The organism is Paenibacillus amylolyticus (genome assembly GCF_047302515.1).
GTDB classification, from domain to species: Bacteria; Bacillota; Bacilli; order Paenibacillales; family Paenibacillaceae; genus Paenibacillus; species Paenibacillus amylolyticus_G.
Window position 1 is genome coordinate 922739 of the sequence record NZ_CP168019.1, and the last position, 57671, is coordinate 980409.

The following is a 57671-nucleotide window of genomic DNA, read 5'->3' on the forward strand; positions in this document are numbered from 1 at the left end:
GCTTGTCTGCATGGATCCGGTCTCATTTAGGAATTCAGCCTGAGGTAGCAGATATCTTCAATCATTCAACGCCTATTCAACTGGCGGAGCATCTCTATGTCATGGCGAAACCAAAAGTGGACCAACAGACCATTCAATCTGCACCCACTATGGATGCGTATCCAATCTCTTCTGCACAGATGCGTATGTTCACACAAGCGATGCTTGATCCAGGCAATACGGCCTACAACCTACCGTCTGCAACCATTATTGAAGGTGAATTGGACCGTATAAGAGTTGAGGCTGCTTTGCAGAAGTTGATGCAGCATCATGAGGCGCTCAGAACATCGTTTGAGATACAGGGTGGTCAGATCGTTCAGATCATCCAACCTTCGGTTCGCTTAAGTATGGGCTATGCAGAGCAGCATGTGGCAGATGACCAAGAGTTGCCTGCGATGATTGAGACATTGATTCGTCCTTTTGATCTGGGGAATGCTCCGCTTATGCGGGTTGAACTGATTAAGATAGGCGAGCGCAAGCACCTGTTATTCTTTGATATTCACCATATTATCGCGGATGGTACATCTGTTGAAATCATTACTCGTGACTTCAATGATTTATATTTTGGCAAAGAGCAAGCAGTCCGATTGCAGTACAAAGATTACGCGGTATGGCAGCAGCGACGTCTTGCTTCACAGGAATACATTTCACATCAAACGTACTGGCTGGACCATCTTGGCCCTTCTTTACCTGTGCTGGAGCTTCCACTTGACCAGGAGCGTCCATCACAGCGATCCATGCAAGGGGGACGTCTTCATTTCACGTTGAATCGTTCGTTAACACAAGACTTGCACGAGCTGGCTTCCTCATCGGAAGCATCCATGTATATGGTAATGCTAAGTGTGTGGAATCTTCTTCTTGCACACCGCTCAGGTCAGCAGGACATTGTGGTAGGAACGCCTGTTGCAGGAAGGATGCAAGAAGAGTGGAAAGAGACGGTAGGCATGTTTGTCAATATGATTGCGATGCGGAATTTTCCAACGTTTGATCGTACGTACACTGATTTTTTACGCGAACTTAAACAACATACACTGGATGCTTTTGCGTATCAGGAGTATCCGTTTAATGTGCTTGTGGCACAACTGGGCGTGACACGTGAGTTGAACCGAAATCCGGTATTTGATGTTTGTTTTGATTATCAGAACATGGATTTGCATGGACTTGAACTTCATGGTTTGCAATTCAGTTCTTTTCCGGTGGAGACGGGTACGTCTACTTATGATCTGTTAATGACCTGTCAAGAAAACAGGGAGAAGCAGGTGATTGAAGGATATATCGAATACTCGCTGGATCTGTTCCGCCAGGACACAGTTGAAGGTATGATGCAGGAGTTTATCGGACTCTGCCAAGAGGTTGTAAAACAGCCTGACCTGTCTGTGAGCGAACTGTTTGAGAGAAACGAACGTTCTCATGAGCACCCAGTCAATCGTCTTGCTGGTCCACGTCTGGATTACAATCCTGCGGTAGGTCTGCATCGGCTGTTCGAGCTACAGGCAGAACACACGCCAGACAAGAAAGCCCTCCTTATATCATCCGGAGCCTCTTTTACCTACAGGGAGCTTAATGAAAAAGCTAATACGCTAGCTTGGAAGCTGATTGATCAAGGTGTGCGCCGGGATGAACCTGTAGGCATATTATCCAGACGAGATGAATCGTTGATCATTATGCTATTGGCGGTGATGAAAGCTGGGGCGGCTTATGTGCCTCTGGACCCTGCTTTTCCGCCGCAGCGCATCGTGAATATGATTGAAGACAGCCGAATGAACGTATTGCTGTGTACGCCTGATGCAGAAGGCACAGTGACTTTTAGCGGAGAGCGATTCGTGTATGATCCAACTTCCCAGGATGTGCGCGCATCCGTTAACCCGGACAGAAGCTTCCTGTCTTCGGACCTGTCCTGTGTGATTTTTACCTCAGGATCAACGGGGCGTCCCAAAGGGGTGATGATTACTCATGAGGCGATGGTCAATTTTGTTGAGGACATCAGGCACCGACATATTTTTGCACATGAGACAGATCGCATCATCAGTGTAACGACCATATCTTTTGATATTTTCGGATTTGAAGTGTGGACACCATTATGCACCGGATATTCGCTGTATCTGGCCAATGAGCAGGAGCAGCTTGACCCGGCTCTTGCTTCACGTCGAATACGTGAACATGGTATTACGCACATTCTTAGCACGGTCTCACGCATTAAGGCATTTGTCGAAAATCCGGAATTCGCTCAGGCGCTGGGCAATCTGCGGTGCGTTCTTACTGGAGGGGAAAATGTCCCTGTGGGACTCCTCACCGATCTGAAGCGGCTTACGCCCGCTCGAGTCTTTAACATGTATGGACCAACGGAAACTACGATCTGGTCAACGACCAAAGAATTGAATGACACAGCCGCGATTACCATTGGCAAGCCCATTACCAATACAGAGATTTATATTCTGAATGATGAAGGTGAAATACTGCCACCTGGAAGTTATGGAGAGCTGTGCATTGCAGGAAAAGGATTATCCCGCGGTTATCTGCACAATGCAGCTGAGACCGATGCCCGATTCATTGCAAACCCCAATGTTTTGGGAGGCCGTTTGTACCGAACTGGCGATCTGGCCCGTATACTGCCGGATGGGGATGTTGAGTTGATGGGACGGTTAGATCAGCAGGTGAAGATTCGTGGCTACCGGATTGAACTGAACGAGATTGAGCAGGCAGCGATGAAGTATGAACGTGTAAGAGAAGCTGTCGTTAAGGTAGAAGGGGCCGAGCAACATTCATTGCAATTAATTCTTTTCTACAGTCTGAAGCCTGGGATGGGGCCTTCCGTTATGGAAGATGAAGACGTACAGCTTCGGACCTGGTTAAAGCAGCGGCTTCCACAGTACATGATGCCTGCTCGCTTGATTCGTCTGGAAAATCTGCCTGTGCTGCCTAATGGCAAACTGAATCGCAATGCCCTTCGTCTGGCTAATTTTGAAACGGGAGAGAAGGCTAATCCGGCTCTGGTTTATGGCTCATCGATTCAAGGAATGGAGCGGGCAAAAGTTGATCTGGAGCAGATGCTCATTGCAGCGTGGAAGGAAATATTGAATCTGGATACGGTTAATATCCATGATCACTTTTTTGACATCGGAGGCAACTCGCTGGGGCTTATTCTGATCAATAATCGCCTGAATGCCTATCTGGATAAAAGCGTTCCGCTGGTGCAATTGTTTGAGCATTCCTCCATTGCATCACTGGTCAATCATCTGGTGGCTGAGCAGATGCTGCCGATAGTTACACAACAGGTACAAGAGGAGAGCGGACATATCGCTTCGGCTGAATATCCTGTTACGAACCCGGAGCCGACAACAGCTCCAAAAGAGTATGTGAGGAGCACAGTTGAACACAGCGAAGTGGAGCAGGGCAGACCGGAACAGAGTATCCCGTTTGCTTCAGAACACAGTACCAGAATTCCTTCTTCGTCGGATATCGCAGTCATTGGCATGGCAGGGCATTTTCCCGGCTCCAGAAATATTGAGGAGTTCTGGGATAACCTAATGGCAGGTAAGGACGGTATCACCCGTCTGAATGAGGAGGATCTAACCGCTGCAGGTGTGCGACCGGAAGACTTCAAACATCCTGATTATGTACGGGCCAAAGGTGTACTGCAAGATACTGAGTACTTTGACTCCGGATTTTTCGAATATCCGCATCAGGAATCCAACATGATGGATCCGCAAATACGGCTGCTCCATCAGTGCTCATGGGAGGCGCTTGAGCATGCCGGGTGTGATCCTTACAGTTATGAGGGAGCTATAGGATTGTTTGCCGGAAGTGGACTGAGCTTACCATGGATGGTGCAATTTCTAGGTCGTTCTGGTAATTTGCTACAGGCTTTTGAAGCCATGACTTTAAATGAAAAGGACTATATTACAACCCGAGTATCTCACAAATTAAATCTGAGAGGGCCGAGTATGGCCGTACAGACCGCATGTTCGACTTCTTTGGTCGCTATCCACCAAGCTGCTGAATCGCTGATTCGGGGGGAGTGTGATGTGGCACTTGCGGGAGGTGTCTCTATCTCCTATCCGCTCAAAGAAGGCTATCACTGGCATGAAGGCATGATTTATTCAAAGGATGGTCATTGCAGACCGTTCGATGAGCAGGCATCTGGTACTGTGTCTGGTAATGGATGCGGAATGGTTGTGCTCAAGTCACTCCGCGACGCGCAGAGAGATGGAGATCATATCTATGCAGTCATTAAAGGTTCAGCGATTAATAATGATGGCATGGACAAAATTGGATATACGGCACCGAGTGTGGCCGGGCAGGTCAAGGTTATTCAATCAGCCCTGCATCGTTCGGGAGTGTCTCCAAAAGAGATCTCCTATCTGGAGGCGCATGGAACAGGAACCAAACTGGGGGACCCGATTGAAATTGAAGCGCTCAGGCAGTCATGGGGAACAGATCGTAGAAATTATTGTGCTCTAGGTTCTGTGAAAGCCAATATTGGGCATCTTGATGCGGCAGCAGGTGTCGCCGGTTTTATTAAAACCGTACTGACGCTTTATCACCGGGTGGTTCCGCCACAGATTCACATGAATCGGGCGAATCCGATGTTGGAGCTGGAGCATAGTCCCTTCTATATCAACAGGGAGCCACAGCCATTAGAAGACGCGAAGCGTATCCTGCGAGCAGGTGTCAGTTCGTTTGGGATCGGGGGGACCAATGCTCACGTCATTTTGGAGCAACCACCCGTCCAAGAGAGCCAAGCCAATTATGAATCTTTGCTTCTGCTGCCCTTCTCGGCCAAAAGTGAATCTGCGCTGGAACGCACGTATGATTCGGTTCTACAGGCAATCCATGCATTGCCGGAGCAGTTGCCCAATGCTGCGTGGACGCTACAGAAGGGAAGGAGCAGATTCATTCATCGTAAAGCACTAATCGTTGTAGACGGTTATATTCCGCCAAGCGAGCAGTCTGTAGAGTTTGAGACACAGGCAAGTGTGATGAATGGGAAGCCTAAGGTCATGTTTTACCTTAGCGGAAATGCAAATTGGGAAGCGCGTAAGATTCGGGAACTATATGCTTCTGTGTATCGGAGCCAGGTCTCAGAGATATTCAAACAGCACTTTGAAGAGATACTGAACCTCTTTGAGTCCAAGGAACAGTATGCCATTCGTCAAGGCATAGGGCGATCGTTAACCGATTCAAGGCTTGAGCGCATGCAGTGCTTTGTTGTGCAATATGCTCTTTATAAAACCGTAATGCAGCTTGGTATCAAGCCAGATGCTGTCTGTGGACAAGGCGTTGGGGAACTGGTGGGGTTGGTTATTAGTGATGCACTTGATCCAGTACATGCCGTGGGGCTTTTATACAATTTGGGGCATTGGTCATTAGAAGAAGGAGCATTGTCAGATGCTTTGACTGGAAGGATTACAGATGCAACTGTAACAGACCATGCGTCGAGTATTGCACCACTGTTATCTCCAAATTTCCTGTTTACGCTGCTAAATCGCAAGGCTCTTTCTGAATCTGCTGGGCATACACTGTGGATCGTTTCGAATCAGCTGCAGGATACAGAACAAATAACCCCGGATTCATTTTCAGAGCCAAACATCATTGCTCTTACTGGAGATCGTCAGAGCTTGCTTGAGGCAGACGTGTATTTAATGAAAGTACTTGCTTTTTGCTGGTGCTCTGGCATGGAGCTGGATTGGGAACAGTTAAACGGAACGGGGCGTAGGCAAAAAATCTCCCTGCCAACGTATTCCTTTGATCCCATTGTTCATCAACATGATGTTGCGTTGTATCAGCTTGCAGGTATGTCGCAGGTTGCAGCGGGTTCTATCGCAGCATTAGACCAATCTCCATCCGGGAAAGTCAGGGTTCAACGGACTGATGATGAGATAAGGCATGTATTATCGCAATTGTGGCTGGAGTTGCTTGGTAATGGAGCAGTCGGCCTTGAAGATGATTTCTTTGAGCTTGGAGGTCATTCTTTAAAAGCGATTTCCTTGGCGTCGAGGATTAAAGAAATGTTTGGACTGAATTTGGGGCTGGAAGAGGTTTTTGATCATTCTGTATTTGAACACATGGTTCAATGGATTGCTGAACATCAGGTTACAAGTGACTCTGATTCAGTGAACCCAATCTTGCCTGTTACTAAGAAAGAGAAATATAAGACCACTTCTGCACAGCGAAGAATGTATGTGGTGCATGAGTGGATGAAAGGTGAGAGTACGGCGTACAATCTCGCCAGCTCTTATATGGTAAGGGGAAAACTTGACCCTACCCAATTCAGAGTAATAATGGATGCACTGGTAGAGAGACATGAAGCATTCCGTACCAGATTTGAAATGATTGACGGTGAGCTTTTCCAAATTGTGGAGGGTCAGGTTCCAAGCGTGGTGGAGTTGCTGGAATTAGAAACGGCAGGGTTAGAACAGGTCATGGAATGGATCAAGCCTTTTGATCTGACCAGCGCACCATTGGTTCGTGTTAAGCTCATTCGCCTTTCTCAAGAGGAACACATCTTATTCATCGACATGCATCATATCATTTCGGATCAGAGTTCCATTGCTATCCTGATGCAGGATTTTGCTCGCATGTACAGTGGAGAAACATTGCAATCTCTTGACATTCAGTATAAGGATTATGCGGAATGGCGTGATGAAGCTGCGTCACATGGACAATCTGTTAAAGACGCCGAGTTTTGGATACGGGAATTTGAGGACAAGCCTGCACCGGTTGAATTGCTTACAGACTTCCCAAGACATGGCGCGTCCTCTTACAGCGGAGACAGACGTTCCATTGAACTTGGTGAGTCGTTAAGCACACAGGTCAATGACTTCTGTACTCAACAAGGGATTACACCCTATATGTTGTTCATGGCAACTTTGAATCTATTAATCTGGAAGTATACGGGTCAAGACGACTTGGTCGTTGGTACAGCGGTTGCGGGGCGTGAGAAGCCAGAACTCAATAACGTTATGGGTATGTTCGTGAACATGCTTGCCATTCGCACCAGTATGGACAGAGAATGCTCCACAGAGGCGTATTTGAATGAGATGCGAGGCAAGCTGTTATCCTGTTATGAGCATCAACAATATCCTTATGAGGCACTGGTGGAACAACTTGGTCTATTCGGTGATTTAAGCCGCAACCCCCTATTTGATGTGGTGCTAAATTACATCAATATGGGAACCGATGATCCTGAAGCCGGGGAACTGATGCTTGAACCATGGGTGGAAGGTAAGGTGGATGCCAAATTTGATCTGACTTGGACACTGGTCGAACATAAACAATGTTACACGGTTGAACTTGACTATCGCTCAGATTTGTTTAAAGCCGAGTCCATGGAACTAATGCTGGATAAATTCCGGTATATCCTGTCTCAGATCACAACAGGGGATAATGAACGAATTGGTCAGATTAAGCTCACTACACCGGAGGAAGAGGAATGGCTGCTGTATGGAGTCAACGATAATGCCGCCCAGTATCCGCGAGATGCGACCATTTCCCAATTATTCGAGGAACAAGTTCATGTGCATGCACAGAAGACAGCATTGGTCTGGGAAGACGGTGAATGGAGCTATGCGGATCTGTATGAACGTGTTCAGTGGCTGGCGTTCAGGTTGCTTGGACAAGGGGTGAAATCAGGCTCTAGTATTGCTCTCATTCTGGACCGTGGACCGATCCAGATGATCAGTATTCTTGCTACACTCCAAGTGGGTTGCAGTTATGTTCCGATCGACCCGGCTTCGCCGTCATCGAGAATTGAATTTATTTTGCAAGATTGCGATGCGGCTGTGTTATTGACTGAAACGGCGTATGCCTCCACATGGCAATCTGTAGTTCCTTGTATCGTGCCCGCAGATGAACTGTCAGCATTTGATTCAGGAGACATGCAGGAGCCCGTTGAACATATGAACAAGACTGCTCTTGACCCGGCTTATATCATTTATACATCAGGGTCAACAGGAACCCCAAAAGGGACTGTGATGAGTCATCGCAATGTGACCAAAGTCATGAAAAATAGTAATTTTGTTACCGTCGTGCCAGAGGATCGTATCCTGCAAATTTCTAACTATGCGTTTGACGGTTCCATTTTCGATATTTTTGCTTCATTAATAAATGGAGCTACTCTTGTATTAATCTCAAAAGAGACCATTTTGGATATGGCTCGTTTGGCGGATGTCATACGACAGCAACGGATTTCAGTATTTTATATTCCGACATCCTTGTTTAATATGCTGGTGGATTGGGATGCTGATTGCTTGAAAAATGTGCGTAGAGTGATGTTTGGTGGTGAAGCTGCATCGGTGAGTCATGCCAACAAAGCGCTTGCATGCGTGGGGCCGGGCAGGCTGTTAAATGGATATGGGCCAACGGAAGCAACCTTTTTTGCCTCCTACCACTTATTACAGCAAACAGAGCCTTATACTGGCTCACTGCCCATAGGTTATCCCCTGTCTAACACAGCCTTGTATGTTCTGGATGATGAGCTGAAGCCTGTGCCACCGAACGTCCCAGGTGAACTGTATATCAGTGGGGATGCGGTGGGTATTGGATATCTTAACCGTGAGGATCTAACCCAAAAACACTTTCTTGATGATCCCTTCCGCAAGGGAGAACGAATGTATCGGACAGGTGACATCGTCAAACGTCTAATTGACGGCAGTCTGATTTTTATTGAACGTTCGGATTTCCAGGTCAAGATTAGAGGTTTCCGCATTGAGTTATCGGAGATAGGCAATTGCATGGAGCGTCTTTCGGGAGTTCGTGATGCCTTTGTCATGACAGTTACAGAACCATCAGGTAGTCTATACATTGCCGCTTTTTATACAACCGATACTGGAGCAGATACTGAGTATATTCGAAGAGAACTTCACCAGCAGCTGCCAGAGTACATGGTGCCTGCACGAATTATTCGAACGGATCATCTTCCGATTAATGCCAATGGCAAAGTGGACCGAAGGGCATTGTCCGAGCATTTGGTTGAAGAGCAGCAGAGGTCTCTGGAAGTGAGTTCACCTCGGACAAAAACAGAGCGTATCATTCTTGCCGCCATGCGACAGATCCTGGGTAATCCAGACATTGGTGTGGAAGATCACTTCTTTCAAAATGGGGGGCACTCGCTCAAGGCGATTGCATTCACTCAAATTTTGTCAAAAGAAGGAATTGCCATCAATGTGAACGAATTATTCCAATATCCGACAGTTAGAGGACTTGCAAAATTGGTAGATATTAATCCTCCGGCGTCAGTTTGGTCCGAAGATAGCCTGCATATTCAGTCCCCGATAGTCATACCACAGGACATAACACTTCATGAGAAACAACTGGACAGCCTGGTCCTGCATGTCTTAAACAGCTGCAATCAGGTTTCATCTTTTATGGCGGGCATGACCCCTATGGGTCAATTCCCACTATCTCCAATTCAACAAGCACATGCTTCTACGACTTCACGAGCAAGCGGATTTACAACAACGCTGGAAGGCGAATTGAATGAACAAGCTGTAAAACACCTGATTCTTGGGGTTATATCCCGGCATCAGTTGCTGCACAGCATGATATATGAGGAAGAACAATTGTATTGGCATCCATGTGATATATCGTTAGCGGCGGACATGCTGCAACAGCTTATCCCATATCTTGATATTCGTCATTATGCTTCGGCTACGATTGAGCAGTTGGAGTACAAACTGGTTCAGTCTCTGTTACACAAAACGTATACGTTGAAAGAACTACCTTGGCGTCTGTGTATTTTGCGTACAGGAGCAACAGAGCATAAGCTGATTTGGAGTTTTGATCACCTTGCGTTTGATGGTATGAGTGCCCAGATCATCAAGCAGCAACTTGAGTCGAAGGCATTATATAGACCGCAAGGTATAGAGATCGAGAGTGATCTTCTGTACCAAGTACGAAATTATGAGGATTATGTAAGTTTTCTGTCTCAAGGCCCCGTAGGGGTATCAGAAGATGAAATGGAGAAACAATTTTCGCTTCAGGCATGGAATAGATGTAACACCATCGTCATGAACAAGTTGAAGGAAACAGAAACATTGTCGCCTTCAGCGATGACTGTCGAGTTGTCCCTTGCAGGGAAGGAGCCTGCAGATGTTTGGTGGACATGCTTTGAAACTTTTTCCAACATCATTGCGGCTTATCTGAACATAAGCCAATTGCCAATAGCCCTGGTGCATTACGGAAGGGAGTATGGCGAAGAATCCTACTATGATTATGTGGGAGAATTCCTTGATCTGATTCCAGTGCTGGTAGACAGTGAATTCACACAGGAAGATCTGTTGGAACGTCTGGAATTTACGAAGCGACACAGCATTAACTTTATGGCACTTACACATGATTCTTCCCTCTCGGCACAATATGGTGGCATACAGGAACAATTGGGAACTGCCTACAGGCAAGCAGAACAGGAGCCGCGTCAGATGATTCTGTTTAATTATCAAGGCTTCATCTCCAGCAGCGAAGCGATCCCAATGTCGTCTCAGTCGTCGAATGACCAAGATTCGAATTCGGGACTCGCCCAATTCGAATGGGTTATTCGCTACGACGAAGAGTGTCTGTACGTACATCTGGCCTGTCAGGCTGGTCTGGACATCAAACGTATGAAACAGCTGATTGATGACAAGCTTGGTAGCGATGTGAAAGTGGTAGTTCACAATGAGGCAATGGAGGTGCAACATGTCCAGTAAATCCATACAGCGAGGACCCGAGCTGATTGTGCCAGAGCATTATTCAACAGTGGCTGAGATGCTAATCTACATTGCAGATATTCATCCAGAAAAGGGAATGACCTATATCAGCTCTTCAGGTGACGAACAGTTTGAATCATATCCTGAATTACTGATGCAGGCGCGCAAGTACCTGCAGTCTCTTCAGGAGCAAGGCATTCAACAAGGACAGGTTGTTATTTTGGAAATTGACCAATCACAGGAATTTTACCGTACCTTTTGGGCTTGTATGCTGGGGGGCATTATTGTCGCCCCGGTTAGTCCTCCGGCTGCCTGGGAACCAGGCTCAGCCGGTCTGGAGAAATTCACGAAAGTGTGGGAGGTACTCGGGCGTCCAGTCGTTATCGTCGAGGAAGCCTACATGCCCAAGTATAAACAGCTTGCGGAAAGTCCGGTATTCAAAGGTCTTATGTTGATTAGCGTGAACCAGCTTCAAGTAGGCCAGCAGATGGCTGATCTATGCCCAACCTCTCCTGATGACATTGTGTTCCTGCAATTCTCATCAGGAAGCACGGGAATTCCCAAAGGTGTGCAGTTAACAAATCACAATATTATCGCCAACAGTATTGCATGCAAGACTTTTCTTGGAGCTGAAGAAGGAGATAATGTGTTTACCTGGTTGCCGCATACGCATGATATGGGGATATTTGGACAGCATCTGACACCCGTCCTGAGTGGAGCCAACATCATGGTGATGTCACCTTATACCTTCGTACGGTCGCCTTATCTGTTCTTGCGCAAGATTACGGAGCATCAGGGGAAATGGTTTTGCTGTACCAATTTCGGTTTCGAATGGATGGTGCAGAAGATCCCGGATTCCAAGCTCTCAACGCTGGATCTGTCTTCACTGCGTATGACCTTGAATGGTGCAGAGCCTATATCAACGTCTGTTATTGAGCGATTTGTCAAAAAATTCAGCTCTTGTGGCTATCGTCCCAATATGATGTTTCCTGCATATGGCATGGCAGAAGCGACAGTAGGTGTATGTACCTCCAGACTGGGGGAAGAGCCACGAATTGAACGTATTTCGCGTACACGGCTGGTGCAGGAAGGACTGGCTGTGCCAGTCCAGCTACCTAGCAGTGATAGCCATACTTCGGATGTGATCGAATTTGTTCATGAAGGATATCCCATGACAGGGATTCAAATCCGGATTGCGGATGAACAGGGTGAAGTGCTGGATGAGCGGGTTGTTGGCGAAATCCAGATTCGTGGGGAATCGGTAACCTCCGGATATTACAGTCTTCCGGAGATCAATCGTGAAATGTATGTGGATGGGTGGCTTCGCACTGGAGACTTGGGTTATATGGCTGATGGCTCCCTAGTTGTAAGCGGACGAATCAAGGACATTGTGTTTATTCGGGGACAGAACCATTATGCGCATGATCTTGAAGAAATTTTGTACCAGAATAGCAGCATTCCGAGAGGGAATCTGACGGTAGTCGGACACTTTAACAGCCTCAAACAAGTAGAGGAGCTGCTTGTATTTGTTAAATACAAATCGGGCACTCCACAGTTTCTGGATGTACGACAGGATCTGATCCAACGTATGAGGGCTGGATTGGGTATTGAGATCACCCATGTTCTCCCAATCAAGGTTATTCCCAAAACGACGAGTGGCAAGGTCCAGCGCTTCATGCTGAGAAACGAATATGAGCGTGGAGTATTTACCAAGGACATCGAGGCCATTGAAGAGCTGATTCGCGAAAACACACAACAGCAAGGACACGAGACGGTTTCCGCATCGTCTTTGGAATATACCGTACGTAAAGCCTGGGCCGATATTCTTCAATTGCCCGCAGGAAAGATTGAGATGGATACTTCTTTTCTCGCACTTGGAGGCAATTCCATTCTCTCCTATCAATTACTTGACAAGCTGTCTGCACATATGGGACGTGAATTAGGACAAGAACTACTTGTTTTTTGTAGTACCGTACGTGAGATGGTGGAATATCTGCAGGAACTTCCAGCAGAAACGAAGGACTTTGAACAAGCTGAAACAACAGATAATCACCTGAATGTACATCGTGCTATTGCTATTACCGGACTGTCTCTGCGTCTGCCTGATGCCGACACCCAAGAGCAGTTCTGGAGCAATCTGGTTAACGGGTTAGATAGTGTTGACCGGGTTAGTTTAGAGCGTGCAACACGTTCCAAGCAACCCGGTTGGGATGACTGGATTGGGGAACTGAAGCAACCGGATACGTTTGATCATGAGTTCTTTGAAATCCCGTCTGAACAAGCTGCATTTATGGATCCGCAACATCGGAAGCTGCTGGAAGTTGCTCATGAGGCGCTGGAGGATGCAGGTATGCTCGTGGATCATGAGGATAAGCGTGATGTGGGTGTGTATGTAGGGATTAACCCAAGCACATACTTCGATCTGGTTATTGATTATATGAACCGGAGTCTTGGAAAGGCTGTTCATTCTCACGCTATGGTAGGCAATATGTCCAATATTGCAGCGGCCTCCATTTCACACATGTACAATTTTACAGGGCCGGCACTGTCCATAGATACAGCATGTTCTTCTTTTCTGGTAGCACTGACACAAGCTGTGGCGGCCATTCAGGACAAGCGTATCTCTGGGGCAGTTGTAGGTGGAGCGAACATTTTGGCTACACCGCATGTTCATCAACTATCACGCAATGCTGGAATCTGTTCTTCCACTCAACATACGAAGGTATTTGACCGGGAAGCAGATGGTTCAGTCTTGGGAGAAGGTACTGTTGTTGTATATCTGGAGCCGCTAACAGAGGCAATTCGCAACAATAAGCATGTTTATGGTGTGATTCGCGGGACAGCGGTGAATAACGACGGATATTCCCTGGGCATTATGGCACCCAACCCTCAGGGGCAATATGAGGTACTCCGTGCGGCTTATCGCGACGCCAACCTAAACCCGAGCGAGATTTCTTATATTGAAGCACATGGATCGGGGACAAGGATTGGAGATCCAATTGAGGTGAATGCCTTGCTCCGACTGTTCCGGGAAAAGGGATATCCAAGCGATAATTCGATTGGATTAGGTTCAGTCAAAACCAATATTGGTCATTTATTTGCAGCATCCAGTGGAGCCAGTCTTGCCAAGGTTCTGCTCAGTATGCAGCATGGGGAACTGGCACCAAGTCTGCATATGGATAATCCGAATCCGGCCCTCCGACTGGAGCAATCGCCGTTCCACATCGTTAGCGAGCATAAAACGTGGGATGTACCTGAAGGAAAAACACGGAAGGCAGGCATCAGTTCATTTGGCCTGGGAGGTACGAATGCCCACATTGTGCTGGAAGAATGGAAAGCCCCTGTCCGTGCAGCTGCCCCGGCACGCGGCCAGTTGTTAACGTTCTCTGCCAAATCAGAGCAGGCTTTAAAAAAGCTGATTGATAACACGGAGCAATATGTGAAGAAACATGCGGATGTGGCACCAGAGGATCTTTGTTTTACCCGGAACAGATATAGAAAACATTATCGGTATCGTGCAGCAGTAGCTGTCAGCTCAACCGGAGAGTGGAACATCGAAGAGATGGAATTTGGCTTCAAGCCTAGAAACCGAGCTGCTCGTGTCAATATTGTGGTTGGGGGGCATGAGATTCGCGGAGAAGATGAGGCTCAAGCTCGTCAAGTAATCCGGCCAGACGATTTTAATGAAGATAAGGTATCTACCTTGAACTACTGGGTGACCTTGCTTGAGACACTTGTACGTCTGGTCCCTTCCATTCAGGAGATTCGAGGAATAGCTGCAGGAGAGGAGCTTGTATCCAGTTTACATCTGGATGGCGAGGAACATCACAGCGCTCATGCTAGCCAATCCATTCCAGTGAACAACAGAGTGACGTTAGACAGTCTGCAAGACACACCTGGCAAGATGGCAAACACCGACATTGTAATTATGATTGCTGCAGATCAGACAGTGCAGCAGCTTGAATACAGTGGCAAGGAGAGCTTCATCCGCCTGTCTGCCGAGCCGACACTTACCATGGAGGATCAGCTTGCTTTATTGCTAGGACAGCTTTATGTACGTGGTGCTGCGCTGGATTGGGAACAGTTACATCCGAATGGCTCTGGCCAGATTGTACATCTGCCAGCACATCCATTCGAGCCGTATGTACATTGGATAGATGTGAATCAGGGAACGGAGGTCATGATATGACAAAAGAAGAAATTGAGCTTTTTATCAAAAGCGAGATTGCTGCAGCGTTGAATCAGGAGCCAGAGGACATCGATGAAGAGATGAATTTTCTGAAAATTGGTGTCTCATCTGTGCAGGCGCTCAAGATCATTAACCGTGCGCGTAAGCATCTTCAAGTTGACATCAGTCCGGTTGCGTTGTTTGAATACAAAACAATTGCCGAGTTCGCCGCTTATCTCAATGAATCTCTTCTTCAAGAGGGGGTTGCCGAATGATTGAAGTGGGTGTAGAGCAAGAGATCATTCATGAAGCTGAATTGTTTGCTGCCCGTGAGATTCGTCCTTATGCTCAACAGATTCAAGAACAGCAAGCCATTCCCAGAACATTGATCCGTGCCATGGCTGAAAAAGGTTACTTGGCTGCCTCGATCCCGGCTGAATATGGCGGCATGGGTCTCGGCCCTAAGGCGTACGGGCTGTTGACTGAAGTATTTGGCAAGGCTCTTCCAGCCGTTCGCAGCTTGTTAACGGTACATACTTCACTTGTAAGTGAAACTTTGGTGCGTTTCGGAACGCCTGAGCAAAAATCGTCCTGGCTGCCCAAGTTGGTGAAGGGAGAATGGATTGCTGCCTTTGGCCTGACTGAACCGGAAGTTGGTTCGGATGCCAAAAGTGTAAAGACCGAGTGGAGAGAAGAATCGGACTGTTATGTTTTGAATGGGAAAAAGAAGTGGATTACGTTTGGACATTTGGCAGATGTATTTATCATTATTGCCTCGAATCAGGGACGAAGCACTGCTTTTTGGGTCGAACGCCAGTTTGAGGGTGTACAGACCAAACCTATTGAAGGTGTCATGGTTGCTGGAGAGACAGGTATAGCTGAGATTGATCTCCATGAGGTGCGTGTACCAAAGAATCACATTATTGGACGTCTGAATGAAGGTTTTGAGTACATCGTAACCGGGGCGCTGGACCAGGGAAGATATAGCATTGCCTGGGCAGGGCTGGCGATTGCGCAGGAAGCGCTGGATGCCATGGTGACTTACTCAAGGAAGCGGAAGCAATTTGATCAGAAGCTGAGTCATTTTCAGCTGATTCGCGGCATGATTGGAGATGCGGTGACAAAAGTCCATGCAGCACGAGCATTATGTTTACGGGCAGCCGAGCTGAGAGAAGCCAAGGACCCGCAGGCCGCCATGGAGACAACGATCGCCAAATATTTTACGTCCAAAGTTGCTGTTGAAGTTGCAAGTGATGCGCTACAGGTTCATGGTGCGAACGGAATTAGTAACCAATATCCTGTTGCCAGACTGTATAAGGAAGCCAAAATTCTGGAGATTATTGAAGGTTCTTCTCAGATGCAGCAGGAGATGATCTCGCATTACGGATTAAAAGCCTATTACAAGCGTGGCGGTAGCGTATGACGTTCTGTGCGCTATTTCCCGGCCAGGGAAGCCAGTATATGGGAATGTGCAGCGAGTTGTTGGACAGTGAGCCGGAGGCGAATCAGATCTTTGCGGAAGCGAGCGAGGTGATCGGATTTGATTTGAAGGCACTGGTTATGGAAGGGACCCTGGATCAATTGACGGTCTCTGAATATGCTCAGCCTGCTGTACTGACGGCAAGCTACGTTTTATTTGACTCATTTGTTCGGCGGACTGGAATGACTCCAGATTATGCAGTAGGTCACAGTTTGGGGGAGATTTCGGCTTTAGTAGCGGCGGGAGCATTGCGATTTGCTGATGGAATCCGTTTTACAGCTCAGCGTGGTGCGTTGATGCATCGCTCCATTCAGGAGCAAAAAGGGAGAGCGGGTATTGTTGTTGATATAACCCAAGAAGCGCTTGAAGAATTAGTCGAGAATATTCGTCAGAACGAGTATGTGACGATCTCCGGTTATAATTCACCGGGACAGTTTGTCGTCGCAGGTACTGCGAAGGGTCTTCAACTGCTGGATGATCAGGTGGATGGCTACGGTGGGGAATTCATTCCTTTTCGCATGATGCCAATGAAGGCAGATGCACCTTATCATAGCGAGTTGATGCAGTTCATTCAGCCTGAGCTTGAAGAGATGCTTGCAGGGATTTCATTCTCTGCACCGGTGTTTCCCATATGCTCTACAGTACATGGTGAGTTCATTAGCGGAGCCGAGGACATTCCTAAGCTGCTGAGCAGCCAGCTTTTGCAACCCATTCGCTGGAATCAGGCATTGGCACGCGTTCAAAATCTGGGAGCGACGGTATGGATCGATATCGGTCCAGGCCAGAGCGTAAGAAATATGCTGGCTGAGAATAAGGCCTTGCCTGCAGCTTATTCGCTGGATGATCCGCAAGATCGGTCCAGGTTACTGGATCGATATGAAGCAGTAAACCAGACAAGTGGGGGAGGCGATAAGGGATGATCACGGAGATGATGCAGTACAATCAGCGGGTGAAACAATGGTTGCCTGGCGGTGTGCACTATAATTTTCACCTTCCTTGGGAAGAGACGCCGCTCCATTTCAAGCATGCTTCCCGAAGCAGAGTGACGGACATGAACGGCAACGAGTATTTGGATCTATATGCCCGCTTTGGTGCCCTCATCGTTGGCCACGGCAACGAGGAGTATAACGAGTGTCTGAAGGATACCATTGACCGTGTTCTTTCCGTAAGTCATTGCGATCTGGATGCAGAGGCTCTGGAACTGATCCATCAATATGTACCCTCAGCAGAGATGATTCGTTTTGGGTTATCAGGCACGGAGATTGTCCAGAATGCACTTCGTCTTGCCCGGGCGTGGACAGGTAAAAATCGCTTTGTACGTTTTGAAGGCCATTATCATGGCAATGCGGACAATATTATGGGTGGCAAGACTGCACGTACAGGTCTGCCTGTACCTTCAGACTATCCTGGTGACATGAAAGGAACAAAGGGGAGGGCAAGGGATGCAATGGAATCTCAATCCTACCTCCTGCCATGGAATGACGCGCCCCGCCTGGAGGAACTATTTCGCCAGTATGGAGACGACATTGCAGCAGTAATCATGGAGCCGGTTTGTGTAAATGGAGGCGGAGTCATGCCTGCTCCGGGTTATCTGCAAAAAGTCAGACAGTTATGTGATCAGTACCAGGTCGTGCTCATTTTTGATGAGATTATAACAGGATTCCGTATGGGACTCGGTGGTGCCCAACAGTTATTCGGTGTAACGCCCGATCTGACTACACTTGGGAAGGCAATCGCGGGTGGCGGAGTTCCAGTGTCAGCCCTGGTTGGCCGAGCGGATATCATGAAGTTGCTTGTAGACAAAAAAGTAATTCATGCGGGTACGTTTAATGGCTATCCATTAGGTACAGCTGCTGTAAAAGCTACGCTGGAAATGTTGGGACGCAATGGAGGACAGGCGATGCACAGCATGAACCGCCACGCTGAGATGATGCATGACATACTCTGCCAGGAAGCAGTGAAGGTAGGTCTGCCTTTAATTGTTCAAGGGCCGTCTGGCTGTGCTTCTTATCACTGCTGCACGGAGCCGCTTACGGATACGGCTGATTATACGTTTGAATTGATGTCTTTTGATATTTTGTTAAATAGCAAGCTTGCTGAGCACGGTGTTCTGGTATCTACGCTCTCGCGGATGTATCCGAATATCCTGCTTGATATGCAAGATGTTGCCTGGTTCGGTGAGCGTGTCCCTGCAGCACTTGCAGAAATGAAAGAGATCTACGACGAGCTGATCTGATGGTAGCTCAATAAGGAGGTGATTAGGTATGCATAATCGACTCATTGCAATTATTGGCGCAGGGGTGATGGGATGCGCCACAGCACTGGATGTCGCGAGGGCTGGTTATCGTGTAATTTTGCAGGATATTTCGGCGTCGGTCATCGAACATGCCCCTGATGTTATACGTCGTGAATATCGTTCAGCTTGCTTTCTGAAGCAAGGGTACGGTCAGGTGCCCCTGGATCAGATCATGGAACGAATCTCGTTCCAGACACAAGATGAAGGTGTGGAAGAGGCAAGTATCATTATTGAAAATGTAACCGAGAACCTGGAGTTGAAAAAGGAAGTTTACGCACGACTATACCACAAGGTTCGTCCGGATGCTTTATTTGCGCTAAATACAAGCTGTATTTCCGTGACAAAGCTCGCTTCATTTTTGCCTGACCCAGGTCGAGTCATTGGGGTGCATCTGATGAATCCGGTTCCTGTTAAATCCATGGTGGAGGTGATCAAAGGACATCATACAACACAGGGTACGGAACATGAGATGGTAGCGTTTTTGGAAACTCTTGATAAAAGTCCAGTTGTTATAGAGGATCTGCCCGGGTTTGTCTCTAATCGCCTCTCGCACTTGTTAATGAATGAAGCGGCGTACATTGTACAGGATGGAATCGCTACACCCGAGCAGGTGGACGCCATTATGAAGAAGGGCTTCAATTATCAGATGGGGCCGCTGGAGACGGCGGATCTGATTGGTTTGGATACGGTCGTGCATTCATTGAAAGTATTATACGACAGTTATCAGGACCCCAAATTCCGATGCTGTCCGATGTTGCAGAAAATGGTTGATGCAGGACAGTGGGGGCGGAAGACGGGTCAAGGATTCTATGCCTACTAAGATGAAGGGTGGCATGACCATGGAAAAGCTCAAGGATATCAAGTGTATCGTTTGGGATCTGGACCACACCATATGGGATGGGGTCTTGCTTGAATCTGCAGATGTGCAACTGAAGCCGGGCTTAAAGGAGGTGATTGAAAAACTGGACCAGCGAGGTATTTTGCATTCTGTTGCCAGTAAAAATGATGCAGAGCTGGCTTGGGCGAAACTAAACGAACTGGGCATCGCCGAATATTTTCTGTATCCCGAAATCCATTGGGATGCAAAATCCGTCTCTGTTCAGCGGATTCAGCAGAACATTAATATCGGTATGGATGCCATTCTGTTTGTGGATGATCAACCTTTTGAACTGGAAGAAGTGCAAAGTGTACATGCTGACATCCAGGTACTTCATGCGGATCAATATGAAACCATGCTTGATGACCCAAGGCTGATGCCTCGATTCATTACAGCCGACTCTGCGTGCAGAAGGCAGATGTATCAGGCGGATACACTCCGTAAACAGGCTGAGGAACAGTATGAGGGACCTTCAGAACAATTTCTGGCTACGCTCGGCATGAAATTTTCCATCTACGAGGCTACTGAGGATGATCTTCAACGTGCAGAGGAACTTACCGTTCGCACCAATCAACTAAATGCAACGGGAATTACCTACAGTTACGAGGAGCTGCATCAACTGATGATCTCGCAGGACCATATGTTATTGGTGTGTGAACTCGAAGACAAATACGGGACGTATGGCAAAATTGGGCTTGCACTTATTCACATGCAGCAGAAAGTATGGCGGCTAAACATGCTTCTGATGTCTTGCAGAGTGATGTCCAGGGGAGCAGGGAGTGTACTGCTAACGTATATCATGCGTGAAGCTCAGAAGCAGGGCAAACAGATGCTTGCGGACTTCAAAGATACCGGAAGGAACCGAATGATGAATATCAGCTATCGCTTTGCCGGTTTCAAGCAGCAATCTGCAGATCAGGAAGGAAGAGTACTGTTTTATCATGATTTGCAGCAGGCTGTAGAGTTTCCAGATTACATTGAGGTTTTTGTGCCCGAGGGGCAACATCAATAACAAGGGGGAAGGGCAGTGGATTATCGTCAGGAAATTCGGGAGTTTATCGGGAACAACCTCACCATGGATCATGAGGACACTCAAATTAATGATAATGACAATTATTTTGAGCAGCGGTTCGTCAATTCGCTCTTTGCGATGCGTTTGGTGGACTTTGTAGAGCGTAGATTCCAGATTGAGATAGCAAATGAAGATCTGGATTTGGCTAATTTCTGCACGATTAACCGTTTGCATGATCTTATTGAGAGAAAGTTGACTGAGAAGGAGGCGGCACTATGATTACAGCTAATCAGGCATCCATTCGTCCAGTCACAAGTCCGGCAACCAGCCCGTCCAACAAATATATGTATTTGTTTTTGGGGATTTCCTTTGGCACTTGTTATGGAATCGCAAGTTTGTTCATGTTCTTTGCGGATTTTATTGTACCCATAACAGGTGAGTTAACCTTGATGCATCCACTTGCGATCGTTGCTCTGTATTCACCTTCCATTGCCGGATTAATTACATGTTATGTGATGGGCGGAAAGGAAGCATTAAAAGGAATGTTTATGAAGCTGGTTCCGCGCAGACAGGACCTGTTCTGGATACCGCTCATTATTGGAATTTCCATCATCTTTGCATCAACAATGCACTTTGGTTCCTTGTTATTCGGCATACCGGTCCCTGAACTGACATATAGTGTACCTGAAATGATCTGGTTGGGGATTGTGAATCTGATCAAGGAGACGGGGCTGATTGGTGGGCTGTTTGGCTGGATCGGATTTTTGCTTCCATTCTTGCAAGGGAAGTTAAAAAATAATATAACAAGTGGTCTGATTACCGGCCTGTTGTTCGGATTATGGGTGCTTCCGGGATACTTGATTTCCTCTTTTGGCACCTCAACCACTTACATATACTACGTTGTTCAGCTTATGGCATTTATCGTGTTCCAAAGTTATATCTTCAATGCAACCAAAGGTACACTTCTGTTTTATCTGCTTGCATTCTGGCTTGTGGCCACAGGAAGTCAAATTGATTTGTACTACTTTAATCCGCAAGTTCAAATTATGCAATTCTTCTTTTTTGCAATATCGGCTATTGTCATACATGTCATTTTCAAGCGTAAAAATGTGGATACTTCACTTCAGACATTCCCTGCATATGTTCTGGAAAGAAAGTAAGCCTGGTTATGGTGGTGGATAAGTGATGGAACCGATCTATTTGGAGCAGCTACAAAAGGGGGAGGGAAACAGACAAATGGTCTGTTTTCCTTATCTCGGTGGCAACTCCAACAGTTTTCAGCCCCTAGTGCCGTACCTTCATGACACGGAAATTTGGGCGTTTACGCCCCCGGGTCATGGTCTGAACACCGAAACACCCTTGGAGCATATGCAGCAACTCGTAGAACTGTATACTAGCAAGCTGCTGGATGTTATACAGCCCGGCAGTCTGTTATTTGGACATAGTCTGGGAGGGATTACAGCCTACTTCGTTGCACAACGCTTATGTCAGGAACGTCCAGATGTAGCTAAAACGCTACGTCTTGTGTTATCTGCCTGCAACACGCCTGACGAATGCGGGATGCAGAATTATGATCGGATGTCAGACGAAAATCTGATTGATCATCTGTTTTCCTATGAAGCTCTCCCGCAAGAACTGATACATGAAAAAGAATTGTTGAATTATTTTCTGCCCGTCATCCGGGCGGATTTCAGGATGCTGGAATCTGCAGCAACGCTTGAATATGAGCCGCTCTCATTGCCGGTATTGTATCTGTGGGGAGAACGGGATCGTACTGTTACCCTTCAATCAGCGTTGAGATGGGGCCGATATTTTGGCACATCCATGAAGCTTCAAACCATCAAAGAGGGTGCTCACATGTTCATGATGCATCAACCTTCAACGGTGGCGCACTGTCTGACAAGCTTTATGACTCCAGCTAAATAGGAACAACTTGTAGATGAGAGGAGCCATGTTCGTATATGCTGCTACGAATGCTGAGAAACGATATAACGAGAAAAAAAGGGATTACCGCTGCGTTATTTATTTTTGTACTGCTGGCCGCCTTGCTGGTATCTTCGGGGTCACGAATGATTATGGAACTGACGAGTTCCATCCAATATCTATTTTCTGAATCCAAAACACCACACTTTGTGCAAATGCATGCCGGAGAACTCGATCAGGCCAAAGTGAACACATGGGCTGAAGAAAATGCCATGGTCCAGCAGCATCAGATTGTGGAAATGGTCAACATTGACGGCTCTAATCTGTTTCTCGGAGCAGAGTCCGAAAAGAACAGCGTTATGGACATTGACTTTGTTACACAAAATCAGGGTTTCGACTATTTGTTGAATCTGAACAGTGAGATTATTCAGGTTAACGATGGCGAGATCGCGGTTCCGGTATATTACATGCAGCAAAAAAAATTGAGCGTGGGCGACCAGGTTCGGATCGATAATGGTCAATTTGAGCGTTCTTACACCATCGTTGATTTTGTCCGTGATGCTCAGATGAATCCATCGGTTGTGCACTCCAAACGTTTTATTGTGAGTGCAGGGAATTTGCAGGAACTGAAGCAGAGCATCGGAGAGATGGAGTATCTCATCGAATTCCGGTTGACGGATCCCGGACTGACGAGTGAATTTACCCAAGCTTACCAAAATGCCGGACTTCCCAACGCGGGTCCAGTCGTAACCTATGGGCTGTTCCAGGTACTGAATGCCATGACCGACGGAGTTATTGCAGCCGTTATTATTCTGGTCAGTCTTGTGCTGATTCTGATTGCGATGCTTTGTATCCGATTCACAATGCTTGCGACCATCGAAGAAGATTATCGTGAGATTAGTGTCATGAAAGCGATAGGGATCGCAGAGAAGGATATTAAGAGACTGTATCTGATGAAGTATGTATTTATGGCGGGATTTGCATCCGTGCTTGGTTACATTGCATCACTTGGCGTTAACAGACTATTTGTTTCCAACATCATGTTGTATATGGGAAAAGCACCTGCAACCCTGTTGCATTTCGCGATTCCGTTATTAGCCGCTGGAATAATATTTGCCATGGTTGTTCTGTTCTGTCGAACGGTACTGCGGCGTTTTCGTTCCATCTCCGCGGTGGATGCTCTCCGTACCGGGAGCCTGGGAGATACGCAGATCATTCGAAACCGGCTCAGTTTGTCCCGCAATCGCTGGTCTTCCGTACCTGTCTTTCTTGGTCTGAAGGAAGTGATACAGCGAATCAAGATGTTCCGATTATTGTTGTTCGTCTTTGTAGTCAGTTCATTTATCATGATTGTGCCGGTCAATTTCCTGAACACTTTGCAGGCGCCAAGTTTTATCTCTTATATGGGTGTTGGACAAAGTGATATTCGCATTGACTTGAGGCACACAGACGATGTGGAGCAGCGTTATGACAATCTGGTTGCCCAGATCCAAAATGATAAAGACATCAAAGCGTATTCCCCATTGGTAACAAGCCAGTTCAAGATTAAAAATGCGGAAGGAAGTTACGACAATCTGAGTGTAGAAACTGGGGATTTCAGTATTTTCCCATTGTCTTATGTTAGCGGTAATGCGCCAACAACCGAGAATGAAATTGCGTTATCTGATGCAAACAGTAGCGAGCTGCGCCTGAAGACTGGTGAGCAACTTACCTTGCTGGTTAATGGCAAGGACCAGATGATGACGGTCAGTGGAATATACCAGGACGTTACGAATGGTGGAAAAACGGCGAAGGCCTTATTGCCCTACAACAAGGATAGTGTGTTGTGGTACGTGGTTAGTTTGGATCTGAATAATCGCGGGGACATGGCTACCAAAATTGCTGAATATGAGGCGGCTTTCTCGCCAGCCAAAGTAACCGATCTTCAAGGTTATCTGGATCAGACGTTAGGCGGAACCATCGAACAATTGAAATTGGTGACGATGCTGGCCTTGGTCATCGGTGTCTTCATATCTATTTTAATTACAGCACTGTTCCTTCAGATGTTAGTAGCCAAGGACAACAACGACATTGCTGTACTAAGAAGTCTCGGGTTTGCCTTGTCTAAAATCAAGTTCAAGTATGTCGTGATGTCACTTGTCATATTAATCTTAGGGGTTGTTACTGGAACGATATTGTCCAATACGTTGGGTCCGTTGCTGGTTAGTGCCATTATGTCGACGTTCGGTGCTTCCAATATTGTTTTTGTTGTTAACCCGTTACAGGCATATGTTTTGTGTCCATTGTTACTTGCAGGCACGATTGTACTAACAGCATGGATAAGCATCCAATCGATCAAGGAAACGAGCATATCCAAAATGATTGTCGAATAGGGAGGATCAACGATGACAACTATACTTGAGGCTAAAGACGTGAATAAATCCGTAGCGATCGGCGAGAATGAAGAACATAACATCTTGAAAGATATCAACCTTCAATTAAAAAAGGGAGAATTTGTTTCCATCATGGGGCCATCTGGCTCAGGCAAGTCTACCTTACTGTACAACATAAGTGGTATGGATCAGATTAGTGCTGGAAGTGTCTATTTTAATGGCAAAAAAATATCGGCATTTGAGGAGAGGGATCTGGCAAGTCTACGTTTGACCAAGATGGGATTCATCTTTCAAAATATTCATCTGCTCAAGAATCTGAATCTATTAGACAATATCGTACTTTCCGCGTATCTGGCCAAGAATAGCAGCAGAGAAACGATTAATACACGGGCGATGTCATTAATGAAAAAAATGGGGATTGATGAGCTGGCTGGGCATAACATCACCCAAGCCTCAGGCGGACAGCTTCAACGGATTGCCATCTGCCGTGCGCTGATTAATAATCCAGATATTTTATTCGGCGATGAACCAACGGGGGCGCTGAATTCCAAATCAACGTATGAGATCATGGATATTCTGGGCGATATTAATGCAACGGGTACAACCATTCTCCTGGTGACCCATGATGTGAAAGTCGCTGCCAGATCGGAACGTGTACTGTTTATGATGGACGGTAAGCTCGTTGCAGACAGAAATATTGGAAAATATGCAAGAGAGCGTCAGGATCTAAAAACAAGGGAAAGCCATTTGGCGCAATGGTTGACTGAAATGGGGTTCTAAAAAAAGAACTCCATGACTACAATAGACCGACAGTCGGTCGAACGTATCGGAGGCCAGGATATGAGACTGATCAAAAACCCGGAAGAACGCAGGAACGAGATTTTGGATGCCGCCGAGATTCTGTTCATAACAAAGGGGTACACCAAAGCTACGGTCATGGATATCCTACAGGCGTGCAACATTGCCAAGGGTACATTTTATTATTATTTTCAATCCAAGGAAGAGGTTATGAACGCCATCGTTATGCGTTTTATTCTGAGCGGGGAGGCATCAGCCAGGCACGTGGTGTCCAACCCCAAACTGAACGCCCATGACAAAATTTTTCGCATCATGATGGCGCAGAATCAGCCAGACGGCAGAAAACATGATCTCATCGAGCAATTGCACAGTGTTCATAATGTGGAGATGCACCAAAAGAGTCTTGTAGAGACGGTAATTCGATTAAGTCCCATCTTGGCCGAGGTGGTAGAGCAGGGCATTCAGGAGGGGGTATTTCATACACCTAACCCAAAGGAATCCATCGAATTCCTGCTCGTATCGTCACAATTTTTGCTGGATCGAGGCATCTTTCAATGGGAGGAGGAAGAACTCCAAAAAAAGGTTGAAGCATTCACACATATTATGGAACGTGTGCTGGGAGCAGAAAAAGGAAGCTTCGCCTACGTCACTCGTCTTTATTTTCCGAATCAAGGTTAGCCGAGAAAGGAGTATCATCCATGGAACATACCGTTCAAAAATCATTTAAAAAGTTTCTGGTCGTATGGTTCGGTCAGCTCATCTCCATGATTGGGATTGGACTTACTGCCTTCTCCCTGGGGGTGTATGCCTTCGAAAAAACGAATACAGCAACAAGTGTTGCATTGATTACCTTATTCACGTTTTTGCCGAATATCCTGCTTCGACCTATTGGAGGGGTACTGGCCGACCGATTCGACCGTCGAACGATGATGATTATCGGCGACCTGGGGTCGGCAGCCGGTTTGATTTTCATTCTGTCCATTATGCTCACAGGTGATATCCAATTATGGCATATCTATGTGGGAGTGGCCTTTAGTTCGGTGTTTTCCGCGTTGCAGAGCCCGGCATATAAGGCCTCTGCTACGGATCTGCTGGATAAGGATCAATTCTCAAAAGGAAGCGGTCTTGTACAACTGGCTGAATCATCGAAGTTTCTATTTTCACCCATCATTGCGGGCATTCTGCTTAGTATAACAACCATTGAAGTCATTCTGGTCATTAATATTCTGACATTCCTGGTTGCCATTCTGGCTGTGCTGGTTATTCGGAAGAGCATGAAGGTGGAGCGAGAGGATCGAGAAGGAAAAAACTGGATCACCGATATTCAAGAGGGCTGGAGAGAAGTTGTAACCAACAAGGGAGTACTGTTGCTGGTGGTGATTATTTCACTTGTCACCTTTTATCTGGGATTCCTGGAGACACTCATTGGTCCGATGCTTCTGTCATTCACGGATGCAAAGACACTTGGAACGTTTCAGTCTGTTAGCGCCATCGGCATGCTGATTAGCAGCTTGTGCATCGGCATATTTACAATAACAAAGAGATACGCAAGTGTGCTTGTGATGGGTCTGATTTTGTGCGGTTTGTCCTTTTCACTTCTGGGGATATCCACTAACATTTATTTTATTATCTTCGCAGGTTTTCTGTTCCTGTCATCACTGCCGTTTGTCAATATGAGCGCAGATGTACTGGTGCGAAACAATATCGCCAACGATAAGCAGGGCAGGGTATGGGGAATCATTGGTATTCTGTCACAACTCGGGTTTATTATCGCGTACAGTTTGGCTGGTTTTCTGGCCGACCATGTGTTTAATCCGTTACTGATGGAGGGGGGAGCACTGGCTTCGTCTGTTGGTCAAATTATTGGAACTGGGCCAGGCAGAGGTATTGCCTTTCTGTTTATCATCGCGGGTCTGTTTGTTATTCTGATCGCAATAATCACATCCCGTTTGAAAATGATCAAATCTCTGGAGCAGAGCCCAGATATAACAGCTCCATCCGATGTTGGCGGGTTGGCGCACGATTAATTCGAATCCAACAGCGTAAGCCCTTGTCCGCAGCAGCGTGTGATACTTCTTCTGTACGAAGAAGTTATTCACACGATGAGCAGACAAGGGCTTTTTTGTGCTGAGGAGTCAGAAGACGTACTTAGACAAGAGTGTTTGTGTATTTGGATTGTCGGTGGAGCTTACCCTTTAACCGCCCCTGAAGTTAGTCCGCCTACAATATACTTTTGCCCAATGAGGAACACAATCAACACAGGCAATGACGTGAGCACGATATCGGCACTGACCAGATTCCACTGGGCACTGAATTGTCCAAAGAAGTTATATACAGCCAGCGTCATCGGCCACATCTCCACTGTATTCAGCATATAGAGTGGGGCAGTAAACTCATTCCAGACACTCAGGAAATTAAGAACAAATACCGTTACCAGCACCGAGGTTAACAAAGGTACAATGATTCGCAGGAACAGCTTGATCCCATTACATCCGTCCATGATCGCGGCTTCATCCAGCTCCTTCGGGATGTTAGACACAAACGCATACGTAATGAACAGCGAGATTGGAATACCCATAGCCGTATATAGCAGAATCATGCCGACATGTGAATTGATCATACCCATGGACTTCATGACTTCCATCAGCGGAATGTAGTTGAGCGGCAGTGTGATACCAAGAATTAGGAAAAAGTACAGAAACTTGCTGAGCTTCGAATGGTTGCGGGATAACGTGAAGGCTGAGAAGGCCACAACAAACACCAATAGCAGGGAAGAGGCCCCGGAATGCAGCAGACTGTTGAAAAAAGAACCGCCCAAATGTCCCTGTTCATAGACGATTTTGTAATTTTCGAAAATAAACTTCTCGGGCAACGTCAGTTTAAGCACTTTGGCCTCGGCGTCAGACTTGAATGAATTCAGTACAATGACGACAAAAGGAATCAGGACCACCAGGCTGAGCAGCCAGGCGAGAGCATTTAACCCGATGGAAGCGAGTCTTTTTCTCAATCGCATGTCAGTATTCCACCTTTCGGTTCATCAAACGAATGATGAAAAAGGAGATGATCGCCATGATGACAAACAGAATGGTAGATAGCGCACTTCCCAGTCCCCAATACCCTTTGGCAAAAGAGGAATAGACCGCCGTGTTAATCACATCTGTCGCGTTACCGGGGCCACCATTGGTTAACACGTATACGGCATCGAAAACTCTCAGCCCATATGTAATATTAAGCACCGTGGCGATGGTAATGGTAGGCATCAGCATCGGAATCGTGATTCGGAACAGCTTCTGCCCGAACCCGGCGCCATCAATGGATGCTGCCTCGTAATAATCGCGGGGGATGGCGAGCAGTCCGGCGATGAACAGCACCATGATGTACCCCATGCCTTTCCACGTGTCCACTGCCATGATGGATGGCATGGCCCAGGTCAGGGAACCCAGCCAATTCTGTGCGAGAACGTCCAGTCCCATGGAACGCAGGGTCACGTTAACGAACCCATTGTTGGGATCGAGTAGACTTTTGAACACAAGCCCAACAATGAGGAACGATAGCACCTGTGGGGAGAAGATGATCATCCGATGCAGATTGGCGGCCTTTACACCGCTGACCAGCAGCAGGGCCAGAAACAAGCCGAGAACCGTCTTGGCGATGGATGTAACGAGGGTGAACAGGACTGTATTTTTGATAAAAAGAAGATAGGTCGGATCACCCGCCAGAATGGTGCGGAAATGCTCCAGACCGATAAAGTTCTTCTCCGAACTATAACTGTTCCAGTCGGTGAAGGAATAATAGATGCCCAGCAGGGCGGGAGCGACGATGAACAGCAGATATAACACAATCGCTCCAGATGAGAAATACCAGGGATAGATTTTGTTTGCATTCATAATCCGTAACACCTTTCCTTCCTGCCAAAATACACAAGCGGGCAAATGCCCGCTGCATGTAACGCTGTTCAGCGTTTATATTTATCTGAAATATGCGCTGTTACTGCCACTTCTCATCTTTCAGCACTTTGGCTTGTTCAGCCCGGCGTTTATCAATGTTTTGCAGAATCTGATCCGGTGTCATTGCACCGGCGAACATACCTGATAAGTCCTTGCCAATATCCATCCATTGTGGATCGATATATTTCACAGCGGCCTGCATGACCGTACCTTTTTCATGATTTTTCTCATAATCAATATAATCCTGTGTCAGCTTTGGTTCGATTTCCGGCCAGCAGATCGTCAGGTTGCCTTCACCTTCATCGAACACACGTTGCAGATGATCATGCTCGGTAATCCAGCGGAAGAATTTCAGCACTTCTTCGGGATGTTTACTGTTTTTGTTACCAAACATCGCAGCCGATCCGCCCGGATTCACACCAATCGTTTGATTATCTCCCCACGGCATGACGAAGAATCCCATATTGTCTTCCATTTCCGGATACGCTTCGGAAACTTCCTTTTCCGTCCCTGGCACCCGCAGCAGCATAGCCGCTTTCTCCTGACCAAACGCCTCAATTCCCGCTTCTACCGTATTGGACAAGAAGTCTTTGCCGAAATAACCGAGATCCGCAAATTCTTTCAACTGTTCAATGACCGTCTTAAGCTGTGTCATATCAGCTACTTTCATCTCATTATTGTTTAATTTCTCATAGGTTCCCGCTGTTGTTTGCTCATAGTTAGGCCCCGTTTCGAACAAAGGCAGAACCTGATACCACCCGCTGGCAGGTGCCTGATAGAACGGAATAATATCTTTATCCTTAATTTTCTGGCTGATTGCCTTGAATTCGGCATAGGATGTAGGAGGCTCTATGCCGAGCTCTTGGAAGATACGTTTGTTATAGTACACATACCAGATTTTCGTTGGCGCAAAAGAAACCCCGTACACCTTGTCATTGTGACTGACGGTTGGCAAAATCTCTTCAGACATCCGACCTGTGAATTCCTCATTGGTCAGGTCAATGGCATTTTCCTCCGGTCTTACGTTAGCCGGCATGCTCAGTGGGTCCACATCGACATTAAAAATGTCAGGTGCTTCGCCAGAGGCAAGCTTCACCTTGATCAGGTCACGCCACTGTGCGTCGGGTACGACCTGAAAGTCGATTTTGACACCCGTCTCCTGCTCATATTCCTTGGCCATCGTCTGCATGATGCCTGTACGCGGAATACCGGATTGACTTGTTCCAAACGTGAGAGTCACCTTACCCGAACCTTCCGTACTTTTACCTGAGTTGCACCCGGCAAGCAGCAGAGTGGAGAGCAGGAGCACACTTGCAAGCGAAAATAGAAATCGTTTTCTCATCATTGAACCTCCCGGAATATAAAGAAAATTGTCACTTGCCGAAACGCTTAATGTAAGCGTATTCTTATGTGGATAACTTTACTGCGAACAAGGGATGTGCTCAATAGACAAAAGCGTTCTGTTGGGTGGACATTTTCGAATGGTGTGACAGATATCATCATAGGACGAGGTGTGAGGGAATTGCGATATCGATTTGGAACGCTTCAGCAAAGTCTGTTTGCCTATTACTCTGCGGTATTTATTATCTTTTCGCTGATTGTGGCGGGGCTTCTGTATGTTTTTCTCGCAAGTGACATTCGTCAGCGAAGTGAAGAACAGCAGAGACAACTGGGGGTATCAATCGTCAGTAACCTGGATCAGGAAGTGGTGAAAATGAACAACTTCTCCATGAATATTGTGTACTCCAATCTGGTCAAAGAACACTTCAGTCACTACTTGGCACCAGCGGAGGATAGCGAGCAGACAATGACGAGTGACCCCGCATTGTATAAGGATACAACCACACTAATTGATGTCATTCTCGCGATCATCAGCAGCTCCAATACAGCCAAACAGGCCAATATCTATGATGTGAATGGCAAGATGCTGGGAGCGGGTGCATTCAACGGTCAACTGTCGGTAGACCTGACTCAGCGACCGTGGTACAAGGAAACCTGGGAGCGGAGTGGCTGGCGAGTGATCCAATTGTTAGAGGGCGGAGCCTTGCCCATGCCGACCGGTGAGGGGAAATCGGATCAACCCTACATTTCTCTTACCCGTGTATACAAAGATGGCAATTATGTCAGCCAAGGCGTCGTTGAGATTTTGCAGGATGCCGGAACCCTGTTTAAGCATTTGAATGAATTGCAGACAAATAACGACGATCTTCGGATCTATGTAGTGGATGAACAAAATACAAGGTTGTTTCCACTTTCTTCGGATGCCGATGCTTCTCCAGCAGGCCATTTCGATGATGTGGACTTGATTCAAAATCTTTCATTTCCGCCTGATACGATGCAGGAGACCACCGATCCTTTGAGTCAGTCCAAACAAATGATGACGTACATGACGTCACAGGAGACGGGATGGACCGTTATTGTCATGCAGTCCAAACAGTCCCTTTTTGCGAGTCTCAACCGGATGGCTGTGATGTTTATCGGTGCGACGTTTGCTACTCTCATGCTGATTCTGATTCTCTCGTATCTGATCTCCAAACGGGTTACTTTGCCGCTGCATCGTTTGCAGCGCATTATTCTCAAAACGGGTGAGAATGATCTGCTATCGGGTCAGGATTCGGGTCAGTTGTTCAAGCTGGAGCATCCCGGTTCTATTCGGGAGATGGATGAGCTGAATGATACGTTTATCCGGCTGAATCAACAGCTTGTGCAATCGTTTCAGGACAGGCTGGCGATGAAATCTCAGGAGACAGAAGCGAGATTACTGGCGCTGCAATCCCAGATGAACCCGCATTTTCTCTATAACAACATCACTAATATTAGCATCATGGCGGAAGAGGGCATGAATGAGCAGATTGTCGCGTTCTGCGCCAATATTGCGTCTATGCTGCGTTATATTTCTACTCCGGGTAAGAACGGGGTTCCCCTGTCTCAAGAATTGGATTATTGTGAACGATATCTGGAGTGTATGAAGATTAGGTTTGAGGATGATCTACACTACGAGTTTCATATTCCGGAAGAGATGAAGTATATCCAGGTTCCGATGCTGATGGTACAACCACTACTCGAAAATGCCATGAAATATGGATTGGGTGATACCCCTCCATGGAAACTAAATATTACTGGAGATATGGATGCAGTGCAGCAGACCTGGCAGATCCACGTGGAAGACAACGGACCTGGCATGGAACCCGAGGCACTTGCCAAGATCATGCATTACATCGAACAGTCACAGGAGTGGGAGCGTATGCCTGACCTTGAAATTAACGGCATGGGACTCAAAAATATCTGGGTCCGATTGAAATTATGGTATGGCACGGCAGCCCACATGCAGATCACGAACAAGCCTTCCGGCGGTGTCCAGATTACCATAGGTGGTTCCATTCGAAAGGAGCATGACTGAACCCGTGACAATCAAATATAGAACGATTATTGTGGAAGATGAAGCCCTGATTCGCCGGAATGTCTCACGCAAATTCAGAGAGTTGGACACCCGGTTCGAGGTGATCGGTGAAGCGCGGAACGGTCAGGAAGCGTTACAGCTGATCGAACAGTCCGTACCTGATCTGGTTGTAACCGATATTCAGATGCCGGTGATGAATGGATTGGAACTTGCCAAACATCTGTATTTTGCCTATCCGCATGTGAAAATTGTCATTCTGAGTGGTTATCATGAATTCGAATATGCACGGCAGGCGATCAGTTACAAGGTGGAGGATTATCTGCTCAAACCATTATCGGAAGAACAGCTTCGTACACTGCTGGATGCGATGGAATTGAAGCTTGGGAGCGCTGTGGATTCGCTTGCCCATGTCAGTGCCGTGCTGGATGAGCAGGTGAAGCCAGAGGATATCGCAGAGGCCATTAAGTTGTATTTGAAGCAGAATTACATGCATGAGATTACACTCCAGGACATGGCGGGACAGTTGCATTTTAGTGTGGACTATCTGGGAAAGTGTTTTAAGAAAGTAACGGGCGAGACTCCGCTGAAATATATGACAGGTCTGCGGATTAATGAAGCAAAGCGTATGCTCGGCACTCACGAGAATATGGATATCAAGACTATTGGTGGAGCGGTAGGGTATAGTGATTCCCACTATTTCAGCCGGATCTTCAAAAACAAAACGGGCATGTACCCTAGCGAGTATCGACTGCAATTGCAAGAACGAAAAAAAGCCCTGTCCATGGATGATGAGAACCATGTTGACTTGAGCTGATCATTGGGCCAGAGCTTCTTCGGTTATTTTGCGAATATCAAACGGGGAGCGGATACCTTCTTCGATCATGTCGGGGAGAATCTGTTCCAGGAAATACTGCACACAGTGGAGGTCGATATTTTTGATTTTGACCAAGGCATAACGGTACATAACGATAAATTCTTTCTCCGTATTGCCACGTTGGAGCTCAGCAAAGGCTTCATATACTTGATCCATTTTGTCTGCGACTTCGAGAATCAGTCCTTCAACCGATTGGTCTTTGCCCTCACGCAGCTGTCTGCGGAATATAGACTGGAACTCTTCAGGAATATTTTCATTAATAAAATGTTCAACCATGCCTTCTTCCACCTTTTGCAGCATCGAACGCAGCTCCAGTGAATAATGTTTGACGGGTGTTTTGATATCACCGATGAAGATTTCGCCATAATCATGACTGCTGGTGATTTCGTATAACTTCTTCCAATCGATTGTGGTTCCATGTTGCTCCTCAATATCTGCGAGCGTTTTGGCGTACTGTACCACTTTCCAGGAATGAGCGGATACGCTGTGTTCTTCGAATTTGAATTTGCCAGGTGTACGAATAATACGTTCAAGATCATTCAGTGACCTGAAGTACGTATGAATTCCCATAAGAAGAGATCATCCTTTACAAGTTAGGTGGGCGTATACACTGACTATACTTCAGTTATATTAACCACGGATTAACGATGTATACATTGAATGTAAAATGAAGCCAGAAAGCCACGATGGGTGACTGAACGTGAGTTCGTCATCCATCGTGGCTTCATCTGTGCAAATGTTATGCTACCTAACGTAGATAAGTGCAATAGATCAACTATTATGCCTTTTTACGTACCGGAGAAGTATACCAGTACGCCATTCCAACAAAGAGGGCACCACCGATGATATTACCAAGCGTTACCGGAATCATGTTGTGGAACCAGCCTGCCAGAGTAATGGTATCCGGGTGGTTTGGCAGCAGCCAGGATAAAGAGAGCAAAGTCATATTGGCAACACTGTGCTCATACCCACTTGCAATAAAGGCGTATAGACACCACCAGATGAGAGCAATTTTGGCGATATCTTCTTTGGAGCGAGCTGCCATCCAGATCGCCAGACAGACGAGCCAGTTACAGAGAATGCCTCGGAAGAACAACTCAGACACAGGCGCCGCCATCTTTTTGGCAGAGACAACGAATAACAGATGTTCCGGTGTGGCCGTTTTGAACAGACCGCTACCGACAATGAGTAGACTTAATAGAATTGCGCCGAGCAGGTTACCAACAAAGACGAGCCCCCAGTTCTTCAGCGTTTCGTTCACTGTGGTTCGGCCAGCCAGCGTACTCATGGTAAAGAACATATTGTTACCTGTGAAAAGTTCTGATCCGGCAAAAATGACCAGCGTGAGCGCGAGTCCGAAGGACATGCCCATCAACATAGTTTGCAGTGGTGACTGCGCCGCAAGGAGCGGAGCACCGATACTGAAGATCAGTACGATGCCAAGCCCTACATAGGCACCCGCCATTAAGGCGGCAACCATGTAGCGTGAAAGATTTGAGTTCATCTGATCCCGTTTTTTAACCGCAGCTTCAATAATTCCCTCGACACTTGGTGTATACATCACGGTTTCCCCCATTATTTTGCATCAATCTTTGAACGTTTCGATGGAGCTATATTTCAATCCAGACTTGGCCGTTCTCTACCTTCACCGGATACATTTGCACTTGCCCATTGTCGGGTGCTTGCACAACACCGGTAGTCAGGTCAATTTTCCAATCATACAGCGGATCGTACAGATAATGCCCGGACACGATGCCTTCAGCCAGCGGCCCACCCTTGGGGTGGGGGTTGTGATTATCAGCGGCGAAGATGGTACCATCCGATGCACGAAAGACAGCAAGCTGATGGTCCTTAATCTCAACTACTCTTCCGATTCGTGGCAGGAATTCTTCAACTACTCCGGCAGGGAAGTAGGTGCCTGATTGTTTTGTCGTCATCTTAAATCACTCCTTATCTATATTTAACATTCCGGCAGTATTATCTTGCGAGCTTACTTATGGACGAGCCGATACTTCGATTCCATGGAACATTTTACTTTGGCCTTCTTCATTGCGAATCGCTTTTTGCCAAGGTTCTTCAACATGCTCAAGTGCAAATTCAATCCGCTGCATCAACGCTTTACGTTCCTCAAGGTTATCCACAACAACCGAACGAATATGCTCCAGGCCCATGCGTTCCACCCACTCGGAAGTCCGTTCCAGATAGTTACCTGCCTCGCGGTAATATTGCATGATGGCGCCGCACAGTTCGATCAACTCTTCATCCGTTTTTACTTTGCACAGGGAATCAGCAAGTCTCGCTTTAATACCGCCGTTACCGCCGATAAAGATCTCCCAGCCGCCGTCGTTACCTACGATACCGATATCTTTGGTACATGCTTCTGCACAGTTCCGCGGACAACCGTTGACAGCATATTTAAACTTGGCTGGCAGATCCAGACGTTCGAATTTACGTTCGATGCGAGCACCCATGGCCATGGAATCCTGTGTACCGAATCGGCAGAATTGGGAACCGACACATGTTTTGACTGTACGCAGCGATTTGGCGTATGCATAACCTGAAGGCATATCCAGTTCTGCCCAGACTTTAGTTAGATCTTCTTTTTTGACACCAATCAAGTCGAGACGCTGACCGCCAGTCACTTTGACTGCTTTCACATCATATTTGACCGAAACGTCAGCGATACGTTTGAGGTCCGCTGGTGTAGTCACCCCGCCATACATCCGAGGTACAACCGTATACGTTCCATCCTTTTGAATATTCGCGTTCATACGTTCATTAACAAAACGGGATTCTTTCTCATCTTCGTGAGTATCCGGTGCAATCATGCCAAGGTAATAGTTGATCGCCGGACGACATTTGGAACAACCTTCAGGTTGACTCCAACCCAGTACATTCATGACCTCTTTGGTCGTTTGTAATCCTTTTTCACGAATCTCGGCTACGATTTCATCTCGACCCATGGAAGTACATCCGCAGATGCCCTGTTTGGCTCCAGTACTGAAACTGTCTCCAAGTACATATTGCAGAATCTGTTCCACAACCGGTTTACACCCACCGCAAGAGCGTGTTGCACCGGTACAGGCTTTGATTTCATCTACGCTGGTAAGTCCTTGATTTGTAATGACATCAACAATGGTTCCTTTGGTTACACCGTTACATCCACAGACAATTTCGTCTTCCGCCATCATTTCTACAGAGGTGGTTTTCTTATGACCGCCGCAGCCTGTACCCATGAGTGAACCATACAATTCCTCGGTCATTTCGGTTTGATTTTTAATCAGTTTCTGCAATTCGGCAGAATCCGTAATGTCACCGAAGAGAACAGCGCCGACCATTTTATTATCACGAAGCAGAATTTTTTTGTAAGTCCGTTTCCAGTCATCTTTGTGCGAAATGACGGTGTGCTCTGGGCTGTCGATGAATTCACCGGTTGAAAAGACATCTACACCCGAAATTTTCAATTTCGTGGATACAACTGAACCTTCATAAGGAGCGGTCTCCACACCGCAGATATGTTTCGCCAGAATCATACCTTGCTCGAACAATGGGGCAACGAGGCCGTAACATACCCCGCGGTGCTCTGTACATTCCCCGACCGAGTACACATTCTCAAGTGAAGTCTGCATATAGTCATTCACGACAATACCCCGGTTCACTTCCATACCGCTTTCACGGGCTACAGCCGTATTGGGTTTAATGCCTACAGCCATGACCACAAAATCAACATTCAGAACCGTATCATCTGCAAAACGTATCCCTTCAACGCGTTCGCCGCCCAGCAGTTCGGAAGTCTGCGCACCCATCTTGAACCGGATACCCTGACGTTCGAGTTCTGCCTTCAACATGGCTGAAGCTTGTGGATCAAGCTGACGCTCCATCAGATCTTCCATCAGATGCACTACAGTAACTTCCATGCCAAGTTGTACCAATCCTTTGGCAGCTTCAAGGCCTAGCAGTCCGCCCCCGATAACGGCCGCTCGTTTATACTGCTTAGCAGCTTCCAGCATGACATTGCAATCGGCGGTATCGCGGAAACCGACAACACCTTCTTTGTCATGTCCTGGTACAGGGAGAATGAAGGAGTTGGAGCCAGTCGCAATGATGATTTTGTCATAAGGAACGAGAGTTCCATCTTCAGTCACAACTTCGTGTGTCTCGGCATCGATTCGTGTAACCGTTGTGCCTGTGTGCAGCGTAATGCCGTAATCTTCATACCAGTGAAGGTCGTTCAGCACGATATCGTCCAGTGTTTTGCTTCCTTCCAGTACATAAGACAACATAATGCGGTTGTAGTTAGGATAGGGCTCTGTGCCAAAAACGGTAATATCAAATCGCGTAGTTAATTTCAAAATTTGTTCAACCGTACTGATTCCTGCCATTCCGTTACCTATGATAACGAGTTTCTCTTTTTTTCCGTTCATGTGTGTATGCCTCCTTGGATAGACGCTGTACATTACCAACAATTTTAGTGGTTTATATTTGAAATTATACAAGTAGTTGACGACAGTTTATGTGATTTAATTCACTAATAAAGATAGAAGAGTCATAAATATAATAGTGTGAGCCCCATCACAGAAAGTGATATTTATTTTCATACAAATAAGAAATGCGAACTATTGTTCTTATTTTGTTTTCGTTGTAAAATCGGAACTGGGCCGTATTGTTCCCGATTTCTTCGAAAGGACGTTTTTGCATCATGATGGGAAGATCCCACCTTATTATCGGGACAGGCGTGTCGCTTTCTGTTCTGCAGTTGGCCGGTATGCCGGTGACTGCACCGGCAGTTACGGTTGCTCTCATTGGTTCGTTATTGCCTGACATTGATGAGCCAAATTCGCTGCTGGTATCCAGAGCCTTGCCTAATAGTCTGATCAGGTTGTTACAGACGATTCTGTTGCCCACAGCTGTATTTGTGTACTTCTATGTTCATGCCAAACCATGGAACCTGTTGCTTGCAATCCTTATTGCGCTCGTGTCATTCCTGCCTTCGCGTTCACTTCGCAAAGTGTTGATGTTTGCCATTGGACTCGGTCTGGTGTTCTACGGTCACGCATTTGCCCCGTGGAATCTGATTGCAGGCAGCCTGCTTATGCTGTGCACCACGCTAACCCATAGGGGATTAACACATACCTTTTATGGAACTGCGATATGGGCTGGCTTACTTTACAGCACGACCCAGCAGCAGGGACCGGAAATCTGGGTAGCGGGAGGTACGGCGTATGTTATGCACCTGTTGGCCGATTCATTAACCAATCGGGGCATTCGGCCGTTGCCACCGTTTAAGTTCCGCATACGAGCCAATCTGATGAGCACAGGAACGAAGCATGGAGCCGTTGTGGAGAATGTCTGCATTGTGCTCACACTCATTTTGGCGTGGTTCGCGTTCTCATCGCTATTTTTGTGATGTCCAAAATACCAGTCCTGCATAAGGACTGGTATTTCCTTGTTCAAGTCATGGCTGCAATCCATGTGGAGAGGGTTATGTGGTCAACTCGTTGTAGGCGTACTCGACAAACCTTCTATATCTGTAGAACCGTATACAAACAACAATACAAGGATCACCCCAATCAATAGTTCGGCGAAGCCGATTCCATCAAAGTCAGACATCATCCCAACCTCATTTCACCTTATTCAGGAATTTATTCTTTGCTGAAAAGCCCGTATAACATCATCTAGCGTCATATCAGCACCAGTTTCATCTAGGAATTGCACCAATTTGTCTGAATTCGAGGGTGTGACCTTTTGAAGCGTTTTATATTGACCGACCAGTTCAACGACCAGTGTAGCTTCTCGAAACAACGTGACCGCATCCACTCTTAACTTCCCACTTACCAGTAATGCTGCAACGATAAGTTCCAGATTTCTTCCTTTAAGGTTGCCATTGAGAAGGGTGTTTGCGGCATTTGTTTTTTTGGAACCTTTATTCGATTTTCCATTCCTTCTCACTGCCATAACAGGTCCCCCGCTGCTTGGTGTTTAATTCATCTTCCGTTATTGTATCTTATGTGTAATTCCCTATAATGTTCGGCCTATTAATCTACGTACGTTGAACTAAAAAAATATTTTCACTTGCCACTCCGAATGACAGAATAACCTTTCTGTGTAAATGTGTCCAACTGATATAGTTGTGGATATAAAAAAGAGACCTCCCAATATAGTTAGGAGGTCTCCTGTCAACTGTTACGCGTTATTAATTATGGTATTCATCGTTGTCCGATCAAGACCTTTGACCAGCTTCACAATCAGCTCTTTGGCAGCATCGTAGTCATCCGTATGAATGATGGAAGAAGAGGTGTGGATATAACGAGCGCAGATACCAATAACTGTTGATGGTACACCAATTCCACTCAGGTGTACTTGACCTGCATCGGTACCACCTGGTGAGATGAAATACTGCATTTTGATCTGATTGGATGAAGCCGTATCTTGAACATATTCCACCATTCCGCGATGGGTGAACATGCCTGGGTCAAAAATACGAAGCAATGCGCCTTCTCCGATATGTCCAAATGACTGTTTGTCACCTGTCATATCATTCGCCGCGCTACAGTCAAGTGCGAAGAAGATATCAGGCTGAATCAGATTGGCCGCCGTACGTGCACCGCGAAGCCCTAGTTCTTCCTGAACCGTTGCACCAGCATAGAGTGTGTTAGGCAGTTTTTCCTTGTGCAGCGCTTCAACCAGTTCAAGTGCAAGTCCAACGCCGTAACGATTATCCCACGCTTTAGCCATAATTTTTTTCGGGTTCGCCATCGGCGTGAATTCACAGATCGGTACGATCTGCATACCTGGGTGGATGCCCCAAGATTCTGCTTCCGCACGGTTGTCTGCTCCAATATCGAGATACATGGTGTTCAGGTCAACAGGTTTGCTCCGCTGGGACTCGTCCAGCAAGTGTGTAGGAGTAGAACCTACAACTCCGGTAATCCGACGATCAGGTGTGATGATTTCCAGTCGCTGAGACAGTACAGCCTGACTCCACCATCCACCCAGTGGACGGAATTTGACCATACCTGTTTCCGTAATGCCTGTAGTCATGAAACCAACTTCGTCAAAGTGTCCGGCAACCATAACTTTAGGACCGGATTCCTCCCCGCGTAATACACCAAATAGACTCCCCAGGCGATCCTGGACGAACTCATCGGTATAAGCGGAAAGCTTATCTTTCATCCAGCCGCGAAGCTCACGTTCAAAACCGGATGCGGAAGGAAATTCCGTCAATGTACGGAACATATCCATCGTTTTTTCATTCATGTGTCAACAACTCCTCTGTTGGTATGTATTTCAGGTCACAGTAGAACGGCTACCCGCCTGTTGTCCTTAAGATGTAGTTCAAAAAGTCTTTTATCTTTTTGAACATGCACTTTAATATGCTGAGGACTTGTTATTTAACCACTGGTCACATTACAGTATGAACCTTGCGCAAGTGATTGTCCATGTTTATGTCACGTATTTAAGGCATATTTTGGGCGCTTACCGTGTCCAAGTTTCATGACTCTATCCGCTGTAGTCGCAGTCCTGATGCCACTTCAATGAATATGAATATATGGAGGAGATGTCATCATTTTTTGAAGGTCTTCATGCTTAATATTCGCTTGTCTGCAACAGGAAGGAGCTAAATATCCAATGAAGCCTCCAGAAGAGGGCACGGAAAAAGTATTGTTTATCGTTCTTTTTATCTTGCTCGTGATTGTTCTTCTTTATTTATAGACGTATCTAAAAGTCCTCAGATCCGGCGTATTCCCATCTTGCTTTCACAACATGGTCTTGTTGGAAACATATGCTGTCTGTCGCCGGATACATAACCTTCCGATTATTAACAAACAATGAATATAGAATTACACACATTGGCATTCAGCCGTAGCTTTGAACCATTTCACATAGAGGAGGTCTTGTATCTTGCCAGCTCAATCTGCATCCGGAAGCGAAAAAAAATCATCGTCCCTGTCCATGGATGAAAAGGAGTACAAAAAAGTCGCAAAAAAACATGAGCCGCCTCGTCCAATCCTGAAAAATTGCCTCAAAGCATTTCTGGTTGGGGGTACCGTCTGTTTGATTGGACAGGCCATTCAAGAGGCTTTTATGGCCGGTTTCGACATGACATCGAAGGAAGCTTCCAGTCCTACGGTGGCGGTCATGATTCTCATATCGGTTATTCTAACGTGTCTCGGCGTTTACGATAAAATGGCTCAATGGGCAGGAGCAGGAACTGCTGTGCCGGTTACCGGCTTTGCCAATTCCATGTGTTCTGCTGCACTGGAACATCGTGCTGAAGGACTGGTGCTCGGTGTAGGGGCCAACATGTTTAAACTTGCTGGTTCCGTTATTGTGTTTGGTGTCGTGGCAGCATTTGTCGTAGGGATCGTTTACGCCTTTTTGGGATTTGGAGGTGGGCACCTATGAAACGATTGGGTCGCCAGACATGGCAGTTTGAGAATCGTCCGCGGATCATCGGTAAAGCCGCAGTTGTAGGACCAGAAGAAGGCGAGGGTCCACTGTCATCTGATTTCGATTATGTCTATGACAACCTCGAGATCGGCGAGAAAACGTGGGAAAAGGGAGAACGCAAACTGCTCGAACAGGCCTCCCAACTGGCTTTGGTAAATGCAAATATCACCAAGGAAGAGCTTCACTTTTTTGTTGGTGGAGATCTGATGAACCAGATTATCAGCAGTTCCTTTTCAGCGCGAAAACTAGGTGTGCCTTACCTGGGTGTCTTTGGAGCCTGTTCTACTTCCATGGAAACGTTAGCGTTAGCGTCCATGATTGTTGACTCCGGAGCTGGAGATTATGTCCTTGCAGGAACGGTGAGCCACAACTGTACGGTGGAAAAACAATTTCGGTATCCGACGGAGTATGGCTCCCAGAAGCCGCCTTATGCGCAATATACCGTCACAGGATCAGGTTGTGGTGTGGTCTCCCGTACTGGTGATGGTCCTGTTGTTACCAAAGCCACCATTGGACGCATTATGGATTTGGGCATCAAAGATCCCTTTAATATGGGTTCAGCGATGGCGCCAGCAGCAGCCGACACTATAATCTCTCATTTCAGGGATACGGGATTGGAACCCGGCTATTATGATCTCATTGTGACCGGGGATCTGGCTTCCGTCGGTCTGCCAATTACGAAAGAGCTTTTGCAAAAAGAAGGCATTCCCATGGAACAGACGGTTTTTAATGACTGCGGCCTGATGATCTATGATCGGGAGAAACAGCCTTATGTTGTTGCCGGGGGCAGTGGCTGCGGATGTTCTGCCACCGTCACCTATGGTCACATTTTGAACCGGATGCAGAAGGGTGATCTTAAACGGGTGCTCGTCGTTGCTACTGGAGCGCTCTTGTCTCCGCTCTCGTACCAGCAGGGTGAAAGTATTCCCTGTATTGCACATGCGGTAGCTATAGAAAAGGAGGGATAAAGGTCATGCAGTTCTTGTGGGCATTTATCGTTGGCGGTTTGATCTGTGTTGTGGGGCAGCTTCTAATGGATGGTGTCAAACTAACACCGGCACATACCATGAGTACACTTGTTGTGGCAGGGGCGGTTGCTGATGCATTTGGCTTGTACGACCCCTTGGTTAAATTTGCAGGTGCGGGAGCTTCAATCCCCATTACAAGTTTCGGCAATTCCTTGGTGCACGGAGCATTGACGGAGCTGGAGAAAGAGGGATGGCTTGGTGTCATTACGGGGATTTTCGATCTGACCGCGGCTGGGATTTCGTCAGCGATCATCTTTTCTTTTCTCGCGGCATTGGTCGTTAGACCAAAAGGCTAACATAGAATGAGAAATCTACTTGAACATATTGCGATTCAACAGAGGCCTCGGATAACTTCTATCCGGGCCTTTTTTGTTGTATTCATGCGAGAACTGCGGTGAATCTGACGGGCTGGAAACAAATTGTGAGTTTCTTCGAGTGTACTCGTGACTCTGGATCATGTACAATAAAAGGAAATCTGTATGCTTTTTTAGGAGGTTAGACCACATGCCTGTGCGCAAAGAGTCGATCCAAATCATATCCGCAGTTCGTTCAAATCTGGAATCCTGCATTATGGGGAAATCCTTTGAAATTCAACTTTTACTTACAGCTTTGCTTGCAGGCGGGCACGTTCTGATTGAAGACGTACCGGGAACTGGCAAAACGCAGTTAATCAAGGCATTATCGAAATCCATGCGTGGTGAGTACCGACGTATTCAATGTAATCCTGATATTTTACCTAGTGATATTACGGGCGTATCTGTGTTCCATCCAAAGGATGAGCGTTTTTATTTCCGGCCAGGTCCCGTTATGACTAACATTTTGCTGGCTGATGAGATTAACCGGGCCACAACAAAAACCCAATCGGCTCTGCTCGAAGTGATGGAGGAGCGCAGTGTAACCGTTGATGGTGATACGTATGATCTGCCACATCCATTCATGCTCTGTGCAACTCAGAATCCGATTGATTTTGAAGGTACGTACACTTTGCCGGAAGCACAACTCGACCGGTTTATGTTGAAAATAAGTCTAGGTTATCCCGATAAAGAAATTGAGAAAATCCTATTGAAACAGCATCAGCTCGGTCAGCCTGTTGATCGTCTTGAATCCGTGACTCATATGGACCAGATCTCGGCAATCCAGCAGGAGATTAAAGAGGTCTTTATCGGTGATCCGGTCATGGACTATCTGCTGGATGTTGTTCGTCAAACCCGCTCCCACCCATCTGTATTGCTGGGTGCCAGCCCACGGGCAGCCATATCGTTCATGATGGCCGTAAAAGCCTTTGCTTTCTTACAGGAACGTGATTATGTGCTTCCGGATGATGTGAAAACGATGGCCCCTTATGTGATCTCTCATCGTATTGTGCTTCGTCCCGAATCGAGACTGGACAGTATGAGTTCCGAGGCCGTTTTGAATGCCGTACTCCAGCAAGTACGCGTGCCCGTCTCCATGGGGCAATAGTTCATGAAGCCGCTTTTGAGAACAGTCAATAGAGGGTTACGCCACCCACGCGTATGGAGCATCGCAATGGTGTGGATGTGCTGTTTGGCTTATGTTTTGTTTCAGGGCGGGAAGACATCCCTTATGTTGCTGTCGATGGTGACCCTGCTCTGTGTGTACCTTGCTATTGCTGGATTTAGCGGGGTAAGACGTGCTCAAGGAGTTCGTAGGTTATCTTCTGGTCCAGACCACGAAGAATTGCTGCATGCGGGTGACCAGGTTCAAGTACAGCTGAGTCTGACGATTCCGGGATTCCTCCCGCTTCCCTATGTTGTTGTGCGTGAAATGCTGCATCGGCATAACGGAGAATCGTGGTCGTTCAAGGAAAGTTTGATTCCCAATATGCGAGGTAATGGGGAGCTGTCATTCCAGACGCCGCCACTTGAGCGGGGGAAGTATGTTTTTTCAGAAACGGAATGTGCCAGCGAGGACATATTTGGACTGATTGAGCATCGAGGAAAGTTTAAGGCCAAAGGTGAGTTTCGCGTACTGCCAAGAACGGTATTTATTCCATATTGGCAGCTCTACGACCGCAAATCACGGTTATCCGGTCCTCAGACGGCGTTAACCCGTTCACGGAGAGAGACCACTCAGATCAATGGTGTACGTGACTACGTATACGGAGATCGCCTTTCCCGCATTCACTGGAATGCAACGGCAAAGACAGGGAACTGGAAGTCCAAGGAGTTTGAACATGAGTCTGTGCCCAAAACCGTTCTGGTTCTGGATGCGCTGGCATCAAGTTACGAACATGGGGATGCATTTGAAATTGCCGTTTCCACGGCTGCCTCTCTGCTGGAATATGGTGTCAGGGAACGAATGGGGATGGGGTTGTTGACATTGTCAGACCAGACATCCTTCATGGCCCCCAGTGAAAGTCTGATGGAACGACAGAAGATGATGCATCATCTGGTGGATATTCAATATAACGGTCAGGATACCCATCTGTTGCCCGGCGTGGAAAGAATTGCACGTCAACTGCCTCAGGGAGCTTACTTTGTCGTAATTTCTCCCCAGAAGGATGAAAAAATAATGGAACTGTTGCGCTGGGCCGATACGCGGGGCATGACTCCATGTCATATTCTGATCGATACCAGTGAATCCCGCCGGAGTGCCGAGTGGAATGCCATGTTGCGTGGAAGAGGCACGAGGTCATTCACTGTTTCTCACTTGCAGGAGCTTCCAACGGTGATGGGGGGAGGTTCTGTATGAGTTCAAAAGGAAATGAAAGTGTTACAGGGAAACGATCCTGGTATCATGCAGCGTCATTGCTCTGGATTTTCCTGATTGGAATGCAGTGGATTTCATTTACGCAGGAATCGTGGTACACGGAGACAACTTCTCTGGTGTTATGGACACTTGCAGCGGTCAGTGTGCTGGAGGTCATTCTGCCCTTCAAAACGATCTATCGGGCGATCATCAAGGCAGTCGTTGTTGGTTACATTTTGCATAAAACGCTGATTGATTATACGGTGTACATCCCTTATGGCTCTTTAACGGACCGAGCGGAGCAATTCATATTACACATGACGCCGTACATCTGGTTCTCCCTGTGTGCATGGGTGATGCTTGAAGCTGCGCTTCGACTCGTGACCACAACACGTCGCATTCTTGTTTTTCTGGGTGTTAACATCATTTCGATGGGGATTCTCGATTCTTTCACCCAGATTCCACTCTGGATTGAAATCGCGTGGGTGATGTTTGCGGGGATGGGATGGCTCGTATGTCAGCATTTCCGTAACTATCAGCTACAGTATCCACAAGGTTGGAAACGAATCATCCGGTATCCTTATAAAGTCCTGGCCAATATTGCTATTATCTTTTCTTTGATTATTGTAGCCAGCGTTAATATGCCGGAGATTCCACCCACCTTGACGGACCCATATACGGCGTGGCGTAACTATACCGGAACTTCCACAAGTCAGGCTGGTAACGGAAACCTTGATATTCCCGCGGCTACCGAATCGGGATACAGCAGGGAAGACAATCAGCTTGGTGGAGGTTTTAACTTCGACTATACCCCTGTCATGTCTGTCACGACTAATGAGCGCAGTTACTGGCGTGGTGAGACACGTGCAGAGTATACAGGCACAGGCTGGGATGACCGTGGACGGGGTGCGACAGAGAATGTTGAAGCCGGACAGCCTCTGGAGAACCAGGAATCCGGTAATGTGAATACCAAACAAGTAACTCAGAACGTAACGATGCTGAATGATAATGTCTATCCGATTCTCTTTGGTGCTTATTCGATCTCGGAAGTGAGCTCGATTAATGGTGAGGACAGAACGGAACGGATGTTGTGGAATGCTGAACAGGCTGAACTGCATGTGGTTACAGACCGTCAGCAACCGCAGTATCCCAAGACGTATACTATCGTATCGGAAGCCCCTGTGATTGTGGAAGATGAGCTTCGTACAAAGTCATTTGAAGATCTGTATAACAGTAATCCGGCAGATGATATGTACTTGCAGTTACCATCCCGTTTCCCTGACCGGGTGTCGGATCTGGCAGCCGAGATTACGGCATCTGCGAATACTCCGTATGAAAAAGTGGCATTACTGCAAAACTATTTACAAACTAATTTTGAATACACAAACAATCCGGATTTATCTCGAAAAGTAAGCAGCGACTTTGTGGAAGGTTTCCTGTTTGATATAATGGAAGGCTACTGTGATTACTTCTCCACTGCGCTGGTGATGATGGCGCGCTCGGAGGGCATTCCTGCAAGGTGGGTTAAAGGTTATGCGCCTGGACAACTGTCCCTGAATTCGGACATGCAGGCCCCACGTCAACCTGGTGCGGAGATTGAGACGACCTACACCGTTACCAATGCAGATGCACACTCCTGGGCAGAGGTTTACTTTGGTGAGTATGGCTGGATTCCTGTTGAAGCAACGCCGGGCTTTGATATGCCGCTGTTGACGGAACAGCCTGATGTACAACCTGTAGATGAGCCAGAAGAAGAGCCAGAAGAGGAGCCGGTACAAGAGGAAGAGCAGACCCCTGCACCTGAGCAGACATCGTCTGCCATCCCGACTTTTGTTATCTGGGCTGCAGGAGCCATTATTGTATTGTGGGTAGCATATATGTTCTGGCGTAATCGTTTCTCCATGCGATTCTTCCTGCTTCGTCTACGGACAGGTGGACCGCTCACCCCTGAACAGAAGGTAGTGGCAGAGACCGAGCGTTGGATTCAGTATGTGAAACGCAAAGGGTTGACCCGGAGCGGAGACGAGACACTTCGTGAATCGGTAGCCCGCTGGAGCCAGGCAAAACCTGCTGCAGAAGCAACATTGTATGAGCTTCTCACGAAGTTTGAACAGACTCGTTACAGTCCGGCGTCCGTAACTGCCGACGACTGGAAGGGCGTCTATCAGACCGCCTTGAAGCTGCGGAAGGAACTGAAAGCGGAACGGGCATAGTTGTTGCCCGTCCCGTTTTTCCTTTTTTCCTATGCCATCAGGCGCTGTATGCATTTTCAGGAAAGACGGATTTGTGATATAGTGTGTCGTATGAAACTGAGGTGACTTCTTTGTTTAAAATGTTAATGCCCAAGCTGCGTGTAGACACGGTTTTTGACATTAATCTGGAAGAGCTGTACGCTCAAGGCTACCGTGGAATTATAACTGATCTGGATAACACACTCGTTGGAGCCAAAGCCCCTGACGCTACGCCCGAACTGATTGAATGGTTTGCACGTGTGAAAGAGGCAGGTTTCAAGCTGATGATTGTGTCCAATAACAATTTGAATCGTGTATCCCTGTTTGCGACCCCGCTGGATATCCAGTTTGTGCATAGTGCACGCAAACCATCGAATGTACCGTTTCGTAGAGCAATGAAAATGATGGAGTTATCTCCTGAAAAAACGATTGTAGTAGGTGATCAGATGCTTACGGACGTCTATGGAGGGAACCGAATGGGGTTATATACCGTTCTGGTACTGCCAATCTCCATTGGGGACGAAGGTTTTATGACCCGCTTCAATCGACGCGTGGAACGGATTGCTCTAACGAGTTTACGCAAGAAAGGCTTATGGCTTGAGGAGGAAAAGAAGAAATGACAGAACCGCATAACGGCAACCTTGCCGTAAGGTGCAGCGGATGCGGCGTGCATCTGCAAACAGAAAATTCGGAATTACCAGGGTTTATCCCTGAGAAGGCACTGGGTCGTGAACCGGTTATATGCCAGCGCTGTTTCCGCATCAAAAACTACAATGAGTCATCATCCGTTACGGTGGATCAGGACGAATTCCTGGCGCTGCTTAGCAAAATCGGGGATAAGGATGCACTTGTCATCCATATCGTTGATTTGTTTGACTTTGATGGCAGTATTATCTCTGGTCTGCAACGTTTTGTAGGCAACAATCCAGTGTTGCTTGCTGTGAACAAAACGGACTTGCTTCCGAAAGTAACCAACTGGAACAAGATTCGCAACTGGGTACAAAAGCAAGCCAAAGAACAGGGTTTGCGTACAGTGGACGTAGTCTTGTGCAGTGCGAAGCAAAATCAGGGGTTCGACCGTCTACTTGAGCTTGTAGGAACGTATCGCGAAGATCGTGACGTGTACGTGGTTGGCGGTACCAATGTGGGTAAATCCACACTGATTAACCGTCTGATCCGTGATTACAGCGATCTGGAGCAGGAACTGACCACATCCCGTTATCCGGGAACAACGCTGGATATGGTGAACATTCCGCTGGATGATGGAAAATATATCATTGATACGCCTGGAATCGTGTATCCATGGCGTTTCAGCGAGATTGTTTCACGTAAGGATCTCGCTGCCATCATGCCGGAAAAACCGCTTAAACCCGCTGTTTATCAGTTGAATTCCGGTCAGACGCTGTTCTTTGGCGGCATGGCTCGATTTGACTTTGTGGAAGGTGATCGCCAGTCGTTCACTTGTTTTATCAGCACTGCGCTTGATATTCACCGGACGAAGCTGGAGCGTGCAGATGATCTTTACCGCGACCATCTGGGAGAATTGTTGTCTCCGCCAACCCGTGAGGATGCAGCAGAGATGGCTGAATGGACCAGACATGAATTCCGCATCAAACGCGGCAGTCAATCGGATGTATTCATCTCGGGTCTGGGCTGGATTAAGGTTAATGGCGATATTGGAGCGCTTGTTGCTGTTCATGCTCCAAAAGGCATTCGTGTACAGATCCGCCCATCCTTGATCTAGTAAACTCAGAAGTTGTACATCAGATGGATCGGAGGCGGACCTATGTCTGAGCAGAACAAATTCAACTCTTCACTTCCCGTGTTGCTTGGCGTTATGGGTGATCCTATTGCTCACTCCAAGTCTCCGGCAATGCACAATGCGGCTCTGCAGGCTGCAGGAGTGAATGGAATGTATATGCCACTGCATGTTCATCCGGATCAACTGGAAGCGGCAGTTCGGGGAATTGTGGCACTGGGCTATCGTGGTGTTAATGTGACCATCCCGCACAAAGAGCAGGTGATGCAATATCTGGATGTGATCGATGAAAGTGCTCGCCTGATTGGTGCGGTGAATACCATCGTTAATGAAGGTGGAACACTGACAGGGTACAATACGGATGGTATTGGCTATGTCCGATCGTTGAAGGAAGAGGCTGTGCCTGAGCTTGCGGGTAAACGTATTGCTGTACTGGGAGCAGGTGGAGCGGCAAGAGGCGTTATATACGCACTTGCATTGGAGAAGCCTGAACGGATCCACATTCTGAATCGTACAGCGGACAGGGCTATTGAACTTGCTTCGGATTTGCGGGGCCATGGCTTGGGAGAAATCTCGGGCAGTGGCATGGAAGACGCTGCAACGGTACTGGCTACGGCTGATATCGTGATTAACACAACGGCTGCCGGAATGCATCCTCATGTGGATGACGTACCAGTTGATCCTGCACTGATCCGTGAAGGCGCAGCGGTGAGTGATCTGATCTACAATCCGCTGGAGACCCGTCTGCTTAGAGAGTCGCGGAAGTGTGGATGCACAGTGCACGGTGGTCTGGGGATGTTTGTGTACCAGGGCGCAGTGGCCTTTGAACATTGGCTCGGCATTCCGGCTCCTGTGGAGACGATGAGACGAGCTGTACTAAACAGTTTTGAAGTGTGAAAATAATAATTGAATGATCAGGTCTGGACAGTTTTTGCGCTGTCGATCAGGGCCTGCTCAACATAAGGAGTATGGAGTATTCATGTTAAACGGTAAACAAAAGCGCTTTTTGCGGTCACAGGCACATCACCTGACCCCTGTATTTCAGATTGGTAAAGGTGGAACCAACGAGCACCTGTTCCGCCACATCGAAGATGCGATTGAGAAGCGCGAATTGATGAAAGTGCAAGTGTTGAACAACAATGACGAGGACAGAAAAGAGATGGCAGAAGAAGTTGCCCGTGAAACGGGAAGTGAGCTTGTACAACTCATCGGTAACACAATCATCCTGTACAAAGAATCTCGCGATAACAAACAAATCGAACTACCTAGATAAGGGAGCGTGACGCAGGTGAAGATCGGTATCATGGGTGGTACGTTTGATCCGATCCACATGGGACACCTCCTGGCAGCTGAAGCGGCAAGGGACTCGCATGCACTGGATGAGATCTGGTTCATGCCTTCCCATGTTCCACCTCACAAACGCGGAGCCGGAGCTTCGGGACAGCAACGTCTCGATATGACGGAAGCGGCTGTGAAGGATGTGCAGCAATATGAGGTGCTGGGTATCGAGATGGAATTGGGCGGAGTGTCTTATACCATCGATACGATGAAGGAACTGTGGCGTCGCCATCCTGAACATGAATTCTATTTCATTATCGGGGCGGATATGGTGAACTATCTTCCCAAATGGGAGCAGATTGAAGAGCTTGCAGAACGCTTAACCTTTATCGGAGTTGGTCGGCCGGGCTTCCAGTTACATCTGGATGATTTACCAGACGAGTTACAGGATCGGGTCCTGCTGGCCGAGATGCCCTTGGTGGATATTTCATCGACAGCTGTACGCAGACGTCTTGCCAAAGGTCATTCGGTACGCTTCATGATTCCTGATGAGGTGCACCAATACATTGTAAGGAGCGGTTTATATGGCACTAAGCCGTGAGGAACTGATTCAAGCCGTATCCGGACAAATGCCGGAAAAACGCTGGAAGCATACACTGGGTGTAATGGAATCGTCAGTGATATTGGCTGAAAAATACGGTGCTGATCCTGTGAAAGCAGATCTGGCAGCGATATTGCATGATGTGGCGAAGTACTGGCCCGTAGCGGAGATGGAAGCGGTCATCCGTGATAACGGATTAAACCAGGAACTTCTGCAGCATGACAAGCAGCTCTGGCATTCTGAAGTCGGTGCTTTTGTAGCCAAGCGTGATTACGCTGTGGAAGATTCCGAAGTTATTAATGCCATCCGGTGGCATACCTCGGGTCGGGTAGGCATGAGCTTATTGGACAAAGTGGTATGTCTTGCCGATTACATTGAACCGGGACGAGATTTCCCGGGAGTAGATCACATTCGTGAACAGGCTGAACGTAGTCTGGAGGAAGGTTTAATTGCCGGATTCGATTCGACGATCAGCTTGTTGATCTCGCAGCGCCGTGTCATTTATCCTTTGACCATGCTGTCGCGGAATGACTTAATTGCACAATTATAGATTATGGAGGTTGGTTCATGACAGTATCATCGAAAGAACTTATGAATATGGCGGTTGCTGCCGCTGACGACAAAAAGGCATCCAATATTGTAGCATTGGATCTGATTAATGTTTCTCTGGTAGCGGATTATTTTGTTATTTGTCACGGGAATTCTGATACACAGGTACAAGCCATTGCCACTGAAATCCGCAAGCAGGCTCATGCAGCCGGAGCGACGATCAAAGGTATCGAAGGTATGGATTCCGCACGTTGGGTATTGATGGACATGGGCGATGTTGTTGTTCATATCTTCCACCGTGACGAGCGTGAATACTACAACATTGAACGACTATGGTCTGATGCCAAAGTGGTGGAAACTGTATGAGTTTGATTGCTGGAACAGTCGTCTCTTTGCCGGTTTCACGTGAAGTGTCTCCGTTTGGCTTCTTTTTGACGACAGGATCGGAAGATGTACTGCTTCACTACACCGAGTTAACGCGGGATATTAAAATTGGTGAGACGCTTGAGGTATTTGTATTCTTTGATACAGAAGATCGTCTGGCCGTAACGATGAAAAAGCCTTATCTCATGCTCGGCGAAATGGCACGACTGGTTGTGGCTGATGTTCACCCACGACTGGGCTGTTTCCTGGAAATGGGACTTGGACGGCAATTGTTGCTTCCTATTCGTGAATTGCCTGAACTGGAAGAACTGCGTCCTCAAGTGGGGGATGAAGTCTTTGTAATCATGGAACATGACAAGCAGGGACGTCTGCGTGCCAAATTGGCCGGGGAACGTGAGCTTTCACCATTGTCTTTCCATGCTCCAACTTCATGGTTAAACGAGTGGGTTGAAGCGACGGTATACAAGCCACTGCAGATGGGTACTTTTGTACTTGTAGAGGGCGGCGTACTGGGCTTTGGTGCGATTGGTATGATTCATTCATCCGAACGTAGTCATATGCTGCGTCTTGGTGAGAAAGTAAAATGTCGGGTGACACTGGTACGTGAAGACGGACGTGTGAATCTGGCCATGACTCAACTCAAACAAGTTGGACGTAACGAAGATGCAGACAAGCTGCTCGCTTTCATGAAAGAACGTCCTATGGGTGGCATGCCATACTCGGATGCAACTCCGCCGGATATCATCAAGCAGCGCTTTGGCATCAGTAAGTCTGCTTTCAAGCGTGCCTTGGGCAAATTGATGAAAGACGGATTGGTGGTCCAAAAGGAAAGCTGGACGTATCTGTCCGAATCTGCTCCTGCGGATCAAAGTGAAAACAAGTAATCTTCCTGATTAAATAGTTGTAATATGGAACTCGGATAAGGCAGGGATAGGCTGGGTAAACACCGGATGCCCCTGTCTTTTCTTTGGTTAAACAGGATTGGAAAATGAAATTGAAAGTGCGGTGCCTGACATGTCTTACCGGAAATTTGCCTATGTGTATGATGAATTAATGGAAGATATGCCTTATCCGGACTGGATAAGGTTTGCAAGAACAGCATGGGAAAAGCATGGAATGCCCAAAAGTGTCGCTGAACTTGGCTGTGGAACGGGCTCCATTACGATCCCGCTCGTGAACTCCGGTTTCGAAGTTACAGGTATTGACCTCTCATCAGATATGCTGTCGGTTGCGCGCAGCAAGATGGAGGCTACGCCTCAGGGTCATCGCTTGTATCGCGAGGGCAGTGTCCGTTGGGTGCAGCAGGATATGCGGGAATGGCGAGTTCCGGAACCTGTGGATTCGGTGATATCTTTCTGTGATTGTGTCAATTATTTGCTTGAACAAGAAGATGTCATTCGTACTTTCCAGCGGACATACGAAATGCTAAAGCCTGGTGGAACGTTCCTGTTTGATGTGCATCATCCCAATACCCTTATTCGTTATGATGAGGAGCAGCCTTTTGTACTGGATGAGCGCTCCGTATCTTATATTTGGACTTGTGATCTGGATCAGGATCGCTGTGAGATCGAACATCATCTCAGTATTTTTTCGCGTGTGGATGATGGTCGAAAGGATATATACCAGCGTTTTGAAGAAGTTCATGTCCAGCGCGCGTATAATCCGGACTGGATGAAGCTGGAGTTATCCAAAGCAGGTTTTAGAGACGTGAAGGTATATGCGGATTTTGAATGGAAAGAGGCCGGAGACAGCGCGCAGCGCTTGTTCTACGTGGCTGTGAAGTAAGAGCGAAAGATGACAACTGTCCTTATGTATGGTGCATAAGGGCAGTTTTTTGTTTGATTTTTTATGGAGAATGAATAGCAGTAGTCTTAAATAGGGTAAAGGAATGCAAGAAAAGACATAACGACGTGACAAAAAGTATTGCCAGTTAAAGTAAAGGAGGCGATAATAGTCGGATAGAAAGCGTTTTCTAAGAAAATAAATCAATTGTCAATGTGAGGTGTAGAAATGGAAAGTACATATAAAACAAGACTTACGTCAGAACAGTTGAATGCCATAATAGAGCAGCATTTCTCAGCAAGTATACAGAACTACAAGGAAATGGTGGATGGCTGGGCCAATCATGCATATCTCATTACATTGAGCGACGCACAGCGAGTGGTACTCAAAATTGCACCGTCTGCTTCGACAAATCTGATGCGCTGTGAGCAGGATCTCATGATTGCCGAGGTTGAGGCACTGCGTCTCATCACGGAGCTACAGGATGTTCCCGTACCCCAAATGCTGGCTTATGATGATTCGTTAACCATGGCTTCAGCACGTTATTTTATCATGGAGTACATGTCTGGAACACCCTATAATCAGGTCAAGGATCAATATTCTGCGGAAGAGCAGGAAGCCATTGAACACGAGCTCGGTCGGTACAATCATCGAATTAATGAAATCAAGGGCGAGAAGTTCGGATATTTCTCGGAGCAAAAACAGCGATATTCCACATGGAAAGAAGCATTTATGAATCTGATGGAGGACATTCTTGCCGATGGGGAAGAAGCCGGAATTACATTTTCGATCGATTACCCTGAATTGAGACGCTTGATTGAAGAAAAATCGAATGTGCTGGACGATGTAAAAGAGCCTGTTCTTGTGAGTTGGGATCTGTGGGATGGCAATGTTCTAGTAGACGCAGGTCGCATCACAGCAATTATTGATTTTGAACGTTCACTGTGGGCAGATCCTCTGATGGAGCATTATTTCAGTCATTTTAACTATACGCCCGGTTTTGTGAAAGGGTATGGGCATGCGATTACGACTGAAAGTGAATTGAAAAGAAGAAGTCTCTATGACTTGTACTTTGATTTGGTGCTGCGTATTGAGTGCGCTTATCGTCAATATGATAATCAGGAACATGTGAATTGGACCATTCATAATCTGGAGGAAGGCATTGAGCGTTTTCGGTTATCCTGAACAGCAACCAGCGTTATGAACGGTACGAACCGTAGACTTCAAGATGGCGATTATAACGTGTAATATTGACTTTGGGCTTGCTTTTTTATATAATGGTCCCGATATTGTATACATATTTCGATGATAAGGATCAGTAGTAATTCCTGTACATAACAGAGAGCCGGCGGTTGGTGCAAGCCGGTTGACAGTGATTTGCGAACTCGCCTTGGAGAAATGCGGTGATTACACCATTCTGTTTAACCTGCTTGTATAAAGCTTGAGTTCAGGAATGGAAATCCGCATCGGTTAACCGCCGTTACAGGTCCAAAGGGAGTGGATGACGAAGCACGTTCGTCCGCTAACTAGGGTGGTACCACGGGAATTCAACCTCTCGTCCCTAGCGCTGCAAACGCTACGGGATGCTGAGGTTTTTTTGTTGCAATTAAAGCTAAAGCGAATAACCTGAAGGAGGAACAATAGATGAGTGAGAATAACCAGCCGAAACACGGCTATCAGCCACAAGTCATGGAAAAAAGTTGGCAGCAATACTGGGATGCAAATAAAACGTTTAAAACGGGTGAGGACCCTGCTAAACCGAAATTTTATGCACTGGATATGTTCCCTTATCCATCCGGTTCAGGTCTGCACGTAGGACATCCGGAAGGATATACGGCAACAGATATCGTTTCCCGTTACAAACGTATGCGCGGTTACAATGTATTGCACCCAATGGGTTGGGACGCTTTCGGTCTGCCTGCTGAGCAGCATGCACTGGATACAGGTGAACATCCACGAGATATTACATTCCGTAATATTGACAATTTCCGTCGCCAGATCAAATCGCTCGGTTTCTCTTATGACTGGGATCGTGAGATCAGCACAACGGACCCTGAGTACTATAAATGGACACAATGGATCTTTATCCAGCTGTACAACAAAGGTCTGGCTTATGTGGATGAAGTTGCAGTTAACTGGTGTGAAGCCCTTGGAACGGTACTGGCTAATGAAGAGGTTATTGATGGCAAGAGTGAACGTGGTGGACATCCGGTTGTACGCAAACCGATGCGTCAATGGGTTCTGAGAATTACCGAGTATGCAGAGCGTCTGTTGGAAGACCTGGAAGAGCTGGATTGGTCTGAAAGCATCAAGGATATGCAGCGTAACTGGATCGGTAAATCGACAGGTGCGGAAGTTGTATTTGCCATTGAGGGTCGCGAGGAAGTCATCAAGGTGTTCACTACCCGTGCGGACACATTGTTCGGTGCGAGCTTTGCAGTACTTGCTCCAGAACATGAACTGGTAGAAGCAATTACAACCGATGACCAACGTGAAGCGATTCAGGCTTATCAGGAGCAGGCTTCTCGTAAAAGTGATCTGGAACGTACAGATTTGGCCAAAGACAAAACAGGTGTATTCACTGGAGCTTATGCAATCAACCCTGTTAATGGTGCAAAACTGCCGATCTGGATTGCTGATTATGTTCTTGCAGGTTACGGTACTGGTGCGGTTATGGCAGTTCCGGGTCATGATGCACGTGACTGGGAATTTGCGAAGCAGTTTGGTCTGGATATCATCGAAGTTATTCAAGGTGGAGACGTTACACAAGAGGCTTATTCCGGTGATGGCGCGCATGTGAATTCCGATTTCTTGAACGGACTGAATAATGAAGAAGCGGTTGTCAAAATGATTGCTTGGTTGGAAGAGAACGGTAAGGGACAAGGGAAAGTAACCTATCGTCTGCGCGATTGGCTGTTCAGCCGTCAGCGTTACTGGGGTGAGCCAATCCCGATTCTGCATCTGGAAGACGGAACGATGAAGACAGTACCTGAGGATCAACTTCCACTGCTGCTGCCTGATATCGACC

General features: G+C 47.0%; 44 protein-coding genes and 1 other annotated feature (2 of these 45 running past the window's edge). Of the genes, 35 read left to right on the forward strand and 9 right to left on the reverse strand.

Features of this window, described 5'->3' with window-relative positions:
- The 15 genes in view from ACDJ59_RS04015 to ACDJ59_RS04085 are tightly spaced (at most 60 nt apart) and all read left to right on the forward strand, a layout consistent with a single transcriptional unit that may run on beyond the window.
- Nucleotides 1-10724: the 3' portion of an amino acid adenylation domain-containing protein gene (locus ACDJ59_RS04015; protein WP_413409716.1), read on the forward strand. It extends 6055 nt beyond the left edge of the window; only the last 10724 of its 16779 coding nucleotides appear in the window; its start codon lies off the left edge, out of view; its stop codon occupies nucleotides 10722-10724.
- A complete protein-coding gene (locus ACDJ59_RS04020; protein ID WP_413407761.1) occupies nucleotides 10714-14913 on the forward strand; it encodes a beta-ketoacyl synthase N-terminal-like domain-containing protein in 4200 nt (1399 codons plus the stop codon). The genes ACDJ59_RS04015 and ACDJ59_RS04020 overlap by 11 nt, the downstream gene beginning before the upstream one ends.
- Nucleotides 14910-15167 (forward strand): acyl carrier protein, encoded by a 258-nt coding sequence (locus ACDJ59_RS04025; RefSeq protein ID WP_017687150.1) that lies wholly within the window; start codon nucleotides 14910-14912, stop codon nucleotides 15165-15167. Before ACDJ59_RS04020 ends, ACDJ59_RS04025 begins: the two co-directional genes overlap by 4 nt.
- Nucleotides 15164-16315, forward strand: coding sequence for an acyl-CoA dehydrogenase family protein (locus tag ACDJ59_RS04030; RefSeq protein WP_413407762.1), 1152 nt, complete (start codon nucleotides 15164-15166; stop codon nucleotides 16313-16315). The genes ACDJ59_RS04025 and ACDJ59_RS04030 overlap by 4 nt, the downstream gene beginning before the upstream one ends.
- Nucleotides 16312-17292 carry an ACP S-malonyltransferase gene (locus tag ACDJ59_RS04035; protein ID WP_413407763.1) on the forward strand — a complete coding sequence of 327 codons (981 nt, stop codon included), beginning with the start codon at nucleotides 16312-16314 and terminating at the stop codon, nucleotides 17290-17292. The genes ACDJ59_RS04030 and ACDJ59_RS04035 overlap by 4 nt, the downstream gene beginning before the upstream one ends.
- Nucleotides 17289-18608 (forward strand): aspartate aminotransferase family protein, encoded by a 1320-nt coding sequence (locus ACDJ59_RS04040; RefSeq protein WP_413407764.1) that lies wholly within the window; start codon nucleotides 17289-17291, stop codon nucleotides 18606-18608. The genes ACDJ59_RS04035 and ACDJ59_RS04040 overlap by 4 nt, the downstream gene beginning before the upstream one ends.
- Before the next feature lie 28 nt (nucleotides 18609-18636).
- Complete coding sequence (locus ACDJ59_RS04045) at nucleotides 18637-19488, forward strand: 3-hydroxyacyl-CoA dehydrogenase family protein (RefSeq protein ID WP_211080858.1); 852 nt, start codon at nucleotides 18637-18639, stop codon at nucleotides 19486-19488.
- Nucleotides 19478-20557: an HAD-IIIC family phosphatase gene (locus ACDJ59_RS04050; RefSeq protein ID WP_413407765.1), complete on the forward strand. Its 1080-nt coding sequence runs from the start codon at nucleotides 19478-19480 to the stop codon at nucleotides 20555-20557. Before ACDJ59_RS04045 ends, ACDJ59_RS04050 begins: the two co-directional genes overlap by 11 nt.
- Before the next feature lie 15 nt (nucleotides 20558-20572).
- On the forward strand, nucleotides 20573-20836 hold the full coding sequence (locus ACDJ59_RS04055; RefSeq protein ID WP_017687156.1) for an acyl carrier protein: 264 nt from the start codon (nucleotides 20573-20575) through the stop codon (nucleotides 20834-20836).
- The gene (locus ACDJ59_RS04060) at nucleotides 20833-21717 is read left to right on the forward strand and encodes a hypothetical protein (RefSeq protein ID WP_017687157.1); all 885 of its coding nucleotides are present in this window, start codon (nucleotides 20833-20835) and stop codon (nucleotides 21715-21717) included. The genes ACDJ59_RS04055 and ACDJ59_RS04060 overlap by 4 nt, the downstream gene beginning before the upstream one ends.
- A gap of 25 nt (nucleotides 21718-21742) precedes the next feature.
- Complete coding sequence (locus tag ACDJ59_RS04065) at nucleotides 21743-22483, forward strand: thioesterase II family protein (protein WP_413407766.1); 741 nt, start codon at nucleotides 21743-21745, stop codon at nucleotides 22481-22483.
- A 35-nt stretch (nucleotides 22484-22518) separates the two neighbouring features.
- Nucleotides 22519-24852, forward strand: coding sequence for an ABC transporter permease (locus tag ACDJ59_RS04070; RefSeq protein ID WP_413407767.1), 2334 nt, complete (start codon nucleotides 22519-22521; stop codon nucleotides 24850-24852).
- Nucleotides 24853-24864: 12 nt separating this feature from the next.
- On the forward strand, nucleotides 24865-25632 hold the full coding sequence (locus tag ACDJ59_RS04075) for an ABC transporter ATP-binding protein (protein WP_047843824.1): 768 nt from the start codon (nucleotides 24865-24867) through the stop codon (nucleotides 25630-25632).
- Nucleotides 25633-25692: 60 nt separating this feature from the next.
- On the forward strand, nucleotides 25693-26328 hold the full coding sequence (locus tag ACDJ59_RS04080) for a TetR/AcrR family transcriptional regulator (RefSeq protein WP_413409718.1): 636 nt from the start codon (nucleotides 25693-25695) through the stop codon (nucleotides 26326-26328).
- 20 nt (nucleotides 26329-26348) lie between these two features.
- Complete coding sequence (locus ACDJ59_RS04085; protein WP_036668528.1) at nucleotides 26349-27677, forward strand: MFS transporter; 1329 nt, start codon at nucleotides 26349-26351, stop codon at nucleotides 27675-27677.
- 161 nt (nucleotides 27678-27838) lie between these two features.
- Here ACDJ59_RS04085 and ACDJ59_RS04090 read toward each other — a convergent pair whose 3' ends face one another.
- The 3 genes from ACDJ59_RS04090 to ACDJ59_RS04100 all read right to left on the reverse strand — a co-directional run bounded on the left by ACDJ59_RS04090 (nucleotide 27839) and on the right by ACDJ59_RS04100 (nucleotide 30942).
- A complete protein-coding gene (locus ACDJ59_RS04090; RefSeq protein ID WP_133385583.1) occupies nucleotides 27839-28663 on the reverse strand; it encodes a carbohydrate ABC transporter permease in 825 nt (274 codons plus the stop codon).
- A gap of 1 nt (nucleotide 28664) precedes the next feature.
- Entirely contained in the window at nucleotides 28665-29537 is an 873-nt protein-coding gene (locus ACDJ59_RS04095) for a carbohydrate ABC transporter permease (protein WP_017687164.1), read from the reverse strand.
- Nucleotides 29538-29637: 100 nt separating this feature from the next.
- A complete protein-coding gene (locus tag ACDJ59_RS04100) occupies nucleotides 29638-30942 on the reverse strand; it encodes an ABC transporter substrate-binding protein (protein WP_244898192.1) in 1305 nt (434 codons plus the stop codon).
- A 168-nt stretch (nucleotides 30943-31110) separates the two neighbouring features.
- On the opposite strand from ACDJ59_RS04100, the gene ACDJ59_RS04105 reads away from it, so the two are divergent.
- Together ACDJ59_RS04105 and ACDJ59_RS04110 are read left to right on the forward strand one after the other, a co-directional pair.
- Complete coding sequence (locus ACDJ59_RS04105; protein ID WP_413407768.1) at nucleotides 31111-32997, forward strand: cache domain-containing sensor histidine kinase; 1887 nt, start codon at nucleotides 31111-31113, stop codon at nucleotides 32995-32997.
- A 4-nt stretch (nucleotides 32998-33001) separates the two neighbouring features.
- On the forward strand, nucleotides 33002-33811 hold the full coding sequence (locus tag ACDJ59_RS04110; protein ID WP_413407769.1) for a response regulator transcription factor: 810 nt from the start codon (nucleotides 33002-33004) through the stop codon (nucleotides 33809-33811).
- Here ACDJ59_RS04110 and ACDJ59_RS04115 read toward each other — a convergent pair whose 3' ends face one another.
- The 4 genes from ACDJ59_RS04115 to nirB form a co-directional block, all read right to left on the reverse strand.
- Nucleotides 33812-34441: a YfbR-like 5'-deoxynucleotidase gene (locus tag ACDJ59_RS04115; RefSeq protein WP_413407770.1), complete on the reverse strand. Its 630-nt coding sequence runs from the start codon at nucleotides 34439-34441 to the stop codon at nucleotides 33812-33814. It abuts the gene before it with no gap.
- Between the two features lie 208 nt (nucleotides 34442-34649).
- A complete protein-coding gene (locus ACDJ59_RS04120) occupies nucleotides 34650-35432 on the reverse strand; it encodes a formate/nitrite transporter family protein (protein WP_413407771.1) in 783 nt (260 codons plus the stop codon).
- A 49-nt stretch (nucleotides 35433-35481) separates the two neighbouring features.
- The gene (nirD, locus tag ACDJ59_RS04125; RefSeq protein WP_249912119.1) at nucleotides 35482-35808 is read right to left on the reverse strand and encodes a nitrite reductase small subunit NirD; all 327 of its coding nucleotides are present in this window, start codon (nucleotides 35806-35808) and stop codon (nucleotides 35482-35484) included.
- 57 nt (nucleotides 35809-35865) lie between these two features.
- Entirely contained in the window at nucleotides 35866-38295 is a 2430-nt protein-coding gene (gene nirB / locus ACDJ59_RS04130) for a nitrite reductase large subunit NirB (protein WP_413407772.1), read from the reverse strand.
- A gap of 275 nt (nucleotides 38296-38570) precedes the next feature.
- Here nirB and ACDJ59_RS04135 point away from each other — a divergent pair, with 275 nt between their 5' ends.
- Nucleotides 38571-39278, forward strand: coding sequence for a metal-dependent hydrolase (locus ACDJ59_RS04135; protein WP_413407773.1), 708 nt, complete (start codon nucleotides 38571-38573; stop codon nucleotides 39276-39278).
- 227 nt (nucleotides 39279-39505) lie between these two features.
- Here ACDJ59_RS04135 and ACDJ59_RS04140 read toward each other — a convergent pair whose 3' ends face one another.
- On the reverse strand, nucleotides 39506-39826 hold the full coding sequence (locus tag ACDJ59_RS04140; RefSeq protein WP_413407774.1) for a hypothetical protein: 321 nt from the start codon (nucleotides 39824-39826) through the stop codon (nucleotides 39506-39508).
- Between the two features lie 228 nt (nucleotides 39827-40054).
- On the reverse strand, nucleotides 40055-41128 hold the full coding sequence (locus ACDJ59_RS04145) for a M42 family metallopeptidase (protein WP_413407775.1): 1074 nt from the start codon (nucleotides 41126-41128) through the stop codon (nucleotides 40055-40057).
- A 645-nt stretch (nucleotides 41129-41773) separates the two neighbouring features.
- On the opposite strand from ACDJ59_RS04145, the gene spoVAC reads away from it, so the two are divergent.
- From spoVAC to leuS, 17 genes are all read left to right on the forward strand, one after another.
- Nucleotides 41774-42277 carry a stage V sporulation protein AC gene (spoVAC, locus tag ACDJ59_RS04150; protein ID WP_036615164.1) on the forward strand — a complete coding sequence of 168 codons (504 nt, stop codon included), beginning with the start codon at nucleotides 41774-41776 and terminating at the stop codon, nucleotides 42275-42277.
- Nucleotides 42274-43290: a stage V sporulation protein AD gene (spoVAD, locus tag ACDJ59_RS04155; protein WP_307416680.1), complete on the forward strand. Its 1017-nt coding sequence runs from the start codon at nucleotides 42274-42276 to the stop codon at nucleotides 43288-43290. Before spoVAC ends, spoVAD begins: the two co-directional genes overlap by 4 nt.
- Nucleotides 43291-43295: 5 nt before the next feature.
- Nucleotides 43296-43646 carry a stage V sporulation protein AE gene (gene spoVAE, locus ACDJ59_RS04160; RefSeq protein ID WP_307416681.1) on the forward strand — a complete coding sequence of 117 codons (351 nt, stop codon included), beginning with the start codon at nucleotides 43296-43298 and terminating at the stop codon, nucleotides 43644-43646.
- 208 nt (nucleotides 43647-43854) lie between these two features.
- Nucleotides 43855-44811 (forward strand): AAA family ATPase, encoded by a 957-nt coding sequence (locus ACDJ59_RS04165; protein ID WP_036615157.1) that lies wholly within the window; start codon nucleotides 43855-43857, stop codon nucleotides 44809-44811.
- Nucleotides 44812-44877: 66 nt separating this feature from the next.
- The gene (locus ACDJ59_RS04170) at nucleotides 44878-46062 is read left to right on the forward strand and encodes a DUF58 domain-containing protein (RefSeq protein ID WP_223200005.1); all 1185 of its coding nucleotides are present in this window, start codon (nucleotides 44878-44880) and stop codon (nucleotides 46060-46062) included.
- A complete protein-coding gene (locus ACDJ59_RS04175) occupies nucleotides 46059-48272 on the forward strand; it encodes a DUF4129 domain-containing transglutaminase family protein (RefSeq protein WP_413407776.1) in 2214 nt (737 codons plus the stop codon). Before ACDJ59_RS04170 ends, ACDJ59_RS04175 begins: the two co-directional genes overlap by 4 nt.
- A gap of 110 nt (nucleotides 48273-48382) precedes the next feature.
- Complete coding sequence (locus ACDJ59_RS04180; RefSeq protein ID WP_036668542.1) at nucleotides 48383-48910, forward strand: YqeG family HAD IIIA-type phosphatase; 528 nt, start codon at nucleotides 48383-48385, stop codon at nucleotides 48908-48910.
- Complete coding sequence (gene yqeH, locus ACDJ59_RS04185; RefSeq protein ID WP_413407777.1) at nucleotides 48907-50034, forward strand: ribosome biogenesis GTPase YqeH; 1128 nt, start codon at nucleotides 48907-48909, stop codon at nucleotides 50032-50034. The genes ACDJ59_RS04180 and yqeH overlap by 4 nt, the downstream gene beginning before the upstream one ends.
- Before the next feature lie 42 nt (nucleotides 50035-50076).
- Complete coding sequence (aroE, locus tag ACDJ59_RS04190) at nucleotides 50077-50946, forward strand: shikimate dehydrogenase (protein ID WP_413407779.1); 870 nt, start codon at nucleotides 50077-50079, stop codon at nucleotides 50944-50946.
- 82 nt (nucleotides 50947-51028) lie between these two features.
- Nucleotides 51029-51322: a ribosome assembly RNA-binding protein YhbY gene (gene yhbY, locus ACDJ59_RS04195; RefSeq protein WP_017687186.1), complete on the forward strand. Its 294-nt coding sequence runs from the start codon at nucleotides 51029-51031 to the stop codon at nucleotides 51320-51322.
- 15 nt (nucleotides 51323-51337) lie between these two features.
- Complete coding sequence (locus tag ACDJ59_RS04200) at nucleotides 51338-51928, forward strand: nicotinate-nucleotide adenylyltransferase (protein ID WP_017687187.1); 591 nt, start codon at nucleotides 51338-51340, stop codon at nucleotides 51926-51928.
- On the forward strand, nucleotides 51912-52478 hold the full coding sequence (gene yqeK, locus ACDJ59_RS04205; protein WP_413407780.1) for a bis(5'-nucleosyl)-tetraphosphatase (symmetrical) YqeK: 567 nt from the start codon (nucleotides 51912-51914) through the stop codon (nucleotides 52476-52478). Before ACDJ59_RS04200 ends, yqeK begins: the two co-directional genes overlap by 17 nt.
- A gap of 17 nt (nucleotides 52479-52495) precedes the next feature.
- Entirely contained in the window at nucleotides 52496-52843 is a 348-nt protein-coding gene (gene rsfS, locus ACDJ59_RS04210; RefSeq protein ID WP_036615136.1) for a ribosome silencing factor, read from the forward strand.
- Entirely contained in the window at nucleotides 52840-53745 is a 906-nt protein-coding gene (locus ACDJ59_RS04215) for a S1 RNA-binding domain-containing protein (protein ID WP_036668546.1), read from the forward strand. Before rsfS ends, ACDJ59_RS04215 begins: the two co-directional genes overlap by 4 nt.
- Nucleotides 53746-53875: 130 nt before the next feature.
- Complete coding sequence (locus tag ACDJ59_RS04220) at nucleotides 53876-54646, forward strand: class I SAM-dependent DNA methyltransferase (RefSeq protein WP_413409720.1); 771 nt, start codon at nucleotides 53876-53878, stop codon at nucleotides 54644-54646.
- A gap of 225 nt (nucleotides 54647-54871) precedes the next feature.
- Nucleotides 54872-55828 carry a phosphotransferase family protein gene (locus tag ACDJ59_RS04225; protein WP_413407781.1) on the forward strand — a complete coding sequence of 319 codons (957 nt, stop codon included), beginning with the start codon at nucleotides 54872-54874 and terminating at the stop codon, nucleotides 55826-55828.
- 111 nt (nucleotides 55829-55939) lie between these two features.
- Nucleotides 55940-56209: a binding site (T-box leader), on the forward strand.
- Nucleotides 56210-56287: 78 nt separating this feature from the next.
- Nucleotides 56288-57671 carry the 5' portion of a leucine--tRNA ligase gene (gene leuS / locus ACDJ59_RS04230; RefSeq protein ID WP_413407782.1) on the forward strand. The gene runs 1061 nt beyond the window's last position, so 1384 of the gene's 2445 nt are visible here — the first part of the coding sequence; it begins with the start codon at nucleotides 56288-56290; its stop codon lies off the right edge, out of view.

Bases quoted from the DNA above. Each gene is read 5' to 3' on its own strand.
- ACDJ59_RS04020 (WP_413407761.1), top strand. From the start codon at position 10,714: ATGTCCAGTAAATCCATACAGCGAGGACCCGAGCTGATTGTGCCAGAG.
- ACDJ59_RS04025 (WP_017687150.1), top strand. From the start codon at position 14,910: ATGACAAAAGAAGAAATTGAGCTTTTTATCAAAAGCGAGATTGCTGCA.
- ACDJ59_RS04030 (WP_413407762.1), top strand. From the start codon at position 15,164: ATGATTGAAGTGGGTGTAGAGCAAGAGATCATTCATGAAGCTGAATTG.
- ACDJ59_RS04035 (WP_413407763.1), top strand. From the start codon at position 16,312: ATGACGTTCTGTGCGCTATTTCCCGGCCAGGGAAGCCAGTATATGGGA.
- ACDJ59_RS04040 (WP_413407764.1), top strand. From the start codon at position 17,289: ATGATCACGGAGATGATGCAGTACAATCAGCGGGTGAAACAATGGTTG.
- ACDJ59_RS04045 (WP_211080858.1), top strand. From the start codon at position 18,637: ATGCATAATCGACTCATTGCAATTATTGGCGCAGGGGTGATGGGATGC.
- ACDJ59_RS04050 (WP_413407765.1), top strand. From the start codon at position 19,478: ATGCCTACTAAGATGAAGGGTGGCATGACCATGGAAAAGCTCAAGGAT.
- ACDJ59_RS04060 (WP_017687157.1), top strand. From the start codon at position 20,833: ATGATTACAGCTAATCAGGCATCCATTCGTCCAGTCACAAGTCCGGCA.
- ACDJ59_RS04065 (WP_413407766.1), top strand. From the start codon at position 21,743: ATGGAACCGATCTATTTGGAGCAGCTACAAAAGGGGGAGGGAAACAGA.
- ACDJ59_RS04070 (WP_413407767.1), top strand. From the start codon at position 22,519: ATGCTGCTACGAATGCTGAGAAACGATATAACGAGAAAAAAAGGGATT.
- ACDJ59_RS04075 (WP_047843824.1), top strand. From the start codon at position 24,865: ATGACAACTATACTTGAGGCTAAAGACGTGAATAAATCCGTAGCGATC.
- ACDJ59_RS04080 (WP_413409718.1), top strand. From the start codon at position 25,693: ATGAGACTGATCAAAAACCCGGAAGAACGCAGGAACGAGATTTTGGAT.
- ACDJ59_RS04085 (WP_036668528.1), top strand. From the start codon at position 26,349: ATGGAACATACCGTTCAAAAATCATTTAAAAAGTTTCTGGTCGTATGG.
- ACDJ59_RS04090 (WP_133385583.1), bottom strand. From the start codon at position 28,663: ATGCGATTGAGAAAAAGACTCGCTTCCATCGGGTTAAATGCTCTCGCC.
- ACDJ59_RS04095 (WP_017687164.1), bottom strand. From the start codon at position 29,537: ATGAATGCAAACAAAATCTATCCCTGGTATTTCTCATCTGGAGCGATT.
- ACDJ59_RS04100 (WP_244898192.1), bottom strand. From the start codon at position 30,942: ATGATGAGAAAACGATTTCTATTTTCGCTTGCAAGTGTGCTCCTGCTC.
- ACDJ59_RS04115 (WP_413407770.1), bottom strand. From the start codon at position 34,441: ATGGGAATTCATACGTACTTCAGGTCACTGAATGATCTTGAACGTATT.
- ACDJ59_RS04120 (WP_413407771.1), bottom strand. From the start codon at position 35,432: ATGTATACACCAAGTGTCGAGGGAATTATTGAAGCTGCGGTTAAAAAA.
- nirD (WP_249912119.1), bottom strand. From the start codon at position 35,808: ATGACGACAAAACAATCAGGCACCTACTTCCCTGCCGGAGTAGTTGAA.
- nirB (WP_413407772.1), bottom strand. From the start codon at position 38,295: ATGAACGGAAAAAAAGAGAAACTCGTTATCATAGGTAACGGAATGGCA.
- ACDJ59_RS04135 (WP_413407773.1), top strand. From the start codon at position 38,571: ATGATGGGAAGATCCCACCTTATTATCGGGACAGGCGTGTCGCTTTCT.
- ACDJ59_RS04140 (WP_413407774.1), bottom strand. From the start codon at position 39,826: ATGGCAGTGAGAAGGAATGGAAAATCGAATAAAGGTTCCAAAAAAACA.
- ACDJ59_RS04145 (WP_413407775.1), bottom strand. From the start codon at position 41,128: ATGAATGAAAAAACGATGGATATGTTCCGTACATTGACGGAATTTCCT.
- spoVAD (WP_307416680.1), top strand. From the start codon at position 42,274: ATGAAACGATTGGGTCGCCAGACATGGCAGTTTGAGAATCGTCCGCGG.
- spoVAE (WP_307416681.1), top strand. From the start codon at position 43,296: ATGCAGTTCTTGTGGGCATTTATCGTTGGCGGTTTGATCTGTGTTGTG.
- ACDJ59_RS04165 (WP_036615157.1), top strand. From the start codon at position 43,855: ATGCCTGTGCGCAAAGAGTCGATCCAAATCATATCCGCAGTTCGTTCA.
- ACDJ59_RS04170 (WP_223200005.1), top strand. From the start codon at position 44,878: ATGGTGTGGATGTGCTGTTTGGCTTATGTTTTGTTTCAGGGCGGGAAG.
- ACDJ59_RS04175 (WP_413407776.1), top strand. From the start codon at position 46,059: ATGAGTTCAAAAGGAAATGAAAGTGTTACAGGGAAACGATCCTGGTAT.
- yqeH (WP_413407777.1), top strand. From the start codon at position 48,907: ATGACAGAACCGCATAACGGCAACCTTGCCGTAAGGTGCAGCGGATGC.
- aroE (WP_413407779.1), top strand. From the start codon at position 50,077: ATGTCTGAGCAGAACAAATTCAACTCTTCACTTCCCGTGTTGCTTGGC.
- yhbY (WP_017687186.1), top strand. From the start codon at position 51,029: ATGTTAAACGGTAAACAAAAGCGCTTTTTGCGGTCACAGGCACATCAC.
- yqeK (WP_413407780.1), top strand. From the start codon at position 51,912: ATGGCACTAAGCCGTGAGGAACTGATTCAAGCCGTATCCGGACAAATG.
- rsfS (WP_036615136.1), top strand. From the start codon at position 52,496: ATGACAGTATCATCGAAAGAACTTATGAATATGGCGGTTGCTGCCGCT.
- ACDJ59_RS04215 (WP_036668546.1), top strand. From the start codon at position 52,840: ATGAGTTTGATTGCTGGAACAGTCGTCTCTTTGCCGGTTTCACGTGAA.
- ACDJ59_RS04220 (WP_413409720.1), top strand. From the start codon at position 53,876: ATGTCTTACCGGAAATTTGCCTATGTGTATGATGAATTAATGGAAGAT.
- ACDJ59_RS04225 (WP_413407781.1), top strand. From the start codon at position 54,872: ATGGAAAGTACATATAAAACAAGACTTACGTCAGAACAGTTGAATGCC.